This is a genomic window from Campylobacter sp. 2457A (genome assembly GCF_020135895.1).
Classification (GTDB): domain Bacteria; phylum Campylobacterota; class Campylobacteria; order Campylobacterales; family Campylobacteraceae; genus Campylobacter_D; species Campylobacter_D taeniopygiae.
Genome location: NZ_JACHTO010000001.1, coordinates 1 through 57,671 on the forward strand (window position 1 = coordinate 1; position 57,671 = coordinate 57,671).

The following is a 57,671-nucleotide window of genomic DNA, read 5'->3' on the forward strand; positions in this document are numbered from 1 at the left end:
AGATCATTTGTAAAAATTAAGATTTTTAATTTTAAAAAATATGATTAAAATAACTAAGATGTAGAAGTTACTTTGTATGATGCTTAAATTTTATTTTTAACTAAATTTTAGAACACTCTGTTATTTTTCCATTGTAGATGAGTGATTGTTGATTAAAATTGCTAAATTTAGGAATATGAGCATATCCACTTAAAGGATCAATCACTATGCAAATTTGACGTTTGTATTTGGAAGTTAAGCGAATGATGCAATTTTTGCCACTTTTTGCTAAATTTTTATCATAGAGGCTTTTGGAATTTTTAAGCGGAGAATATAATCTTCCCATTTCATCAAAAACAATTCTTGTCGAACCGCTACAAGATCCTTTAAATTCAACTTTTTCTATATCGAAAGTTTTAAAAATATTAAATCTTTTGGTTGCTTTTTCATCATCCTTATCGATCACTCCGCTTTGTCCTGAATTCATGAGTTTTTTAGGATTTAAGATATCTATGGCAATTTCTCTATCAATATTGATATCTGTTTTACCTAAATTTGCATTACCATCGCCATTTTTATCTAAAAAAATAGTATAAGTTTGCTCATAATCAGTCGCTGCAGATTTGATAAAATAGAGTTGCCATCTGCTTTTATACCATTCTCTTTTGGCCACTGCTAGATCTGAATTTCTAAAGCTTTCTTGTATCATAGCTAAATTTCTAAGATAATTGATATCGTTAAGAATTTGTTTTGCACCCAAAATCGATCTGTCTTGTTTTATATTGATTTTAACTATAGAAATAACAATGCCTAAAATAAAAATAATCAAAACAAGTTCTAAAAGAGTAAAAGCCCTACTTAAAGCTTTTGATTTGATATTTTTTTTCAAATTTACCTAACTTGACTTTGATTATTTTTTGATTTTTATCATCTTCTTTATCATTTTTTATAGCACTTAAATAAAAAGTATTGCTATCTTTAATCCCATAAAACTTTAATCTTTTTTGCAAGGCATCAGAAACTCTGATCGCAAAAATATTTTGCTTTTTTAATTCTTGACTTAATTCTTTGGCAAAATGGTAATTGTTTGCAAAATTTCTTTTAGGATTTGAAACTATATAATATAAAAATTGATTTCCTATAATGACAAAATAGCAAAATAGCAAAAAAATAACTGTGCATTCTATAAAAATTTTATATTTCAATCTAAACACAGGCAATCTTACGCGATAGCTTTCCATAAGAGTTTTTATCATCAAAGGGGTGCAAATAACACAAAATGGAAGAAAATCTTCCAAATAAAGTTTTTGCCTTAAAGAAAGCAAGGAGCAAAAAATAAAAGTAATACTCATCAAAAACCAAAGCAAGCTTTTTTTCTCTCTAAACATCAAACGATAAATAACATAAAAAAAATAAATAAAAACAAGCGGAGAAAAACAAGCGGAGAAAATTCCTAAAGTATCCAAAAAATACCCTCTTGGACGTCCACTTATATCAAAGCCGTAAAAACTGATATTGATCCCAAAAAGTATCAAAGATAAATTCAATAAAAGAAAATCTTTTTTATAAATTCCAAAAAAGAAAAAGGTTAAAAATAAAATATTAAATGATTTATCCACACACAAAGAAAGGATCAAAAGAAGATAAAAAAGCCATTTTTTCTCATACTCGTAAGCACAAAGTATTGCTAATGTTAAAGAAATAACTATAGCGGCCTCATTGACCAATAAAGCACTCGCAACAGTGCCAGGAAGTAAAATAAAAAGCAAAAGCGAAAGAAAGGTATCAAGAGGCGTTTTGGTATATTTTTGTGCTAATTTATAAAGTAAAAAACAACTTAAAAAATGAAAAAACAAAATAGGAAATCTTAAGCCAAAATCATTTTGACCCAAAATAAAAGTTCCAAAATGAGTCAGATAATAAAGCAAATCATGCGAAAAAAATAAAAGAGAATTTCTTTCTCCAAAATAAATTTCAGCCTCATCGCTACTGATACTTAAAGTAGAAATTCCATAAAAAAGGGCTAAAAAATCAAAGATCAATAAAATAATAAAATGCGTTTTTTTGACTTTTTTCATGAATTTAATTCTAGCAAATTAATCTTAAATTATAAATTTAGCTTAAAATTGATACTATGCTTAGTTTAATCAAGCTATATATAAATTTTAATTCACCTAAGGTTAAAATGCAAATTGTCACTCAAATTTATACAAGCAGTATTGAAATCAAAAAATCCACTTTTTTAGCTTTTCTTTGTCCTTATGAACATTTTAAAACACTTTTAAGCAATTTAAAACAAGAGCATCCAAAAGCTGTGCATTTTGTCTATGCTTATAGATATTTAAATGATTTTAATCAAATCGTAGAGGATAAAAGTGATGATGGCGAACCCAAAGGAACCTCTGGAATGCCTTCTTTAAATGTTTTAAGAGGTTTTGATCTGATCAATACAGCTGTCATTGTGGTAAGATATTTTGGCGGGATAAAACTTGGTACAGGAGGACTTGTAAGGGCATATAGTGATGCTGTTAATGAAGTGATCTGTCATTCAACTTTAATGCCTTTTGAAATTAAAGAAAAAATTGAAATTGCTATCAATATAAAAAATCTTGGACGCTTGGAGCATTTTTTAAATTCAAACGCTTTAAAATTTCAACGCGATTTTATAGATGAAAGAGTGATTTTGAGTTTTTATGTTAGCAAAAATGAAAAAGAAAAATTTGAGGTATTTTGTAAAAATTTTACACCTCTAGAAATACAAAGACAATAAAGCCCCATGAATGGGACTTTGATTAAATTGCACTTAATAAATCATTCAAAAGAGAGCTATTCTTTTGTTCATTCTGATTTAAAAGATCATTATGCACACTTGCACTTTGAGATCTTAAAGAAAGATCCCCTTCATTTTGTCTAAAACGATAAGCATAAACATTTGAATTTTGAGCGTATGTGCTTAAAGAATGATTTGAATTTGAACTCTCATTGTTTATTTTAGAATCCAAATTCTGCGAATTTTCATTCTCACCTAATCTGTCTAAAAGACTTGTGAAATCAGAATTAGAAGAATAATCCTCAACTTCTTTATCCACTTTTTTATACTGACCACTGATAGCATCGTATTCATACGAGCTTATGGTTTTGTAACCTACTTGCATAACTTTCTCCTTTCAAAATATGCAAAAATTATGCAAGCAAAAATCGTTCCTTTTAAAAATCAATCGTGATGAGTTGGGACATACTCCACATCAATTTCGCGATTTGCTATGAAATTTTCTTTAGCTTTTTTGCAGTTTTCATCACGCATTTTTCGGTATTCATTGCGTATAGTAATTTCTTTATCGCTTAAAGGTCTATCCTCTAAAAAGCTGATGTGAAAATAGGTATCATCAGGCTTAGAATAAGTCTTATAAAAATCGATATAATCAAAATAATCTTTTCCGTTATCAAATTCCACAACTTCTTCGATATAAATAGTCGGACCAAAACCTTTATGATTTTGAGTAAAATGCCCAAAACCTGCACTGTATTGAATTCTAAATTTAGCCATTATTTTCTCCTAAAAATTCTTCATAATTTCCTCTAAAGTCTAAAAGTTTTCCATCTTTTAGTTCCCAAATACGATTAGCAAAAGAACTGATGAGTTCCCTATCGTGACTCACACAAAGCACCACACCTTGAAAATTATACAAAGCTTCTCCTAAAGCAATAATACTTTCAAGATCAAGATGGTTATCAGGTTCATCTAAAAGTAAAAAATTTGGACGCTCTAGCATAAGACGAGAAAGCATCAAGCGATGCTTTTCACCTCCGCTTAAATTTGCGGCCATTTTTTCTTGATCGCTTCCGCTAAAAAGCATTCTTCCTAAACACTTTCTAATCTCATCTAAATCTTTAAATTTTTCACTCATAAGCCATTCATAAAGCTTTAAATTTTCATTGATGATATTGCTTGTATCTTGTGGAAAATATCCAAGCTCTATAGTTGCACCTAAATGTAAATTACCGCTATCTGGAGTGATGGCATTTGCAATGATTTTTGCCAAAGTTGATTTACCCACGCCATTTGCTCCGATTAAAGCAATTTTATCATTTTTTTCTATCTTAAGTTCCAAATTTGAAAATAAACTATGTTCATAAGCTTTAGAAATTCCCTTAAGCTCTAAAACTTCATTGCCAATCTCTCTTCCTAAGCGAAAAACGATACTAGGATCCCTGCGACTTGAAATTTTAATTTCCTCAAGCTCTAATTTTTCAAGTGCCTTAGCCCTACTTGTGGCTTGTTTTGCCTTAGATGCATTTGCACTAAAACGGCGGATAAAATTTTCCAATTCTTCTCTTTCTTTTAAAGTTTTATCGCGTTTAAGTTCAGCTTGTTTTGCTAAAAGCGTCGAAGCCATATACCAATCATCGTAATTTCCAGCAAAATCTCGAATTTGCTTAAAATCAACATCTAAAATTCTCGTGCAAATTTTATTAAGAAAATGCCTATCGTGAGAGATCACTACCAAAGTTCCCTCGTGTCTTAAAAGTTCATTTTCAAGCCAAGAAATTGCCTCTAAATCAAGGTTGTTTGTAGGCTCATCCAAAAAAAGCACATCTGCACCTAAAAACAATACTTGTGCGAGTAAAACTTTAAATTTATCCGCGCTTTGCAAAGTACTCATCAAAGCATCAAAATCTTTGATTTTTAAAGAACTTAAGATTTTTTCGCAACGCGTTTCACAATCGTAATTTGGATCCTCTTCAGCCGTTATCATTTCAAGTTCGCTTAAACGTTCATTGATTTCATCGGTAAATTCTTCACTCATATAAAGCTTTTCTTTTTCTTTTAAAGCCTCATATAATCTTTTATTGGCACACATAACCGCATCTTTAATAGTGTAGTTTTCAAAAGCAAATTGATCTTGCCCTAAAACTGCGATCCTTAAGCCCTCATCAAAAACAACTTCACCGCTACTTGATTCTATTTCACCTGAAAGAATTTTTAAAAAAGTTGATTTTCCAGCACCATTAGCGCCTATAAGTCCATATCTTTGCCCGCGAACGAGTTTTAAATTGACATTTTCAAATAAAAGTTGATTTGCAAAACGCATGGTAAGATTTCTTACTTCAACCATAAAGATTCCTTAGATTTTTTGAAAAATTGTAGCGAAAAAAAGCTTGATTTTAGTTTGATTTGGAATTTAGAGCAATGTTTTATTGCTCTAAAATATAAATGATTGAATTAACGCATAATAATATTTGTAATTTTTACTTTATGTGAATTTAAAATTTCATATGTAATTGTAAAAAAACCTTTATCTCCCATTACTTTTGCATCTACAATAGCAAGACATTCATTATCACGAATTTTTTCAAATGAAGATATAGAATTAATCTCTACCATAGCACCGGGGTATTCTTTAGCTTTTTCAAGATACTCTTCATAATCAACACCCATTCCTTTTAAACCGCTAGAATCATAAGCATTTTGCAAAATTTTATCCTTAAGTATATCTTTTAATTTTTGGATAATTAAAAAATTATTGCACTCGTCAATAGATTGTGCGTTTAAAACCACACAACCTAAAAACAATAATAAAATCATTTTTCGCAACATTGTTTTCCCTCTCTATCATTAATTAATTTTCTTTCATATTTGTAATTTTTATTTTATCCGAATCTAAAAATTTATAAACAATTTCTATAGAACCTTTTTCGTACTTACCTTCATCAATTCTTATTTTAACATTGACAATAGCTTTGCATGTATTTTCATCAAATTTTTCAAAGGAAGAAATAGAATCAATCTCGATATATTCTTTCATATCATCAATAAACTCGAGATACTCGCTTTCATTAACTTCAAAACCTTCAAGTATTTCTTTTAAATTGATAGAGTCGTAAAAATTTTTTACAATTTTATCCTTAAGTATATCTTTTAATTTTTGGATAATTAAAAAATTATTACACTCGCCAATAGGTTGTGCGTTTAAAACTGCACAACCTAAAAATAACAAAAAAATCATTTTTTGCAATATTATTTCCCTTTAGTTAGACTTTTGTATTAAAGCACCATTTTTAAACTCTTGCTCTTTAACAACTGCTCCATTTTCATAAGTTCTAAATACTCCATCTTTGGTGCCGTTTTTATAGCTCCCTTCACTACGCAAAGAACCATCTGCATTATAAAATTTTTGCAAACCATCTTCTTTACCTTCGTCATTATAATTTTCTTCTTTTTTTAAATTTCCATCTTCATAATACTCTTTAAAACTACCCACATATCCTTTTCCGTTGGATGAAAATTTTCCTTCAACTTGTAATTTCCCATTAGGAAAATATCCTTTAAACTCTCCAACTTTTTCGTTGTTTTTATAATTAAGTTCAGCCATAAGCTGTCCATTTTCATAATATTCTTTGCTTATTCCTTCTTTCTTTCCATTTTTATAGTTTTCTTCACTTTCTAATTGTCCTTCGGGATAAAAGGTTCTTTTTACTCCATGAATTCTTGACTCTTTATTATAAGGAATTTCTTCCTTTAAATTTCCATTGCTGTATTTTGTTTGCTGAACTCTAGCAACGTCACTTGGCTGACCTGGAAAATCACTTCCACAACCAACTAAAAATAATACTAACGCAATAAAATATAAAAATTTTTTCATTTTTTCTCCTTATTTTTTTCTTCTCTTATAATAATAGTTTGTTTTACTCCGCTCACAAATGACCAAATTAAACACACTATCCAAACGATTATAGTCCAGCCTAACAAAAAATTAAGCAAAGATATAATCAACCAATTTGAATGTTTCCTGCATAAAGCTATGACTGCAGGCAACATATATAAAACTATCAGTAAAAAACCTGTAAAAGTTCCGAAATCTTCAGCATTCACAAAGTAAAATTTTCCTTTCTTTAAAAATAGAATTACTAGTTAAAAAATTTAAAACAATAATCACTGCATAAGATTAAAAATTTTGTCAAAATTTTGTTTGCGAAGTTTTTTACCCACTAAAAACATATCCACAATCCACCAAATCCAATTTGCAAAACCAAAAATAAAATAACAAATCGCAAAAAAAGTACTTTCAAGCATAAATAAACCACAAATAAAACCAACTAAACTAAGCCCTAAACGAACACATCCTAGTGCCATATCGCCTATCATGAAACGTCCTACTCCAAAAGCACCAAATAAAAAAGTCCCTACCCAAAAGACTAAAGCTGGACTTTTTAACCCAAGCATAGGAAGATTGCTTACAACTTCTTGTTGTTTGCTTTCACTTAAGCTTTCAAATTTTTCTTTTAAAGTCATAGCAGATATGCCATCTTTTGGCAATTTATCCTGCACAGAAAAAAGAACATTGTTAAAATCCATAAACTAAACTCCTTAAAAATAAATAAAACTTTGGAATTATTCCACATTAAAACTTAATTAATATTGAAATATTAAATATTTTTATAATAAATAATTGAATATTTCAAATGTTTTTAATAAAGAAAAACTAATGTAGAATTTTAAAAATTTTAATAGGAATTAGATGATCAAAAAAAGCAAACGCGACATGGCGTATGAAATTGATGTTGATGTAAGCACACTATATAACTGGAGAAAATATAAACCTAATTTATATCGTATTGTCATGCTAGGATTTAAATTTGATGAACTTTTAGAAAAACAGAAAAAAGACTACGAAGAACTCCTTCACATGGAGAAACAAATCCAAGAAGAAATCTCAAAATTTAACAAAGACTAATTTTTAAGTTTTTTTATATAAAATTCTCAATTTTTATTATTTAAAGGTTGATTGATGTTTTTTTTAGATTTTTTAAGTTATTTTAGTTTGATTTTTGAAATTTTAACGTTATTTTTAGCTTTTTATTTTAAAAATACGCGTATATTTTTTATCACTCTTGCTTTACTTATCTTTCATTTGCCTTATTTTTTCAATAGTATATTTCAAGCTCACTTGTTTGTTTCTTTATTTTTGCCTTTGATTTTTGTTTTACTTGGAGTAAAAAAAATATCCAATAAAATTTTAGAAAAAAGCAATCTTAGCTCTTTTTTAATCATCATTTTTATAGCAATTTTAGGTTTTATCCTTCCAAATAACACCAATTTCAATGCTAGTAATTTAGACTTTCATTTAAATGTAATTTTACTTAAACCGATCAATGAACTTGCTTTTTTATTTTTTATCCTTTGTGGTTTTATCTTGATTATACAAAGCTTTAAAAGAAAAGAATATTATCTTTTGTTAGCCTTTGTTGGAGCAAATTTACAATTTTTATTTGATTTTTTTTGTGGCGTTAAATACTTTGAATTTGCTAGTTTGATTTTTTGCTTTGTTATTTTGTATCAAATATATCAAAATTTATTTTTTGATGCTTTGACAAAATTGCCCAATGAAAAAAAATTGATGCATTATCTTAAAGGAAAAGATCATTACATCATCGCCTTGCTTCATTTTAATGAATTGCAATACACTCAAGAATCTTATGTCAAGCTTATTTTAAAACAAATTGCTAAAATTTTAAAACGCTTTAAGACAAAAATTTTTATACAAAACTATGATTTTATTTTAATTTTTGATGACAAAAATACTGCTTTAAATCATCTTGCTTTTCTAGAATCGACTTTAAAAAATACAGAATTAAAATTAGAAAATGAAAACTTTAAGCCAGAATTTAAACTCATATGGGAAGAAAATAAGGATAAAAGTTTAACTTATATTTTAGAAAATCTAAGAGAAAAGCTCTCTTAGATTTGATATTATTTTTCGTTTGCTTCTGCATCAATACTTAAAGCGATATCATCACCTAAAGTAAGCGTAGAAGTTCCGGCGCCAAATTTAAATTCAGAACGCTTGATTTTTCCATTTAAAGAAAAACCTACTTTTTCTTTGCCGTCTTTTCCTTTAGCCATACCGCCTATTTCAGTATCTAAAACCACTTCTTTTGAAACTCCAGCTATGGTTAAGATCCCTGTCATTTTTCCTTTTTCTTTACTAATTTTTTCATATTTTTTCATTACAAATGTCATATCAGGATATTTTTTTGCTTTAAAAAAGTCATCTTGTCTTAAATGATTATCTCTAGTTTGATTATCAGTATTAACAGAGGCTACTTTGATTACAGCTTCAAGTTTTTTAAATTCATAAGTTTTAGGATCAAAATCTATAACTGCACTATAATCTTGAAAATTTCCCTTTACGTTGCTGATTTGCAAATGTTTAATTTTAAAACCGATATCTGTGTGAGCTTTATCTAAAGTATATTCTTGTGCAAATAAACCTGTACTCAAGAAAGATGCAACAACTAAAGAGCTTAGTAGAATTTTTTTCATTTTTTTCCTTTAATAATAATTTTGGTCAAAGAAATTATATAAAAGAAAAAATAATCAATAATTAATATCAATTTAAAGTATTGAGTAAAAATTTCACAAAATCATCAAAATTTGGCAATTTTAAATCTTTCATTTCTCTTTGCTGTTTTCCCCACATACATTCTGGAAAATAAGCGTCATCTTTAAAACGAGCCATTACATGAAAATGAACTCTTGGAACATAGTTTGCAAATGAGGCTATATTGATTTTTTCTGGATTATAAAATTCAATCATAGCTTTTTCACAAAGTAAAATTTTATCAAAAAGTTCTCTTTGTAAATCACTTGGGCAATCGCTTAATTCTTTATAAGGATACTGAGTAAAAATCTTGATCCAAGGAATTTGAGATTCTTCTTTTTCTATGTAAATTAAATCGTTTTTATAAATCATTTTTACGCCTTATTAAATTAAAAATCATAAAAATATTTTACAAAAATTATCAAATTTTTAAGATAAAATGGATAAAATTCTAAAAAACATTAGGAGAATAAATGCAAATTGGCTCAAATTATAGCTCATATTATCATTTTAATCACTCTTCTAATGACTCAAAAAATGGTAATTCTATAGACTTAAAAGATAATGATTCTATAGATACAAAAAATGACGATGATACCTCATCTAGCGAAAATAATCAACAAGATACACAAATGATCAATGGCGTTGAACTTGACGCTAAACAAATTCAGCAACTTAGAGAACTCCAAAATATAGATAGAAATGTAAAAGCACATGAAGCCGCGCATCAAGCCGCTGGTGGTGGATTAGCTGGAGCTGCAAGTTTTACTTACACTAGAGGACCTGATAATCAAATGTATGCTACTGCGGGTGAAGTTCCTATCAGTATGCAAAAAGGAAACACTCCTGAAGAAACAATAGCTAATGCTCGTCAAATTGTAGCCGCAGCTATGGCTCCTGCAGATCCTAGCCCACAAGATTACAAAGTGGCTGCAAATGCAACAAAAATGGAATTTGAAGCTAGAGCAGAAGCGATGAAAATAAAAGCTGAAGAAGCTAAAGAAAAAGAAGAAGAAAACAAGGAAAAAACAGAAGAATCAGATAATGTAGATTCAAAAAATTCTAAACAATCATCCCCTGATGAAACCGCGGATAAAAAATTTAAAAAATTCGTCGCTACAACTTATCAGCAAAATTCTAAAAATAATTACATTCATTTTAGTATCGCTTCTTGATACTCTAAATATACTTTTTGATTTTATTTATTTTGATGCAAAAAAATACTAAGACATTGTATCATCAATAAGCTTGAAAGCAAAAGCTTTCAAGCAAGAATTTTTCCACTTTTATGATATTTCAAAATCCCTTCAGCACAACGATAAGCCAAAGCTCCTACAGTATCTGTTGGATTGTAACCACTATTGTGTTGGAAATTGCCAGCACCTACAACAAAAAGATTATCTGCATCCCAATGTTGCAAATAAGTATTTACTACACTCATTTCAGGATTTGCACCCATGGTTGTTCCACCAGTATTATGAGTGGTTTGATAAGGCACAATGCTATAATTTTTAAGATAAGAACCTTTTTTAATTGATTTTACACCTTTCATTCTTTGTGCTATTTGAGCTGTTTTATCTGTAATGAATTTATGCAAAGCTCTGTCTTGATCTGTAAAATTATAAGTTAAGCGTAAAAGTGGCATCCCGAAAGCATCTTTATAAGTCGGATCTAAACTTAAATAATTATTTTTATGTGGTAAAGAAGCCCCTTGACCTCCAATATAAATATTTCTTGTAAAATTATAGTTTAAGGCTTTTTTAAATTCAGCACCCCATAAAGGAGTTCCTTGAGGGACTGGGGCTGATTGTATAGGGCGACTTCCGGATTGGACACTATAAATCATAGCCCCGTGAAGAAATTTTTCTTTAGAGTGATCAAAATTATCTCCTATAAAATCATCGCAAGTTGTTCCAAGCGCACCGGATCCCATAAAAGTGTTAAATTGCTCATCGAAAAAAGCAGTTGTGCCCATATTCATTTGATAACAATAGTTTTTACCCAAAGTACCCTTGCCTGTTTTTGGATCGTATTGTGATCCAATATCACTCACCATTAAAAGTTTAGCATTATTAAACACATAACTTGTAAGCACGACTATATCAGCAGGTTGAATATATTCTTTCATCGTTCGAGTATCTACAAATTTAACCCCTGTAACCTTACCGTCTTTTTTTAGAATTTGTGTAACATTGCTATAAGTGCGTATGGTATATTTACCTGTACTCATAGCTTTAGGAATGACCGTTGTTATAGGACTTGCCTTTGCTCCATATTCACAACCATACCTTTCACAGAAAGCACAATATTCACAAGGAGCTAATTCTTGACCATCTGGATTAATATAACTAGATTTTGAATTAGCCGCTGGCAATCTAAATGGATGTAAATCCATCTCCTTAGCTGCATTTTCAAAACGTTTGAGTATTTTTGTATTTTCTAAAGGTTTTTGAGGATAAGGACTTGATCTAAAAGAACCCATTTTTTCAGCAAGTGGGTTTGGCTCTCCAGAAATTCCACAAGTTTTTTCAAATTGATCATAATAAGGCTCCATATCCTCATAAGTTAAGCCCCAATCTTGCAAAGTATAATCATCGCCTAATTTATTTCCATATCGCTTAAAACTTCTACTTTTGATTTCAAAATCATAAGGCATAAATCTAAAAGTCCAACCATTCCAATGTACTCCAGCACCACCAACATTGTTTCCAAGCAAAAAAGAACCCATTTTTCTATAAGGTAAAGCTAATTCTTTAAAATCATTTCTAAAAGTAACCGTATCTTTGGAACAATCTTGCATTAAACCATAATTAATTCCATATCTCCACTCATCATGGATAAAATTAAAATTTTCAGTACTTTGCATATGTCCTCGTTCTAAACTAAGGACATGAAGTCCCGCTTTTGTAAGTTCTGCAGCTATAATACCGCCTGTCCAACCTGCGCCTACTGTTACTACATCTATCTTTTTTAATACTTCAGCCATTTTAATCCTCCATATCTGCTAAACCCACAGGTTCGATATTAAAAAATTCATCACTTGAAATTTTATCAATATAACTCATTTGAGCACCAGGATACTGCATCATTCTCCAACCATTTTTATTGTCATTTCCACCATAAATTGGATCTGCCAAAACACCTGCAATTGTCATTTCTCTTAAAAGGGTAAAAAAATAAGAAGATTTAAAACCTACAGTTTGAATTTTACCTTTTTCAAAATCTCTTAAAATTTCATCTTGCTCTTTTCCCCTAAGCGAAGAAAAAGATTTTTTATAACGTTTTTTAGCATTTTCTTCAAGAGCATGAACACCCTCTAAAAAAATATCCTTACGTTTCATAGGGGTTTGATATCCTTGCTCTTTTTTGCCATCTATAAAAGGCCCTTGCATATATTCTCTATCATTGTATCCATACGCCGAGGCTAATTGATTATCAATAAAATAAGGAACACCTAGACCAATAGCTCCTTCTCCTTGCTTATCCTTAGGATAAATTCTTTCACAAGCTGCACTCAGAATATCAAATTCAGTTTGAGTTTGAAAAAACATTCTACCTCTAATTTTGTTTGATTTAGTTTGTAAAGATTTTGGAGAACCTGTAAGCTCTGCTGCTTTTAATACAGCACCACCACCTAAAGTACTTGCAGCTACAACAGAGCCACCCAGAAGTCCTAATTTAAAGAAACTTCTTCTATCTATAATATTATCTTGCATTTTGTTTCTCCTTTACATACGCAATTAAGATTATGTTACTCTTATTAATATTAACTAGACTTTAAATTAGAAAAATAATAAATATTACTAAAATTGATGGGGAGCTATAGAAATTCTAATAAATTTCTATAGTTTTAGAGTTTAATTCTTTATAAGCAGCACAAGCTTCTTTATGTTTTTTATCACAAGCCATACCAAAATAAATTTTAGCCTTTTGCAAATCTTTTGTTTCAAGCTGGTTGTAGCGTCCAAGAAGATAACACGCTTCAGCATAGCCTAAATTGCAAGCTTTAAAATAAAAAGATAGGGAATATTTTACATTTTGCCTTACCAATTCCCCTTTTTCATATAAAAAACCCAATTTATAACAAGCAGCAGCGTCTTTTAACTGACAAGATTTTTTGTAAAAATAAGTCGCCATCTTTCCATCTTTATCTTTTTCATAAAAAAGAGCTATATTGTTACAACTTTTCACATCTCCTAAATTACATGCTTTATTAAAAGCCAAAATTGATTCGTTGGCATAGCCTTGATTTTGCAAAATAAGCCCCATGTTAAAGCAGGCTTCAGGCAAACCTAAATTACATGCTTTATTATAAAGTTTATAAGCAGTGTTAAGATCTCTTGAAATTCCTTGAGCATTTTCAAGCATATAAGCCATAGAAAAACAAGATTTTGCACTATCTTTTTCGCAAAGTTTTTTAAACATATCATACGCTTTAGAAAATTTATTTTCTTCATAAAGCTGCAAGGCTCTTTCTAAATCACTAAAAGCAAAAACGAAACTGCAGTAAATCGATATTAAAATTAGAATTCTTTTTAGCATTTTTATCCCTTTAAAAGTTCGAAAGATTTAATGATTTGGTTTTTTCTTTTATCAAGTTCTGTTTTTTTAAGCTCTATAAAATGTTTTTTATTTTCGATTAAAATTTTATTATCCTTAAAAAAATTCTTGATCATTTTTGTAATAACTGGCTTATCGATCAATAAATTTTCAAATTCATAAACATTAAGCTCCTTTAAAACCCTTTCATAAATTTCACTTTTTTTGGGATAAAATAAAGCAAATTCGGAGCTATCTAACTCATAAAGAGTGCGACTTTGATTTATTTTATCACTTAAAAAGCTAAGGGTGAGTCTTGTCGCGTTTTCATAATTTGCAAAAGCTTTTAAATTGAGTTTTTCAAAAAATAAATCAAGCTCTAATGCATTTTTAAACAAAAGTTCTTTAAAGTCTTTTAAAAAATATTCTTCACTCGCATTTGAAAAAACTCTAAGCTCACTAAAATTTCTATCGCTTTGAAAAACATTATCTTTTTGAATGTTTGAAAATTCTGATTTAAAAAATAAAATTTTCTTTTCCAAAACATTTACCAAATTGACTAAATTTTCCTTAATTTGCTCAAAAGAATGATAAATTTCATTTTTAATTTTTTTAAATTCTTTATTCATAGAATCCGAATGATAAAACATCGATAAATAAGTATCATCAGTTGAAATGTAAGGTATTTTATAGGTATATTTTACGTATAAATTTTTTGTTAAAATTTTTTTTGATTTTTGATAAAAATAAGCTTCTTTTTCTTTAATGCAATTAAAAATTTCATTTGAAATTTTTTCACCGATACTTTTTAATTGATTTAAAATTTGATGATTTAAAATTTCAATTTCTTTTAAAAATCCTTCATATATGGAATTTGCATGTTCTTCATAAGTTTGAAAATTTAAAAAAAGTTGATCAAAAATATCTAAAAAAAGCTTATTTTCATTGTCTAAAATTTTGCATAAATTAAATATTTTTCTTCTTGTAAATTTTTCTTTTACTTTTTGATCATCGATAGATTGTAAAAAATCAATTAAAAGTTCAAAATTAGAATGCTTATAGCTTTCTTGAATTTTAGCTTCTTTGCAAGATATAGCGATAATATCTTTAAAATATTGAGAAAAATTTTTTCTAACATAATTTAAAACACTATCCAGTTCTTGTTCATTTAATTTATCTTTTTGATTTAAAACGCAAATACTATATTCGCCCAAAATTTCCGTATTTTCCTTGATAACCTCTTCTTCGCTTTTTTTTCCTGCATTATCAATTAAACTTAACCAAATAGCTGCATGGATATTTTTTAACTCGCTTAGTGTGGTTAAGGTATCATTTTCGTTTGCATTCAAACCAGGAGTATCAATAAGAGTGATTTTTTTCAATAAAGGCACCGGAGCAAAAATGTGTAAATTTTTAGCCTTTTTAATCTCATTTCTTTGATCTGTATATAAAGCAAGATTTTCTATTTCAGTAATCAAATCGCTACCATCTTCAAATTCCACTCTTAAAAAGTATTCTTTTGCATAATGTAAAAAAGTTGGCTTAAAAGTTACAGGAATGACGCCTGTAGGCAAACATTCTTTTTTTAAGATCAAATTTAAAAGACTTGATTTGCCGCTAGAAAATTGCCCGATAATTGCTATATTGATATTTTTATCTAATGAAAAACATAACTCTTTCAATTCTTTGCTTAATTCACGACTTGGATGCATAAAAGGTTCATTAAGATTTTGACAAATTGTTTTAATTTTTCCGCTAAAACTATCATCATAATGATTAATATAAGCTTTTTCATAAGAACTTATAAAATCATTTAAAATATTAATTTGCATGTAAAAGATCCATTTTAAGCTGTTTTAATTTAGCAATATTTTGTAAATTATCTTCAAAAGAAGTGAGTATATTGCTATTTTTATCATTGATTTTATTCATTAAATCTTCAATATTTTTTAGCTTTTCTTTTTGAATTTCTTCATAATCTTGAAGTTTTTTATCTAAAAAATGAAAAAATGCTCCATTGATATCAAGACTTTGCAAAATATTTTCAAAATTGAAATTTTGAAAAACAGTATTAATGCTTTGAGTCAATTTGATTTCAAGATCAAATAAATCAATATTTTGATTTATAATATTTTCAATTTCAAGTTTTAGTAATATTATTTTTTCATCATTGAAAATATTTTCTATATCTTTAGAAATTTTATCTTTAAAATTTTCAAAATCATTACTAAAATTTTCTTTTAAAAAATCATATTTCAAAGACAGATGAAGTTTTAATTCTTCAATTTTTTTCATATTTTTAAATTTAACTTCTCTTAAAATATCGCTTATACCATCTTTAATCGTTGTATCTATAATCATTAAAATACGTTTTACATCAACTTTTTGAGATTTATTTTTAAAATATTTTAATTCATCAACTAGTCTATCTTTAAGCTGTTTTGCGAGTAATAATACAAGATTGTCAATCCCACTTTCTAAATTGTTAAGTTCCAAAATGGAATTTGAAATCTCATCTTTGGCCTCTTTTAAGATTTTTTTTTGATTTTGCATCTGGAGTAAAAACTGCTTGTTTTGTTCGTCTAAATTTTGTTCTTTTTCTTGTATAAATTTATTTTGCAATTCATATTCTTTTAAAAGATAATCTAACTCTAATAATAATTCTTTTTTATAAGATTCTAAGGCAATTTTACTTTTTTCTCCAGAATAAAGCTCATTAAATAAATAATTTTCAAATTCCTTCATTCCGCTTTTTTCAAGACTTTCTTCACTTGCAAGATTTTTATAAAAATCATTGGCCATTTTCGCACTTACTGATAAAAAGTCAATCTTTGCGACTAAATTTTCATCTTTAAGCTTTTCTTTGAGAACCTTTTTAATATAATTTTTCACCTCATCAAGCTCTTGTTTTTTTAGCAGATCAGCTTTTGTTAAGATGATTAAAAATTTACTCAAACGTGAATTTAATAAACAATGAGTTAAAAACTCGATATCTTTTTGAGTTAATGCTTGTGAAGCATTCATGAGATGGATTAAAAAATCACTCTCTTTTAAATATTCATTTGTCAAAATTTCTCTTTGAATAACCACATCATCAAGCCCAGGAGTATCAACAATGCAAACATTATTTTTTAAAAATTCCAAATCACTTTTAATCTCTATTTTTTTAATCAAAGCCGAAATATTATTTTTAGCAGAACTAAAATTTTTTAAATCTTCTAAATTAATTTTTTGACTTAAGGCCTCATCTTTTATATATTTATCAATATCAAGCTCTAAAACCAAACAATCAAAAAAAGCTTTTAATTCTTCATTAAAGCTAGAAGTTTTTAATATATTTTGCCACTCATATTTATCCCAAAAATAAATCATAACTTCTTTATTTGCACCATAACTTATAAGAGTTAAATTAGCCGTTTCTGGAATATTCGATACCCCTAAAATATCTTTTTTTAAAAGAGCATTTAAAAAACTAGATTTCCCTGAATTCATAATTCCAGTCACTGCGATATTAAAATCTAATTTTTTAAATTTATCTATTTTTTTATGAAGTCTTATTTTTGCATTCTCATCAAAACTTAATTTACAAAGCTCTAAAGCAATAATATCTAATTGATCACATTTTTTTAAAAAAAGTTCTTTTTTATCTACAGCTTTTATTTCCATTTTTTCAATGAAATTAAAAACTTCACAATTATCTGAAATTTTTTGCAAAATTTGCAAAGCATCTAATAATTCTTGTTTTTTAACCCATCCTGATTTACAAAGATTTATCGCACAAATTTGTGCCTTTTGAATGCTAAAAATATCCACTCTTAAATGAATTTTTTCAAAAATAATTCTAAATTCATTTAAAAGAAAATATCTTTCATAATTTTCTTGATTTACGCTTAAAATGATAGCGAGTTCTGATACATCTAAAATATTTTTATCCTCAAAATTGAGATTAAAATCTAAAAATTGAAGTTTATTTTGCCAAATTTTTTGAAGCAAATCTTTCATGTTTCCCCTTTAAAAAAGGGGAATAATCTATTTATTTTTTTGTGCAACAAGTTGTCTTCTCATATAAGCAATTTTGCTTTGCAAAGGTAGATCTTTAGGACAATTATCTTCACAAGCAAGTAAAGACATACATCCAAAAACACCATCATCATCACCGACTAATTCATAAAAATCTTCTATACTTCTATGATCATGCGGATCTTGTAAATATCTTGCTGTTCTTAAAAGTCCCGTAGCTCCTATAAAATCAGGTCTCATAAGCTTAGTTGCACATGAAGCAACACAAATTCCACATTCTATACAACGATCAAGTTCAAAAGTTTCATCCGCAACTTCAGGTTCTATTCGTTCTTCTAGTGCTGAAATATCAGTTTCCTTTTCATTATGAACCCAGCTTTCAACACGTTTACACATACCTTCAAACCATTCTCCAGTATTCACGCTCAAATCTTTAATATGTCTAAACGCTGGCATAGGCATAAGTTCAATAACACCATCTTCATAATCTTTTGTCAAAGTCTTACAAGCAAGTTTTGGCACACCATTGATCATCATAGCACAAGATCCGCAAATTCCCGCACGACAAACAAAATCAAAACTAAGATCAGCATCCATCTTTTCACGAATCAAAGTCAAACATACAAAAACAGTCATAAAAGGAGTTTCTTCAAGCTCATAAGTTACAAAATGTGGTTTTGAAATTTTGCTTAAAGGATTATACTTAAATGCTTTTATAGTTAATTTTCTACTCATAATCCACTCCTATTCTTTGATTTGGTTTTTTAAATTTTGCTTGAAGTTCATAAGGCATTAAAGCATCTTGAATTTCATAACGACTCTTGCCTTCTGCTTCCATTTTTTCACGGATTGCATCCACTTCAGCTTGGCGTTTTTCACTTAAAGGATTTTCGATAATATTACCTTTTGCTCCATATCCACGGAATGCCGGTGGCATTTCCATTTTCATAATATCAAGATCTTCATATTCTACACGTGGCAAGGTTTCACCTTCAACCCAATAAGTATTTGTTCTTTTCATCCAATTTAAATCATCTCTTTTTGGATAATCTTCCCTATAATGTGCTCCACGACTTTCTGTTCTTAAAAGCGCTCCATAAGCAACACAAAGTGCAATTTTTAACATTCTAGGAACTCTATACGCTTCTTCAAGTTCTGGATTAGCACAATCAAGCTCTTTACAATGTACTTTAACATCTAAAGAATCTTTATAAAGTTTTTCCAATTCATCAACAGCTTCTTTAAGCCCCTCTCCAGTTCTAAAAATAGCTACTTTATCCCACATAATCTCTTTCATTCTGTTTTTGATTTCAAAAACATCATGTTTGCCTTCTTTATCTACTAAAGATTTAAGATATTGATATTCTTTACTTAAGAATTCTTTAACAACATTTGTATCCACAACTTCTCCGTTATTTTTACAATATTGTGCAAAATAATCCCCTACAATCATTCCGGCAACTACAGTTTCGGCGCAAGAATTTCCACCCAAACGATTAAATCCATGCATATCCCAACAAGCCGCTTCACCGCAAGCAAAAAGACCATCTAACCATTGACTTTCACCGGTTGGCTTAGTTCTAATTCCGCCCATAGAATAATGCTGCATAGGTAAAACTGGCGCCCAACCTTTTGGACCCTCATCAGCCGGATCAATTCCATTAAAAGTTTTACAAATATCTTGCACATCGCGGAGATTTTTTTCAACATGAGCACGACCCAGTATAGAAATATCAAGCCATAAATGATCCCCATAAGGACTTTTAACACCTTTTCCTTTTCTAATGTGCTCCATCATTCTACGACTAACAACGTCACGACTTGCAAGTTCTTTTTTCTCTGGCTCATAATCAGGCATGAAACGATAACCATCTACATCACGTAAAATTCCACCATCTCCACGACAACCTTCAGTAAGTAAAATTCCACTTGGAACTATAGGAGTTGGATGAAATTGTACTGCTTCCATATTTGAAAGTCTGCAAAGTCCTGTTTCAAGAGCTATAGCCGCACCTGTGCCTTCACAAATAACAGCATTAGTAGTTTGTTTATAAATTCTTCCATAACCGCCTGTTGCTATCATAGTTCCACGCGCGATATAAGCGATCAATTGTCCATTAGTTAAATCTCTTGCAATCACACCTAAACATTTTTTACCATCATGGATAATTCTTACCGCTTCCATTCTATCAATAATCTTAACTTGATGTTTAATAGCCTCATTTGCTACACCATAAAGCATACAATGCCCAGTTGCATCAGCTATATAACAAGTTCTCCATTTTTTGGTTCCACCAAAATCACGTGCATTAATAAGGCCATGAGCTTCTTCTTTTTCTTCAATAACTGTTTTTTGTGCATTAATAACTACAGTTCTTGGTCCTTTTGTTACTCTAGTCCAAGGCACACCCCAAGCTGCAAGTTCCCTAACAGCTTTTGGAGCGGTTTGTGCAAACATTCTTGCTACTTCCTGATCACAACCCCAATCACTTCCTTTAACTGTATCTGCAAAATGAAGATCTTCATTATCTCCTTCACCCTTAGCACCATTTGCAAGACTTGCTTGCATTCCTCCTTGAACGGCTGCAGAGTGAGAACGTTTTACCGGACAAATACTCAAAAGTGTCACACTTTGACCACTTTTTGCAACTTCAATTGCAGCCCTAAGACCTGCTAAACCTCCGCCTATTACCAAAGCATCACTATATTGTATATTCATAAATTTGCTCCATTAGTAAGTTTATATCATTGCAATGGTTAAATTTGATAATTTGCTAAACCAATTTTTACAAAAGCTAAAAGACTTAAAATACCTAAAACTAAGAAAAATATACTTATAACCCATTTAGCTACTTTAAGTTTTTTTCTGCTTTCTTTTGCATTTTTTCCTTCAAACCAACCCCATTTAACGCAAAGCCTATAAAGACCTATACTTCCATGAAGCTCTACGCATACTAAAAGTACAGCATAAAAAAGCCACATAAAATGACTTATTACTCTATCTCCTGACATAGCATCGCTGATTTTATCCGCATTTGTAATGACAAAAATAAGATGAGCAGAACCCAAAAAAAACATTAAAAATCCAGTCAATGCCTGAACCCACCAAAGCGAAGTATCGCTATGTTTCATTGTTTTAGCGTGCACTCTTAAAATTTGATATTGGCGATAATTAATAGGAAATTTTCTCATAGCCAATAAAGCATGGACAAAAAATATCACTAAAACACAAGTTGCTAAAAAAGAGGTAATATAACTCATGATAGGATTATTATAAACAAATTTTAATTCTAAGAAATGAACAACAGAATTAAAAAAATCCCCGCTTACTAAAATTGTAGACACGAAAAACATATGCGCCCACATAAAAAGACCTAAAAAAAGACCTGAAGCACTTTGGATAAAGTCTAATTTTGCAGGCATTTTGCTTTTTTTGCCTTCAATGCTCTTACCCAAATAACCTTCGATAAGCCCACTCATCTATACTCCTTTACAAAAAAATAAAAAAACTTTTGATTATATTACAATAATCTTTAATATAAATTAAATATTTACTTTTTTAAATTTTATCCAAACATAAAATAACAATGCAACAATAAGCATGATCAAACTTAAAATTTGTCCCATACTCATTCCCCAAAGTACAAAACCTATTCCAAAATCAGGCTCTCTAAAAAATTCACAAATAAAACGTGCTAAAGAATACATACAAGCATAAACAATGATTAATTCTCCGCAAAAAGTTTGTTTTAATCTTGCTATATAAACAACAATAAAAACAACAATGCCTTCCAAAAAAGCCTCATATAGCTGAGATGGATGTCTTAAAACTCCATTGACATAAATTCCCCAAGGCACATCAGTTATACGGCCAAAAAGTTCTTGATTTAAGAAATTTCCAATACGTCCAAACACATAAGCTAAAGGCACACTTAAAGCTACTAAATCTAAAAATTTCCAAGGATTTTCTTTGTATTTTTTACAAAATAAAAAAGTTGCTATTAAAAAACCAATAATAGCTCCATGATAACTCATACCACGAATTCCTACAAATTCATTATTAACATAAGGATTAAAAATTTGCCAAGGATGAGTAATATAATACATTGTATGGCTATCATAGATTAAAATATATCCAAGCCTTGCACCCAAAATCACTCCAATTTCTACCCAAACAAAATAACTATCCAAGCATTTATTACTAATGCCCATATTCATCTTTTTGGAAAAAAACTTAGCTAAAGCTAAAGCTAAAATCAAAGCTAGTACATACATAATTCCATACCAATGCACTTTGAGTCCAAAAACACTGAACGCAACAACATCAAAATTTGAATAAATATGTCTCCAAAATTCCATATATTTTCCTAAATTTTTGTTTTCTAAAATATAGCAAAAAAACTTTAACTTGCTATAATTATATAATTTTAATCATTGACAAGGATAAATCATGAAAAAATATTTTTTTATTTTTATTTTTTTATTTTTAAGTGCTTGTAGCAATACCAGTAGCACCTTTGTAAATGTTTCGATGCCTAATTTTAAACCTCAAACTCCTATTAAAACGGAATCTATAGATTCTGGAATTACCATTGCTCTTGAGCCCATTAACATAGAACAAAATAATAATTATTCTGATTATTTTGAAAATTCTGTACTTAAAATTCGCATAGAAAAAGAGATTGAACTTTTAAAAGAAAATTTAGAAGAACAAATGGCTACTGTAGCAAAACTTAAAGGTTATAAAATAGTCAATTCAAATCCTGATTACACCCTTAAAAGTTTAATCAGCATTTATATAGAAGAACAAAATCCGCAAAAATCAGATAGTTTTGTAAGCGGGGATTATGTTAAATCCAATCTAGGAATTCAATTCCAAGGAAAAATAAACTTTATTGACGCTCACAATCCCCAAAATTCAACCGATTTAACAAGCAATACTAAATTAAATTCCTTGATCGCTCTTACTTATCCTATAAAAAATGATGATGGAATTAATATGTTTAAAACCACTATATCCACAGTTCCAACTCAACTTAATAAAGGTTTAGAGCGTCCTGCATTTGAAATTGATAGAAGTTTTATAGCTTTTTATAAAAATACCCTAAATACACTCTATAACAATCTTCCAAAAGCTATAGATATAGCACAATCTTCAAATAATCCTGAAAAATTTAATAGCTTTGATAATAATTCCTCCTTTGAAGAAAACCCTTCACAACAATCTAACCATACTTTTAAAAATATCCCAAATGATAACTCTAATGTAAAAAAAGAAAATGATATAAACAATAATACAAATAAAAATCAAGATGGAGTTATTATTTTTGAATAAATTTTTTGAAAAATTCTTATAGAATTTTTCAAAAATTAATCCAAATTTAAAGCTTGTATCATCGCCTTTTTTATTTTTTCTCTTTGATTTTTAAGATTAAAAAATAATTCAAAAGCAAACACTCCTTGCCACAAAAGCATTTCAAGTCCATTTTTTACTTTCAAATTGTATTTTTTACAAAGCTTATAAAAAGGAGTTTCTTTATTGTAAATGACTTCAAAAGCAAATTTAGCATTGGGTAAAAGCTTGTGTAAAATTTCTTCAGAACAAGGTAAGTCATCATTTACCAAACCAGCCGAAGTGGAATTAATAATCAAATCAAAATCAAAGTCTTTTAAATCTTCATAAAGACTATTTTTATAAGTATTGAAATATTGAAGTCTTTTAGCACTACGATTAGTGATATAAACATCCACGCCTTTTTGCTTTAAAACATAAGCTAATACAAGAGCCGTTCCACCTGCCCCTAAAATCAAAGCTTTTTTGATGTTTTTAAATTCTTTAATGGCTTGTAAAAAACCTATTCCATCTGTATTGTAAGCATAGATTTGATTGTTTTTAAAACAAAGGGTATTAGCAGAACCTACATGAGTTGAAACTTCATCTTTAAAATCAGCAATTTCATAAGCTTTTTCCTTAAAAGGAGCGGTAATATTTACAGCATCAAAACCTATTTTTAATAATTCTTCTTTTAAAAATAAATCATTCTTTAAACAATAACGAGTATAAATTCCTTTTAATCCAAGAAGTTTAATCGCGTTATTATGCATTCTAGGTGATTTAGAATGCATAATGGGATTGCCTACAACGGCTAAGAATTTCATTTTAAAGTGAAAGAAAATGCGTCTTTAGCTACTTCTTTTCTAATTTTAGCAAGCTCTTGTGAAATATTTGCTTTGCTAAATGGTCCAATTAAAACCTTAGTTATTTCTTTACCTGCAACTGTTGTTTTATAAAGCTTATATTCATAACCTTTTTTTCTAACAGCTGCTAATTCTCTAGATTTTTGATCCAAATTATTTACAGAAAAAATTTGTACATAAATTCCAGAAGGCAAACCATCCGGATTAACAGGTTTTGCATCAACATTTTTAAATAAATCATTAGCGTTTTGTTGCTGATTTTGTTTTACAGCGTGTTCTTGTTTTTTAGTTGTGGTATCTTTTGCTGTAGTAGGTTTTTTAACCTGCTCTTTTGGTTGTTCTTTTGGCTTTTCTTCAACTTTAGGAGCTTGTAAATTTGTAACAGTTTGCTTTTTCTCATCCGAAGTATTAGAATTTGACTCTTGTTGAACATTATCTTGATCAGGTAAGGCAAAATTTGCATTATCAAGATTTTGATCTAAGGTGCTAGTTTCTAAGCTACTATCGTTTTGATCACCTTGAATTTGTTTTCTTAAAGCTTCAAATTGATCTTCTGCAGAATTATCTGTAGTAATAGGCATATTTTCAAAAGAATTATCTGTATTACTATCTTGAGCAGTGCTTGTAGGTTCGCTAGGTAAAACTGTTTGATTTTTATTATCATCACCACCACTGTTAATCAGCTTCATAACAATCATAATGATTAAAAATAAAATAATTAAAGCAATCACTCTTAAAAGAATTTTTTTTATCTTTTCGCTTTTATTGCTTTTTTCTAAAATGATATCATCAAAATCATTTTTATTATTTTCCATATTTTTCCTTTCTCACATATGTTTAGACCAAGAACTACCGCGTTCTTTTTGATAAACCTCATAAGGTAAAACTAAAATATTAAATTCCCTTGGAACGTCCATACTTGGAAAAACTTTCCATTCTACAGGCATTTTACTTGCAAACATCATTGAAAGTTTAGATGCTAAAGAATAACCTTCGTTTAACGAAGTATGACCTTTGTGAATATACAAATGTAAATGTCCTGGAGTTTTTGTTCTATAAGCAGTAAAATTTATAAAACCTTCTTCGCGCAAAATAAGTTGAGCACGATGATAAAATCTTTCAGCATTAAAGCCATTATAGTCAAAAACAATATTTTCAACTTTATTATCTTTAGTAATCAAATCATGAGCAACGATAATTTTTTTAGCCGCATGCTCTCTCATAATACTTAAATTTAAAGGAGAGTCAATTTTTTCAAATTTGTCAAAAAACAAACGCCCACGATGGGTGATTTTATTGACAATTCTATTTCTCATGACATAATAATGACTACCGATTATCTTAATTAATGACATATCCATAGGTGAAATCAAAACATAGCCTTTGTATAAATTATAAAATTTTTCGCAAGTTCTTCAAGTTTTAATCTAATGTCTTTTTGCAAATTAATATTATTAATATCATCTAAAATATCCGCTATATAATTTGCAACAATTTCCATTTCTTTCTCTTTAAAACCTCTAGCAGTAAGCGCTGGTGTTCCTAGTCTCAATCCACTAGTTATAAATGGACTTCTAGTCTCACCTGGAACTGTATTTTTATTTGCAGTTATACCTGAATTTCCCAAAGCTATATCTGCATCTTTTCCGCTAAATTCACGATCTAAAAAGCTCATTAAAACAAGATGGTTATCTGTACCATCGCTTACAAGCTTATATTTTCTATCCATCAATACTTTAGCTAAAACTTGGGCATTATTTCTTACTTGTTTTGCATAAATTTTCCATTCTTCGCTAAGATTAAATTTAAAGCCCACAGCCTTAGCAGCAATCACATGCATTAAAGGGCCGCCTTGAATTCCTGGGAAAATTGCCGAATTAATTTTTTTAGCGATCTCTTCATCATTACTCATTATGATGCCACCTCTTGGACCTCTTAAAGTTTTATGAGTTGTAGAACTTACAACGTGAGCATGAGGAAAAGGATCAGGATGTTCTCCAGCAACAACAAGTCCGGCAATATGCGCTACATCTGCAAAAAGATAAGCACCAACTTCATCTGCAATTTCTCTAAATTTAGCAAAATCGATAAATCTAGCATAAGCACTCGCACCACATACTATCAATTTTGGCTTAACTATATGAGCTATTTCTCTGACTTTTTCATAATTAATTCTTCCATCAAGCTCTACACCATAAAAAAAGCTTTCATAAATTTTTCCAGAAGAACTTACTTTAGCACCATGAGTTAAGTGGCCACCATGGCTTAAATCCATACCTAAAATTTTATCGCCTGGATTTAAAAGAGCCGCATAAACGCCTTGATTGGCTTGAGAGCCTGAATTAGGTTGAACATTAGCAAAATTGCATTTAAAAAGTTTTTTACATCTCTCAATAGCCAAATTTTCTATTTCATCAACAACTTCACAGCCGCCATAATATCTTTTATTTGGATATCCTTCAGCATATTTATTTGTCAATACGCTTCCCATAACCTCCATAACCTCAGGTAAAGTGAAATTTTCACTTGCTATCATCTCAAGGCCTTCGCATTGACGCTTTAATTCTTGATTTACCAAATTAAAAATTTCTTGATCAAAACACTCTAAACTCATTCTTTACCCTCCTTTAATTCTGATTTTAATGGCCTCATGGCCGGAAATAAAATAACATCTCGGATAGATTTTTTATTAGTTAGCAACATAACCAATCTATCAATTCCTATTCCCTGTCCTGCCGTAGGTGGCATACCATAGCCCAAAGCATTAACAAAATCTTCATCCATTTCACATGCTTCTTCATTACCTGCATTTTTTGCTTCTATTTGTTTTAAAAATCTTTCATATTGATCTAAAGGATCATTTAACTCATTAAAACCGTTAGCCAATTCTCTTCCACAAATAAATAACTCAAATCTTTCAGCTATATTAGGATCTTCATCGCTACGACGAGAGAGTGGGCTAATAGAAACTGGAAAATCTGTAATAAAAGTAGGATTAATCAATTTACTTTCTACATAATTATCAAATAATTCTGCTTGCAAATGTCCTAAATCTAATTTTTCATTAGCTTCAAAACCATCAGATTTTAATCGAGTTAAAATTTTATCTTTATTTTCTATAACTTCATCACTTAAACCACCATATTTTTTGAGGGCTTCCTTGTATGAAATTCTTTCAAAAGGTTTTGAAAAATCGATTTTATGACCATCAAATTCTATAACTTTTTCTAAATTTAATTGATCCAAAAGTAAAGAAAAAAGCTCTTCTGTGAGATCCATCAAATCTTTATAATTATGATAAGCCCAATAAAATTCTATCGTTGTAAATTCTGGATTGTGTGTTAGATCCATACCTTCATTTCTAAAACAACGATTGATTTCAAAAACCGCTTCAAAACCTCCGACTATAAGTCTTTTTAAATAAAGTTCTGGTGCGATTCTTAAAAATCTTTCAACACCTAATGAGTTATGAAATGTTATAAAAGGCTTAGCATTAGCACCACCTGCAATTGGATGCATCATAGGTGTTTCAACTTCTAAAAAACCTTTGCTTTCAAAAAAATGACGGATTAGGCTTACTACTTTAGAACGAATTAAAAAATCTTTTCTAACATCTGAATTCATAATCAAATCCACATAACGTTTGCGATATCGTTGTTCTATATCTGTAAGCCCATGATATTTTTCAGGTAGCGGAACAATGGATTTGGTAGCAAGTTTTACCTCACTTGCGTGAAGACTAAATTCACCTGTTTTAGTTACAAAAGGAAAACCTTTTACTAAAACAATATCTCCCACCTCAAGATTTTTTTTAAGTAAATTAAATTGTTCTTCGCCGATGCTATCTTTGCTGAAATAAATTTGTAAATTAGTATTTTCATCTTCTATATTTGCAAAAATAGATTTTCCAGCTATTCTTAAAAGCTTTAAACGTCCTGCAACAATTCCAAAACTATTTTCATCTCGCTTAGTTTCGCTTTGAAGTACATAAGAAAATTTGGTTTTAAAATCCGATAAAGACATTTCTTTTTTTAGAAAATGCGGATAAGGATTTATACCAGCTTTTCTAAATTCATTTGATTTTTCTATTCTTTGCTGTTCTAAAATATTATCAAACATTAGATTTTTACCTTAATTTTTTGATTACAATCATCGCAAATTCCATAAAGTTGCATTAAATGTCCCGTTAGTTTAAAATTATATTCCTTAGCAATTAAAGCTTGTTGTCTTTCTATAATAGAATTTTCGAATTCAATAATTTTACCACAATTTTTACAAATCATGTGATCATGATGTGGTTTATTGGCTAATTCGTATTTTTTTCCAGCTGAACCAAAAGAGATAGAAGTAACCATTTCAGCTTCTTCGAGTAAATTTAAAGTTCTATAAACAGTAGCAATACCGACATTTAAATCCGGTTCAACTTGCTTTATTTCCATATATAAGCTCTCTGGTGTATGATGTGTATCGCTATGATATAATGTTTTTAATAATATTTCTCTTTGTTTTGTGTATTTAAGACCACCTTGTCTTAAAATTTTTTTAAATCTTTCCAATAATACATCATATTCTACATTTTCAATCAACATTTATTGTTCCTCTTGAAAGCTGTTGAGATTGTTGGTTGTATTTTTTATTTTATCAAGACTATCTTCAGCTAAAGGTTGATTCATGATAAAAGAACCTGTATCTTTGAGTAATTCTAAAGTATAACTGTCTTTGGCAAAAGAATTTAATTTGCTATTTAAAAAATCGATTCTTGCTATGCAAAAAACAAAAATAGCAAAAATAAAAAATATTTTTGCACAGCCAAAAATAAATCCGCCTATACGATCTAAGAAACCCAAACCACTCAGTTTAACTAATTTTGAAAGAAAATTTCCAAGTAAAAGACAAACTATCCAAAAAATAATTAAAATCGCTAAAAAACCTGCAAAATTAGCCAAACTTTGATTCTCAATTTTATAAAAAGTATTTTCTATAAAAGTAGAAGCTGATGAAGAATATTTTGAAGCGACAAACACACCTCCAATAATCCCCAAGATTCCAAATACTTCTTTAATCAAACCATTGATAATACCTTTAAGACCCAAAAGTAAAGTAAAACCTAAAATAAAAGCATCAAACCAATAAAAATTCATACTCATCCACTTTCACTATATCTTTAAATTATTCTACAAGCAAGTATTAAATAATAAGTTAATCATTCTATAATCTTAGGCACAACAAAAAAATTCTCATCTTTTTTTGGAGAATGATCTAAAACATCTTTAATGATATCTTTATTTTCTATTTGATCCAATCTTAAAGGAGTGCCACCTTTAATGGTGCTTACTGTGATCTCTGAAGAACTTAAATCCAACTCATTAAGCTTTTCAACAAAATTAACAATTTCCTCAAGTTCTTGCACCAATTTGCTCCTTTTATCTTCTGCAATTTTTAAAGCGCTTAATTTTTCAAGTTTGGTAAGCAATTCTTCATTTATTTGCATTTTGTAACCTTGATTAAAAATTTAAATGATAATAAAAATTATAACATAAAAAAGCTTTAATTATTTTACAATATTTTAGAATTTATAAATTTATGTTACAATAATGCTAACTGAAATCATAAAATAAAAATTAAGGATCAAAATTTGAGCTTAAAAGATAATTTAAAATCTATTAAAACAGATCTTAATGCTGAAGAGAAAATGATAGAGAATTTTATAAAAAGTGAAAGATTTATAAAAAAATATAAAAAATATATATTTTTAATTGCAATTATCGCTGTTCTTTGGTTTGCTATTAGTTTTGGAATTTCTAAAGTTGAAGAGTACAATAAGAAAGAAAGCAATAGAATTTATACTCAATTGTTAAAATATCCAAACGATACAAACCTTTTAAATCAATTAAAACAAAAAAACGTTAATCTTTACGCTATATTTCTTATCAATGAAATCCAAAATGATAATAACAATACAAATTTAAAAAATCAACTCAAAGCTATAAGCTCTGATTCTGACATAAATCCTTTGTTACAAAATATCATTTTTGCATTTTTAGGAGAAAAATCGATATTTTTAAAAGATTATGATAAACTTTTAGAAGCTTGCAAACTCTTAGAGGAAAATAAAATCGAACAAGCAAATGTATTGCTTTCTCAAATTAATGAAAATTCAGGCCTTAAACAAATTGCTAAAAATCTCAAACATTATCAAGGTATTTCACAATGAAACATTTTTTTATAACCTTATTTGCCTTAATTTTTATTTGTGCTTGTGGTACGAAAAGACAATATTTTGAGCCGGCTTATACAGATGGGGAATTAAATCATAATGGTAGCTTAAAGGCCACTATCGTTGATTGGAATTTATTTTCTGCTAAACTTAGCAATAATCAAATCATTTTAAAAAATACTCAAGCGACTCATGATTTTAAACTTGATAAAAACTATATTCTCTTAGCCTATCAAGATGGAGAATTTATCGAGGCTGATGATAATGGAAATTTAAAAATTTATAATAGTGCCCATGAAGAAACTTATTCTTATAAATTTGACGCTACTGTTGTAGGAATTGCCTTAAATGGAGATGATTTAGCACTTGTGTTAGCCAATAATAGCATTGTTTTTGCAAATCGTTCCTTAGGTATTAAATTTATTCAAACCCTTACTCCAGCACCTGCTCAAGATAATCGCGTTGCAAATCCGATATTCTTAGATAATGTTATTATTTATCCTACTTTGGATGGAAAAATCATGGTTTTATCAAAAGATACTTTGAAAATTGTCAAAGATATTGTTGTTTCTGCGGAAAACTTTTTTAATAATATTATTCATCTAAGCATACAAAATAATCAAATTATAGCAGCCACGGCAAAAAGAGTAATGATAATTGACCCTAGAAGAACTATTTATCAAGACTTCGATATAAAAGATATCGCAGTGAGTGATAATGCAATTTTTATATTTGAAAAGAATGGAAATATTGTTAAAACTGATTATAATTTAAAAATACTAGAACAAAAGAAATTCGATTTTGCTATCTTTACAAAAGTGAATTTGTATCATGATCATTTATATGCTTTTGAAAAAACAGGGTATTTAATAAAATCAGATTTAAATCTTGAAAATATACAAATATTTAAATTCTCAGAACCTGTTGAAAAAATGTCTTTTATGGGCGATGGTAAATTTTATTATGGAGATAAAATTTTAGATTTGCAATGAGTATTTTAAAAGAAGCAATGGATATTTTAAATTTAGATCTTAAAACTTTTGATCTAAAAAAATTGAGTACAAAAAAAACTTATTTATGTGCCTTAAATAAAGAAGTTGTACTTTTTATCTATACTGGTAAATCTCGTTTTGTCTTAAAAAATGCCTTATTTTTAGATAATTTATCAAGCAATTTTAATTTAAATAAAAAGTTTTTTTTTACCAAAAGCGTTCTTTGCTCCAAAGCAAAGCAGTATCTTAGTGAAAAGGGATTTGATATTCATGTTGTTTTGTGACATTGGTAATTCTAATGCTAATTTTTTAGAAGATCATAAATATTTTACACTAAGTATTGAACAATTTTTAGAATTTAAAAGTGAACAAAAAATTTTTTATATTAATGTCAATGAAAATTTAAAAAATTATTTAAAATCGCAAAAAAATTTTATCGATTTGGAACCATTTTTTGTTTTTGATACTATTTATCAAGGTCTAGGAATTGATCGTATTGCTGCTTGTTATACCATAGATGATGGAGTGATTGTAGATGCTGGAAGTGCCATTACAATTGATATTATCGCCAATTCTATACATCTTGGAGGTTTTATCTTGCCAGGGATTACAAATTTTAGAAAAATATATGCCCACATTTCACCTAGATTAAAATGTGAATTTAATACCCAAGTAAGTTTTGATGCATTCCCACAGAAAACAAAAGATGCTTTAAGCTATGGAGTTTTTAAAAGTATTTATTTACTTATTAAAGATACAGCGCAAAATAAAAAACTTTATTTTACTGGTGGAGATGGACAATTTTTAGCAAATTATTTTGATAATGCTATTTATGATAAACTTCTTGTTTTTAGAGGTATGAAAAAAATTATACAAGAAAATCCTAATTTATTAATATAAAATGTTACAAAAATTCTCATTAAAAATATTATTTTGATATATTTTAACCATTTGTAAAACAAATTCAATTAAACTTTTATAAATAAAATTCTATGATTTATAAAAAAGGAAAAATAATGCCTAAAAAAGAATTTGATATATTAATCATAGGAGCTGGAATTTCTGGATCTGCATTATTTTATGAAATCGCACGATATACAGATATCAAAAATATCGCTTTAATAGAAAAATATCATTCTCCTTCAACTTTAAATTCAAAAGGAACAAGTAACTCTCAAACCATACACTGTGGCGACATTGAAACAAATTACACCCTAGAAAAAGCTAAAAAAGTCAAAACAACAGCAGATATGATAGTAAAATATGGAATTTTACAAAACGCCCAAAATCGTTTTATGTTCTCTCATCAAAAAATGGCCTTAGCTGTTGATGATATAGAATGTGATTACATGAAAAGACGCTACGAAGAATTTAAAGAACTGTATCCTTATATCAAATTTTTTGATAAAGAAAAAATCAAATCCATTGAACCTAAGGTAGCTCTTGGAAAAGATGGGATAAATGATAGATCTGAAAATATTTGTGCTATGGGCGTAGAAGCTGGAGAAATTTTCACAACTGTTGATTTTGGGAAAATGAGTATCAGTCTTATCGAGCAAGGGCAATTGCAAAACAAAAATACTTTTGTAGCTTTTAATGAAGAAATTATCCATATAGAAAAAAAAGATGGATATTTTCTTTTAAGAACAAATACTTATCAAGAATATTATGCCAAAGCTGTCGTCGTAAATGCTGGTGCACATTCTTTATATTTGGCACATAAAATGAATTTGGGTTTGGATAAATCTTGTTGGCCTGTTGCAGGTAGTTTTTATCTCACAAAACAAAAATTACTCAATGGTAAAGTTTATATGGTTCAAAATCCAAAATTACCTTTTGCAGCACTACATGGAGATCCTGATTTACTTGCCGATATGAATACACGTTTTGGGCCAACCGCACTCGTTATCCCGAAATTGGAACGCTATCATGGATTAAAATCTGTACCTGAATTCTTTGAAGCTTTAAAATTTGACAAAACTGTTTTTAAAGTCACTTTAAATATGTTTAAAGATTCAACTATTAGAAATTACATACTCTATAATTATCTTTTTGAATTACCTTTTATCAATAAAAATATCTTTGTAAAAGATGCTAGAAAAATAGTTCCGAGTCTAAAAGCTAGTGATATATATTATGCAAGAGGTTTTGGAGGAGTTCGTCCTCAAGTGATTGATAAAAAAAGAGGGGAATTAATGCTAGGGGAAGCAAGTATTGCTGAAATTCCTGGAATTATTTTTAATATGACTCCTAGTCCAGGTGCAACGAGCTGTTTAGGCAATGCACAAAGGGATGCGAAATTGATATGTCAATATTTAGGAGCTAAATTTGATGAAGATAAATTTAATTCGGAATTATTGTAAATATTAAAAACTTAAAATAAGGATTATCATGCTTAAAAAAACAAAAATTGTAGCAACCGTTGGACCCGCAAGTGAAAGTGAAGATGTTTTACGTCAAATGATTATTAATGGTGTCAATGTCTTTCGTTTAAATTTCTCTCATGGAACTCATGAGTATCATAAAAACAATCTTGAAACCATACGTAAAGTTGCTAAGGAACTCAATACTAGAATAGGAATTTTACAAGATATTAGCGGTCCAAAAATTAGAACAGGGGAATTGAAAACCCCCTTTGATCTAAAAAAAGGAGATAGGCTTGATTTTTATCATGAAAAAATTATAGGAGAAAAAATCAAGGAAAATCATTATAAACTTAGCATCAATCAAAGTGAAATTCTAAATATGCTTAAAATTGATGATTATATTTATTTATATGATGGTTCTATTCGTGCTAAAGTAGTCAGTATTGATTCTGGCAAAATTCAAACTCTTATTGAAAATGATGGTTTTTTAAATTCGAATAAAGGGATTAATTTTCCAAATACTAAAATTAACATTGATGTTATCACTCAAAAGGATAAAAATGATTTGATTTGGGGGATAGAAAATGGGGTTGATTTTCTTGCCATTTCTTTCGTTCAAAATGCTCACGATATCAATGAAGTGCGAGAAATTTTAATAAAACATAACGCCAAAATAGCCCTTTTTGCTAAAATAGAAAAATTTGATGCAGTTGAAAATATAGATGAAATTATTGATTCTAGCGATGGTATTATGGTAGCACGTGGCGATTTAGGTATTGAAGTGCCTTATTATAAGGTTCCAAACATTCAAAAAGAGATTATCCGCAAAGCTAATAATGCCTCTAAACCTGTCATTACAGCCACTCAAATGCTTTTTTCTTTGGCAAAAAGCAAAACCGCTACAAGAGCTGAAATTTCAGATGTAGCAAATGCAGTATTAGATGGTAGCGATGCTGTAATGCTTAGCGAAGAAAGTGCTGTAGGTATAGATCCTGCTAATGCTGTTGATATCATGTGTCAGACAATCATAGAAACAGAAAAAAACTATCCTTATAATAAATTTAATGATTTTGAAAATTTAGACAATACAGATAAAATTATGCGTTCAAGTGCAAATTTATCTAAAGATTTGAATGCTGATGCGATTTTTTCTCTCACAAGTAGCGGAAAATCAGCAATGAAAATTTCTAGATATAGGCCTAGCATGGATATCATAGCCGTAGCTCATTCAGAAAAAACTCTTAATTTATTAAGTATAGTATGGGGGGTTAATCCAGCTATTTTAGTTAATAAAAGCGATCATTTAACAGAATTATTAAAAAACACAGTTAAATTAGGCATAGAAAAAGATTTTATCAATGAAAATAAATGTTATATATTAACAGCGGGTTTTCCAACAGGAGTAGAAGGAACGAGTAATCTTATTAGAATACTTGAAAAAGATCAAATATCTTATTATTTAAAATAATTTTTAAATAATATAAAATTTTTATTAAAAAAGTCGATATAAAATATAACCTCACTATTAAGGAGCAAAAATGCAAGTGAATACTTATTCAAATATCGCTAGCATGACTCAAACCCAAGTTAGCAATAAGAAGGTAGATGAAGATGCTAAAAAAAATACCAAAGATGCAAACCTTCAAAGTGCTAGTTCAAGCAAGGATATCAATAAAGATGCTCTTGAAAAACTAAGCTCACTTGGAGGAAAAGGTATTACTCAACTCTATATGGTTCAATTCCAACAACAAACTATGAATACAGTTTTTGGCACAAGCAATGCTCAAGCTGGAATTGAAGGTCTTTTAAATGGAGGAAATTTAGATACCGCAAAATCTATTCTTTCTAGTATTGATTTTACATCTTTAGGTTATAGTGGTAAAAATCCACTTTCAATGAATACCGATGAATTAAAACAGCTTGTAAGCGAAGATGGATTTTTTGGTGTTAATAATACGGCAAATCGTATCGCTGATTTTGTAATCAATGGAGCTGGAAACGATGTCGATAAACTTAAAGAGGGGCTTGATGGGATAAAAAAAGGATTTGAGCAAGCAGAAAAAATGTGGGGTGGAAAGCTTCCTCAAATCAGCCAAGATACAATGGATGCAGCAATTAAAAAAGTTACTGATCGCATTGACGAACTTGGAGGAAAAACTCTAGATCTTCAAGCTTAATCCATAAAGATGTTTAAAATTATTTAAACATCTTTAATTTTTTATATCAAAGGTAAAAAATTTACTCTTAAAATTATTCGGTAGTGTTTTATATTGATTAATAGCAGCTTCATAATTTTGCACTTCTTGATAAAGCAAACCTAAAGCAGCTTTACTTTCTTTATTATTTTTATCAGTTAATTTTGAAAGTTGCAATAAAGCTATAGCCGAATTTGGATTATTTGCCCCTATGGCTGCAACTGCGGCTAAAAATAAAGTTCTAGTATCTTTAATTTTATAATCATCAATTAAAATATTATAAAGTGCATAAGACTCTTCAAATTGCTTAGCAAAAATATCTAAATATGCTAAAGTTTGTATAATACTTTCGCTTTCAAATTTAGAAGTATTCATTAATTCTTTAAATTTATTTCTTTCCAAATTTAAAAGTCCCGAAACATGCATTAAATCAACATAAAATTCTCTAGCAATATTAGGACCCCCAAAAACACTGCGATAATCAAGTTTTAAATTTTTAAAATGAATTTGTGCATTTTGGGCATACTCTTTAATATTAAAATTAGAATTTAAAGAATTAAAATATAAAATATTTGCAATAATATCTTCTGGTAGTTGTGATCTTAACTTGGCCATTTCAACATCCATACGATTACTAAGATTATTATTTTTAGCAATGATTGCTTTAAGCATTAAACTTAAAGGCGTATCAGAAGTTTTTTCATCCAAATACGGAAGCATTGAGACATAATCATTTTTAACTAAAAACAGCATACTTTTTTGCATATTTGCTTTAAAATTCGTATCAGCACTCATATTTTCAACAATTTCATTATAAAGTTTAGTTGTATCTAAATCATTTAATTTAGCACAAAATAAAGCAAAAACTCCTGCTAAATAATTTTTAGGATTTAAATGATAGGAGCTGAAAAAATATTTGTAAGCTTGTTCATAATCTTGCATCTGTGCGTAAGATAAAGCTAAATTATACTGTAAAATACTATGTTCTGGATAATTTTTCAACAATTGCTGAAATTCTTCATTGGCAAGTCTTAATTGCTGATTTAAAGCATGATTAATAATATTAGCAATTTTTACATTTGTAGAAGATAAAACATTACTCGTTGTTAAATACTCTCCTGAATCCGCACTATCATCGACAAAATTTGTAACATTAGCTTTTTCTATATATAATGATGCTTGTTTAGAATCAAAAACTTGATAAGGGGCGTAATAAAAAAGCAAATCAAATTGATTTTTTAAATTTTTCAATAAATCCTTAGAAAAATGACTCTGTGCTATAGCGATATTAAACAAATCATTGTTTAATCGCACTTTTATTTTATAACGATCTAAAATTTTATATTGATCTTCCTCTTTTTTATAAGCATTTTGCAAACGCATAAGCATATCTTGATAATCACCCGTTTTAATATCAACAAGACTTAAAGCTGCCAAACTTTGATTGAAGTCTCTATCGATTTTCATAGCAGTATTTAAAGAAGATTTAGCTTTATCATATTCTCCCATTCTAGCATATAAAAGACCCAAAGAAAGACTGGGTTCAAAATTTCCTTGAGAATTTAGCTGTTGTACTGCCTTAGCATCAAAATCCATCTTAGCATAAATTTTAGCTGATAAATATTTAGAAATATCATTATAAGGATCAATATTTACCTGCTGAAACATTTGCAAAGCCTCTGGATAATACCCTTTATAATAATCTATCAAAGCCAAATAATAATTATATAATTTTGATTTTCCTTCCTTAGGAAGATAAACTTGTGCTAAATCAATATAATATTTAAATTTTTCTTCATCATTAAGCTTTAAAGCACACACAGCAGCATTAATAGCAGATACAGTTTGATTTTCACCACTAGCTATAGCTTTTTTAAAGCTTTCAAAAGCCTCTTGCAATTTTCCTTCATTCATTTGAGAAACGCCTAAATTGTAATTAGACAAAGATTCATTATAAATTGCAATTTGTTTATATAATTTCAAAGATTGTTGAATTTCTCCCTTAAGATAAAGTGCATTAGCTTTTTGTATCATAGCATCCACTTTAGCCATATCTTTATACTTATAAGATTCATCAGGGACAATTTCAGATTTTTCAACTGGCTTTGAAGCAATAATATCTGCTTTAATATTTCCTTCGCTAAAAATCAAATAAGTTAAAGTAAAAACCAAAATACAGATAATAACTAAAGAAACTCCAACAAGAGACATAAATTTTCTATCTTTATACCAAGGGATTAATTCTTGACTCCCAGTTTTTTCAAAAGAAGAAAATTCTTCAGGTGCACTTTCTCTTGTAAAACTAAAACCTACATCATCTTCATTGGATCCTTCAGATAAAGATACAAATTCTTCATCATCAGGGGCTTGACCTTCTTGCCCCTTAAATTCTCCTAAACTTTCATCAAGTCTTTCTTTATTATTTAAATCGTCTTCTGATCTTTCTAATACTATATCTTCTTTTTCTGCCATTTATTTTCTTTAAAAATATTTTCTTAAAACATCAGGAATAGCAATTTTTCCTTCTTTATCTTGATAATTTTCCATAATGGCAACCAAAGTTCTACCTACAGCTAATGAAGAACCATTTAAGGTATGGACTAATTCATTTTTACCTTGCTCATTTTTATAGCGAATTTTGGCACGTCTTGCTTGAAAATCACGACAATTAGATACAGAACTAATTTCTCGGTATTTATTTTGAGAAGGAATCCAAACTTCAAGATCAATAGTCTTTGCAGCACTAAAACCCAAATCTCCCGTACAAAGCATCAAATGTCTATGAGCTAAACCTAAAGAGCTTAATAAATCACTCGCACACTCTACCATTTCATTAAATACACTATCACTTTGCTCAGGTTTAGTAATGCTTACAAGTTCTACTTTTTCAAACTGATGCTGACGAATGATCCCTCTTGTATCACGCCCTGCGCTACCCGCTTCTTTTCTAAAACAAGCACTATAACAAGTCATTTTTATCGGTAAGCTTTCACTGGTTAAAATTTCCCCACTATAAAGATTGGTTACTGGAATTTCAGAAGTTGAAATAAGATATAAATCCTCATCCTCAACTTTATACATATCATCTTTAAATTTTGGCAGTTGTCCAGTTCCAAACATCGTAGCGCCATTAACCAAATAAGGCACATTGACAAAATTAAAACCTCGACTTCTATTAAAATCGATCATATAATTAACCAAAGCTCGACTCAATAAAGCACCTTCGCTTTTAAGTACACAAAAACGACTTCCAGAAATTTTAACCCCTCTTACAAAATCAAGCCAATCTAAACTTTCACCCAAATCATGATGTTCTTTTGGCTCAAAATCAAAACTTGGCGGAGTGAGGACTTTTTTTATTTCCACATTTTCATCTTCATCCTCGCCAACAGGAACAATATCATCTGGAATATTTGGAATAGCATGGGCAATATTTTCAAGTTCGTCTTCTAAAGCACCCACCTTTTGACTTTGTTCGTTGATTTTAATTTTATTTTCACTCAATTTTGTTTTCAACTCTTCTTTATCTTGCGCACTTGCAAGTTCTTTACTGAATTTATTTTGAAAGGCTTGAAGCTCTTCTAAAATTGTCCTTTCTTTTTTCAATAATGCAAATAAATCAGCTAATTTTTTTAATGTTTCCTCATCAACTTTTTTATTTTTTAATTTTTGACTCACCTCATCAAATTGATTTTGTAATTTTTTTAAATCAAGCATCTTGCACCCCTTATAAGCCTATTTTAGTATAAATTTTTTGCATCTTTTCTTGAGCAATTTTTCTTGCTTTACTCGCACCAAAATCCAAAACCTCTTTCAAATAAGAAGGCTTATTTAAAAGCTCATTGTATTTTTCTCTTATTTCTTTGAAATAATCAATCACCAACTCATTTAAATACATTTTAAAATGTCCATATCCCTCGCCTCCCTTTAAATAACGATTTCTCAAATTTTCTTGTCCTTCATTATCTAAAAATAATTTTGCTATTTTAAAAACATTACATTCTTCAGGGTTTTTAGGATCTTCTAAAGCAGTGCTATCTGTTACTATCGATGAAATTTGCTTTTTTAAAGTTTTATCATCATTAAAAATATCTATAGTATTTTTATAAGATTTACTCATTTTAGCCCCATCAGTCCCTACAATAACGGCAAGATCTTCGTTGATTTTAGCTTCAGGCAAAATAAAAATTTCTCCCCATTCATTATTTACTTTTAAAGCGATATCACGTGCGATTTCTACGTGTTGAATTTGATCTTTACCTACAGGAACAAGTTGAGTATCAAAAAGTAAAATATCTGCTGCCATTAAAACAGGATAAGAAAAAAGTCCATGAGAAGCACTTAGCCCTTTAGCAATTTTATCTTTATAGCTATGCGCACGCTCTAATAAACCCATAGGGGTAAATTGTGATAAAATCCAATAAAGCTCCATCACTTCTTTCACATCACTTTGTAACCAAAAAACACTTTTTTGTGGATCTATACCAAAACTCAAAAAAGCTGCGGCCGCTTTTATTGAATTTTCTTTCAATTTTTCCCCATTTTGCAAAGAAGTCATAGCATGATAATTAGCGATAAATATAAACATTTCACTTGTATTTTGCGCATCTATCATTTGTTTAATCGCACCAAAATAATTTCCGATATGCAAATCTCCACTAGGTTGAATTCCGGTTAATACTCTCATTTAACTACCTTTTTTAATTCACTTATAAGCTCATCAATACTTTTATTTTCAATATCCAATATCACATCAGCTTTATCTTCATAAATTTTTATTCTTTCATTATATAACTTTTTTGCTTTAATTTCATCAAAAAATAAAGGTCTTTTAGCAATTTCATCTTTATTTAAATGCTTTTTCAAATACTCAAAATCAGCCCTTAAATAAACACTCAATCCGATTTTTTCCAAATTTTTTACATTAACAAAACCGCCACCACTTGCAATACAAGCATTTTGACAAAAAATAAAAAAATCAGCTAATTTTTGTTCTTGTTCTCTAAAAAAACACTCGCCTTTGTTTTTAAAAATTTCATTAACACTTTGCTTAAATTTCGTCTCAATCAATAAATCACTGTCTAAAAAAATTCGGTCTAACTCTACAGCCAATGATCTAGCTATAGTGTTTTTTCCGCATCCCATAAAACCGATGAAAATAATATTATCCATTCTCATCATTTTCCTTGCTTCCTTTTTTGCGTGAAGCAATGATTAAAGGCACTCCCTCAAAATCAAATTCTTTTCTTATCTTATTTTGCAAATAACGCTTATAGCTAAAATGCAAGGCTTTTGGACGATTCATAATTAAAGCGATTTTTGGAGGAGCAACATCATATTGCACAGCATAATAAATTTTAACCAATTTTCCATAATCATGCGGCAATGGGTGTGCTTTGGTTGCACTTTCAATTAAATTATTAAGTTTTGAAGTTGGGATTTTTTGTATGAAATTTTCAAAAACTTGCAAAATTTTATCAAGTATCACATGCACTCTCTTACCACTTAAAGCTGAAACACTAACAATAGGCGCATGGGCTAAAAATTTAAAACGATCAAGTTTTAGTTCTTTAACCGTTTTATCAAAATCAAGCTCACTTTTATCCCATTTATTTAAAACTATGATAACACCTAAATAATACTTTGCAATAAGTCCTGCTATTCTTTCATCAAGTTCATTAAAACCTTCATCTGCATCTAAAACCAAAAGTGCGATTTGAGAATTTTGCAAAATTTTTTCAGTACGATTTAAGGCAAATCTTTCTAACCCTTGAATTTTTCCACGTTTTCTAATCCCTGCGGTATCTACAAATTCTATTGTTTTATCTTGATGAGTTATAGCTTCATTTACAGGATCGATTGTAGTTCCAGCTATACTACTAACGACACTACGTTCTTGTTTGACTAAAGCATTTAAAAGGCTTGATTTTCCAACATTAACACGACCTACAATCCCTACTCTAATATGATTTTGATCTATCTCTTTAAATTGCAATTCTTGTTTGTTTTCATCATAATGCTCTAAAAAATCCTCTAAATCTTGTTCTTCATCAGGAACCAAGCTAGTTTCATTTAAAAATTGTTCCAACCAAGCATAAAGCTCATCAAGTCCTACATTGTGAGTTACTGAAATATTGAAAATTTCTTTTACACCAAAATTTGCGAATTCCCACGCTCTTTCTTCATCTTTTTTATTATCCACTTTATTGATAACTAAGGCTAGTGGTTTATTTAATTTTTTTAAAGAATAAAAAAAACGCCTATCTTCTTCATCAGGAGCTAATTTTCCATCAACGAGATAAAGAATAATATCGCTTTCTTTGGCAACTTTTAAAGTATTTTTTTTAACATTTTTAAAAAGCTCATCACTCTCATCAAGTCCGCCACTATCAATAATAAAAGCATTCTTAGAGCCAATACAAGCTTCAGTTTTATTTGTATCTCTTGTTGTGCCAGAAATTTCACTTGTGATCGCTATTCTTCTTTTTGCCATCCTATTAAAGAGGCTTGATTTTCCAACATTAGGCTTTCCTATTAATATAATGCTTTGCATTTTTTTCCTATTTTTCAAAGTAAAATTTTTTAAGAAAAATTATATAAAATTTGCCTTAATATTAAGCAAAAAAAGACTAGAATTAATCCATTTTTCAAGTTAATCCTCAAGGAATAAAAATGCGAAAACTTATCAGACATAATCTTGGAATTTATTTTATGCTTTTAGCGTGTTTGGATTTTACGCTTATGGGAGCTTGTGCTAAAATTTTAAGCAAAGAAATAAGCTCTATTGAAATTATGTTTTTTAGAAATATCATAGGAGTTGCATTTTTACTTTGGTTATTGAAAAAATCAAAAGTTCACAAAGAAGGTGGGCATTTTTGGCTTTTAGTTTTTAGAGGTGTTGCGGGCACACTTTCACTTTATATGTTTTTTTATAATATCTCAAACATCACCTTAGGTGGAGCCTTTGCTTTTCAAAAAACAGCACCTATTTTTATCACCCTCATTGCTTTTTTTGTTTTTAAAGAAAAACTAGAAAAAAAGGCTTGGATAGGAATTTTTATCGCTTTTTTAGGCATGCTTTTAATCACTCAACCTTGGGCTGATAAAGCCTATCACTCTGGCTTTGATTTAAAAAATTCCATCATAGGAATTTCAAGTGGCTTTCTAGCTGCTTTAGCCCTTACAAGCGTGAGAAAACTTAGAAAATCTTACACCACAGAACAAATTGCTTTTTCATTTATTTTTCTTGGCACACTCATGCCTTTATTTTCAATGATAGGAGCTGAATTTTTTCAATCTAAAGATTTTCATTCTTTGCATATGGATTTTATTTTAGCTCCATTTGTAATGCCTAGTTTAAAATCATGGATCATTATTTTAATCATGGGAATTTTAGGCACCATTTATCAAATTCATGTCACCAAAGCCTATGGGATAGCTAAACAAGCTGGTATTGTCGCGGGTGTAAGTTATTTTGATGTGATTTTTAGTTTAATTGTTGGATTAATTTTAGGCGATAATTTACCAAGTACTATGATTTTTTTAGGTATAATAGGGATAATTTGTGGAGGATTAATCTTAGTCGTAAAAGGAAAAAAATGAAAAAAATGATATTAATCGCTGGTCCTTGCGTCATAGAAAGCAAAGATTTAGTATTTAAAGTCGCTGAACAACTTAAATTTTTTAATGAAAATGAAAATATAGAATTTTATTTTAAATCCAGTTTTGATAAAGCTAATCGCACAAGCATTGATTCTTTTCGTGGGCCTGGAATTGAAGAAGGACTTAAAATTTTACAAAGTGTAAAAAATGAATTTAACATGAAAATTTTAACCGATATCCATGAAAGTACTCAAGCATCAATTGCGAGTGAAGTCGTTGATGTACTTCAAATTCCAGCATTTTTGTGTCGTCAAACTGATTTGCTTGTTGAGGCTGCTAAAACCAAATCAAAAGTCAATATCAAAAAAGGCCAATTTCTAAACCCAAGCGATATTAAATATAGCGTTAAAAAAATTCTTCAAACTAGAGGTATCAATGAAGAAGGCTATGAAGTAGCGAAACAAAATGGAATTTTTGTTGCCGAAAGAGGCGCTAGCTTTGGATATGGAAATTTAGTTGTAGATATGAGATCTTTAGTTATTATGCGTGAATTTGCACCCGTTGTATTTGATGCGACTCATAGTGTTCAAATGCCAGGAGCTGCAGGAGGTAAAAGCGGAGGTAAAAGCGAATTTGTAGAGCCTTTAGCAAGAGCAGCAGCAGCAGTTGGAGTGGATGGTTTTTTCTTTGAAACCCATATCAATCCTTGTGAGGCTCTATGCGATGGACCAAATATGCTAGATATTTCACGTCTTAAAAATTGTGTTGAAACACTCTTAAAAATACAAAATATTATAAAGGATATTTAATGAAAATTATCGAAGGAAAACTAAATCTTAATTCTAATGAAAAAATTGCAATCATCAATGCAAGATTTAATCACATCATCACCGATCGTCTTGTTGAAGGTGCTAAAGATGCCTTTTTAAGACATGGAGGTAAAGAAGAAAATTTAAGCCTTATTCTTGTTCCAGGGGCTTTTGAACTTCCTTTTATCTTAAAAAAAGCTATAGAAAGTCAAAAATTTGACGCTATTTGTTGCATAGGTGCTGTTATTAGAGGCTCGACTCCGCATTTTGATTATGTTGCAGCAGAAACCACAAAAGGCATTGCCAATGTAAGTTTAAATCATAATATTCCTGTAAGTTTTGGCGTACTCACCACCGATACTATAGAACAAGCCATAGAAAGAGCAGGAAGCAAAGCTGGGAATAAAGGTTTTGAGGCTATGGTTACAGTTATAGAAATGCTTAATTTAAGCAAGGAAATTTAATGGCAACGCGTCATCAAGTCAGACAAAGTGTTGTTTCTTTGCTTTATGCTTTAGAAATGAATGAAAAAAATGAAAATTTTATTGATGATTATTTAAATGAAAAAAAGATTCGCAATGAGCAAAAAAAATTTACTTTAAATTTATATCAAGGCATTATTCATAATCTTTGCGATATTGATGAGAAATTAAATACTCATCTTAATGAAAACAAAATTGAAAAATTAGGATATATTGAAAGAGCTATATTAAGACTTGGAGCTTATGAGTTGCTTTTTACAGACACACCTAGCGCAATCATCATCAATGAAGCGATAGAATTAGCTAAAGAATTAGCTAATGATAGTTCTCCTAAATTTATCAATGGAGTTTTAGACTCACTGATTAAGGCTAAAAAATGAAATTATGCGTTGCATTAGATCTTGCCACCAAAGAAGAATGTCTTAATATAGCCAAAGAATTAAAAGGCTTGGATCTTTGGCTTAAAATAGGCCTAAGAGCTTATCTAAGAGATGGTTTTAAATTTATAGAAGAATTAAAAAAAATAGATCATTTTAAAATCTTTTTGGATCTAAAAATTCATGACATTCCTAATACAACTGCGGATGCTTGTGAAGAAATTTCCAAACTTGGAGTTGATATGATCAATATTCATGCAAGTGTTGGAAATATAGCCATGCAAGAAGTGATGAACAGACTTAATAAATTTTCTAAACGTCCTTTAGTTTTGGCTGTTTCTGCTCTAACTAGTTTTGATGAAGAGCATTTTTTCAATATTTATAAACAAAGCATTGATGAAGCTGTAATTAATTTCGCTAAAATGTCTTATCAAAATGGGCTTGATGGTATGGTATGCTCTGTTTTTGAAAGCAAAAATATCAAAAACAATACTCATCAAAATTTTTTAACATTAACACCAGGCATTCGTCCTTTTGGAGAGAGTAATGACGATCAAAAACGAGTTGCTAATTTAGAAACAGCTAAAGAAAATAAAAGTGATTTTATAGTCATAGGACGCCCTATATATAAAGATAAAGATCCTAAAGCGGTCTGCGAAAAGATTTTGGAGCTTATATGAGCAAAGAAAAAATAAATGAAGAAAATATAGATCAAATTTATGAAAACAATCAAAAAAAAGAATGGGATATTTGCAAAAATTTTGAAGAATGGATCAAAACCCAACCCGATAAAGAAAAAGCCTTAAAAGAATTTTATCAAAAGTGTGGGATAAAGTATTGAATTATCAGCAATTAGAATGTGATTATTTTAATCTTTACAATCAATTTATTAGTGTCGATTCTACTATTTCTTTTGAAAAAAATAATCGAATTTTAATCAAAGATTTTGTATTTTTTTATCATCAAATCTTAAAACAAAAAGATTTTAATTACTTAACGGGCATAAGAAATAAAATCGCCCTAAAAGTTCAAAAATATATGCAGCAATATTCTATAGCACCCAAAAGTCTTAATCTTTCTTGTTTAAGAGAAAATAAACATATTGAATTTTTTGAAATGTTTTATAAGGCTTTAGGCTATTTTGTCGCTTTTAGACAAAAACTCAATGAAGAACAAAAACTCCAAATCATTATATCTAGCATTGATGAAAGCTTTGGATATAAATTTTCAATAGAAAATTTTCAAAATTTAGATCATTTTAAAAAAAGCGATATTTTAACCCTTCCAGAAAGGTGCCTTAATAATTTTCACCTAGCAATGATTCATCTTTGTATTATGATCCTTAATCCTCTTAACTTAAAAGATTATAATCAACATCTTGATAAGGCGATTAATTATCTTATTGATGGCTCTTTTAATATTTATGAGATCATCTTAAAAGAATATTCTTTATTGTATCCAAAAGATCAAAATTTTAAACAAGAACTTGCCAAACTTAAAGAATTAGAAGTCCAAATTCTTATGCAAGAAATTTCAAAATTAAAACTATCAAACAATTACAAAGAACTATGTGGAGAAATTCTTTACAATCTAGAACTTGAAAAAATAACCCAAAAATAATCTTATATTAGCTCTAATATGCTTTAATAATAAAAATTTTTAACAAGGAAAAATTATGCATATTACGCCTGAATATTTATATCAAAAAAGAAGAAAATTTTTAAAATTAGGCATTGGAGCACTTGTAAGTTCAACTTTAATCAGTTCTAAACTTTATGCTTTTAACTTCATTAAAGATAAAAATCTTGATAATTTAAAAATAAGCGATGAAGAATTGGCTACAAATTATGTCAATTTTTATGAATTCTCCACCGATAAAAAAAGAGCTGTAGCCTTAGCCCAAAATTTTAACACTCAAAATTGGAAAATTGAAATCAGCGGAGAAATTGAAAAACCTATAACTCTTAGCATGAAAGATATTTTAAAATTTCCTTTAGAAGAAAGAATTTATCGATTTCGTTGCGTTGAAACTTGGTCTATGGTAGTTCCTTGGATTGGTTTTGAATTGCGTCATCTAATAGAAAAGGTAAAACCGACTCAAAAGGCTAAATTTATTAAATTTACAACACTTTTTGACAAAAATCAATTTCCTGATCAAGATGCACTTTTTCCAACTATAGACTATCCTTATGTTGAAGGGCTTAGAATGGATGAAGCAATGCATCCGCTAACCTTGCTTGCTGTAGGAATGTATAAAAAACCTTTAAAACCACAAAATGGTGCTCCTATACGCTTAGTTGTTCCTTGGAAATATGGTTTTAAAAGTATCAAATCGATTGTAAAAATTGAATTTGTAGAAAAACAACCCCTTACAACTTGGCAAAATTATGCTCCAAATGAATATGGTTTTTATGCCAATGTTAATCCAAATGTATCCCATCCAAGATGGTCTCAAGCAAATGAAAGAGCCTTGGGTGATTTTTTCACAAAACCTACTTTAATGTTTAATGGCTATGAAAAAGAGGTTGCAAAACTTTATGAAGGCATGGATTTAAAGGTTAATTTTTAATGAGTAAATATTTTAATTTTTTTGCTTTCATATTTTTCTTAGCAAGTTTGATTTATTCTTTTTACAATATCATAAAAGCCTTTGATTTTGTAAAAGAAATTTATTTTAATACAGGAATTTTTGCTTTAATATTTTTAAATTTAAGTTTATTTTTTTCTTTATTTAAATTCAAATCAACCAAAAATTATCCCAAAATTTTGGGATTTTTTGCAACTTTTTGGGGTGCTATTCATTTTTTAAACTATTTTATTTTTGATAGAAATGCCCAAATTTCAAGACTTTTAAATGATATTTTATTCCATTTTTTAGAAACAACTGGATTTATAGCTTTTATTATCATTTGTTTGATGTTTTTAAGTTCTTTTAATTGCTTTAAGAAAATACGCAAAATAAGAAAATTAGGATATTCATGCTTAGTTATTTCAAGCTATCATTATTTTTTAAGTCCTAAAATTCCTATGTTTTGGGAGTGGAGTGCTTTAATTATAGCAATGATTTATTTTATTTTACGCTATGTTAAAAACCTACGATTTTGCTTTTATCGAAACTAGAATTAAGTTCTTTTTGTATGCTTTCTAAGAAATCTTGCATGTGAAAAATTCCTTCTTTGGAAATTGCGACTTTTAAGGCTGTATTTTTTATGATCATTAAAATTTGTGCCCCACTTAATTCATAATTAGCTAAGATATTAATATCAAATTTTTTATCAAATTCGGCTTTTTTGGGTAAAAATTTTTCCCACATTTTTAGCCTATCTTTAAAATCAGGCTTTTTAAATTCTATTTTATAATCAAATCTTCTTGAAAATGCCGTATCTAAACTTTCTAAAAAATTCGTAGTTGCAATCATCACTCCGCTAAAACGCTCGATCTGTTCTAAAAAGATATTTTGCATTTGATTATGCATCTTATCACTTCCTGCACTACTCTCAACCCTTGTGCTTAAAAATTGATCCGCTTCATTTAACAATAAAATAGGACTTTGCTTACAAGTTTGCACTATATTTTTATAGGTATCAAAAATTTTCCTAACATTTTGCTCGCTTTCTCCTACCCATTTGCTAAGAATTTTAGAGCAATCAAAACTAAGAACTGATTTTTTCATCGACTTAGCCATAGCTAAGGCTGACATAGTTTTTCCTGTTCCAGCAGGTCCATAAAAAATAATTTTAGCTTCTATATTTTTATTGTTTTTTATACCCCATAAATTTAATCTTTCAAGCACTTTTTTATCTTGTTGCTTAAGAATGCTTTCTAAAAGCTCTTTGGTATTTTCAGGCATAATAATATCGTTGATATTAACCCTTGGTTCTATGAGTTCAAAAATATCTTGATCTTTTAAAACATTTTCAATTTTAACTTTTTTACTTTGTTTTGGCTCAAAATTAATCACTCTTTGTAAAATTTCATCTGTAATAAAAAAGCTTTTTGAAATATCTCCAAAAGAATTCAAATACTCATCATATTCTATTAAATTTAAAAGTGGAGAATTTTCTTGTAATAGTCTTTTATTTTTATGCTTATCAAGCTCATCTTCACTAACAAGAGACAATAAAAAATTCATTTCTCTAAAAGTCGAATTTTCATTGCTCAATAAATATTCTTCTCTTAAAAGCGTTAAAAAAATAATTTGCTCTTTTTGATTGAGATTAAATTCCTTAAAGATATCGGATAAAACATTATAAAATTTACTTTTTTTCAAACGCTCTTTAATATAATCTTCGCAAAGTTTAATTTGCTCTTTTAATTCACTATTGTAAGCACTTTTTCTAATAAAACTCAATCTTTCATAAAGTTCAACGCGCATAAATTCATCTTTAAGATATTCTAAATAATCAGCGTAAGCTTCTTTTTTGCCAAAATCTAAATTATTGGATTTTGATTCTAAAAATTCTAAAAAATACTCACTCAAGCTTAGCTCACACTGCAATAAATTTAAACTTAAAGTTTGATTTTTATTACTTTCAATATTTTTAAAAAAACTTGAATTTTGATTAACAAAACCTCTTTCTATCAGTTTTTTTAAATCTCCTAAAACATCTAAATATGCATATTTTTCCATGCCAAAAATACTGGATAATAAAGTAAATGCATTCACAGAAGCAACAGAAATAACATAATGCTTACAAAGTTCTCTTAAAATCAAAGCTTCATTTTTAGAACATTTCAGTTCTTTATATATTTGAGTTTTTTCTATGGTTTTTAAATTTAAAAATTCTTTGAGTTTTAGCATTATTTCTTAAATTCCTCTATTTCATTATTAAAAAAATCAATACAAATATTTTCATCTAAAAAATGATTTTCAAAAGGTAAATAGCATATTTTAATCCCATAAGGAGTCAATAAAAAATTATCATTAAAATCCATTTTATCAATATCCTCAAAACATTCTGCGCAAAATTTTTTAAGTTTTTGATGCAAAAGATCTAAAAACTGATGATTTTTTATATCATATAATTGATTTAAATGAATAAAAGTATTTTTTTTAATATCATAAACAAAATTGTTAAGCTCTAAAATTGGGCGTTCCATTTCATCTTTATAAAAATAATATTGCTCTTGAAAACTCAATTTTCCATCTTTTAAAAATATAGGTTTTTGAATAATTTGCTCAAAATCAAAATCTTTATTGCTTAATTGATGAATTTTTTTAAATTCATCATTTTTTAAAAAATCCAAACAACTTTTAATTTTAATATTATTTTGATCTTCAAAAAGATATAAATTTGTAAAACCTAATTTTTGCGCTTTGATTTTTTTATTATCCAGTATTAATTCTTTTGCTTCGTTAATTACATAGATATCATCTTGATCTTTCCAAACCTTTGAAATTTTAAAAATAGGAATTTCTTTGCTTATATTAAGATCGCTTAGGACTATAAAGCTGGGGCTTGTTTGATTGATATCCTTATCAAATACAGGTATAAAAGGCGCATCCTCATAAATTATGGCAAAAATTTGCTTGTCTTTTAGATCATAAAAATACGCTTCGCCTTTATAATTTTTAGAAAAAAGTAAGCTGATAGCAAAAAATAAAAATAAAAAAAATTTCAAAATTTTATCCTTGGTAACCCAAAATGATTTTTATACGCGAAACTGTATCAAAAAAACTGATTTTATTTTTAGAAACTACATAAAAAATTTCGTAATTTTTTGCTTTTAAATTTTGTTTAAATCCACTAGCTGTTTTTTGCAAATTTTTTCCTTGCCATAAAGGTTTTGCATTTAAAATATCACTTAAGATATCATCATAATATTCATTTTTAAAAAATTTTTTATTAAAAACTTTTTTATCATAACATGCAGCATTTAAACAAATTTTATCTTTAATTTTCAAATTAAAAAAAGCTTGACCTAAATGATAAACCTCTAAATTTAAGGTTTGATTTTCTTTTATTAAAAATCCAAAATCACTCATTTTAAGAAAAGGTGAATTTATGATTATTGCTATACTTTGACTGAGATTATTTTGATTTTTTACGGCACACGCATTAAAAAAGAATATTATCAAAAAGAAAAAAAATATTTTTTTCACAATTCTAAACCTTATTTTAAATTTTTAAAACTGATATTTAGCTCAAGATTAAGCTCACGAACAATTTTCATCACAGCTTGCAAATCATCAATTTGTTTTGCCACAACACGAATTTCATCTCCTCTGATTGAAGAATTCACCTTTAATTTACTCTCTTTTATAGCCTTATTGATTTTTTTAGCATTTTCACCATCTATAGAATCATTTGCTTTTAAATTTAAATGAAACATGGCTCCATTTTCACGAGAAAGCTCCTTAATAGCACTAGAATTAATACCTCTTTTGATAAGTTTAGAAATAACAATATCTTTTAAAACATCGAGTTTTGACTCACTTGAGGAGCTAAGTTTGAAAATGCTGTCTTTTTCATTCAACTCAATTTCAGTTTTAATACCCTTTAAATCATATCTTGAGTCTAATTCTTTTTTTGCCTGCTCAAAAGCATTTTTAAGCTCTTGTTTATCTATTGCTGCAGAAATATCAAAACTATGTTCACTTGCCATTTTTTATCCATTCTTCAAGATTTTCATAAACTCTACTCATTAAAGTATTAATAGCTTCTTTAGATGCCCATGCAATATGAGGAGTGATGATAAGATGTTCTTTATTTTTAATGTTTAAAAGTGGATGATTTTCTAACATAGGTTCTTTTTCCAATACATCAAGCCCAACCTTGATATTTTTTTGATCCATCACCTTTGCCAAATCTAACTCATTTATAATGCCGCCTCTACCAACATTGATCAAAACCGCATCATTTTTTAATGATTCTAATTTTTCCAAATTTAATAAATTCATCGTTTTATTATTTAATGGAGCATGGATACTTACAATATCGCAAATCTTTAAAAGTTCATCTAATTCTAAACGTTCAAATTCAGAATTTGTATTTGCCCCACTTGTAGAGTAATAATAAATTTTAGCTCCAAAAGCCTTTGAAATTTTAGCGACTTCTTTTCCTATAGAACCAAGTCCTATAATACCATGTTTTTTACCTTCCATGCTGACTAAAATTCTACTAAAATCTGTAAAAATAGGACTTTTGCACCATTTTTCATTTTTTACCCATTGATCATAATAAGGAATATGATTTAAAAAAGCAAAAATCAAAGCAAAAGTATGCTGTACAACACTCATTGTAGAATATCCTGCAACATTTTTTACCACAATATTTCTTTCCTTAGCATAATCAACATCAATATTATTTAATCCCGTGGCAGTTTCTAGCATAAGCTTAAGATTAGAGCAAGCATCTATAATTTCTTTATCGATCACTACTTTATTAGTCATCGCAATATCAGCATCTTTTAAACGCTCAATCACTTGCTCTTTATCTTTAGTTGTATCATAAAGTTTGATTTCTCCAAATTTTTCAAAAACACTAAAATCATAATTTCCTAAAGTTGCCGCATCTAAACATACTATTTTCATCTTTTACTCCTTAATAATATGTCCAACAAATTTTGAGGAATTATCAAGTATCATTCCACCTTTTCTAAAACCTAAACCACACCCTTCATAAGCAAAAAATACTCCTGCTTGATAAAACTCATTTTCATAAGAATTTAATTCTACGTATTCTTGATAAATGAATTTGTTATTTTCATAAGGTCCTTCATTTTCATTTAAAATTTGCTCATCTTTAATAATACTTACATTAGCCCCTTCTCTACCAAAAACCGGCTTTTTAACATAAGTTTTTCCAACTAAAGGCTGATCTTTTGTTTCTAAAAGTAATGGATGATTAGGGTAAAGCTCGTACAAAATTTTCATAATGCCTTTTGATTGAAATATCAAAGTATAAGCAGGATTTAAAATGATGGCCTTTTGATTACGCATGATCTGCGTTAAAAGCATAGCAAGATCTCCTTCTTCTATCGCTATATCTTCCCAAGGTATCAATTTAAACCAATATTCATAGTTAATTCCATCCTTAAAAATACCCTCATCACTAAATTCCACCTCATCCACATAAGAAAAATTAGTTTCAAAACCCGCTTCATTAGCAATATGAGTTAATAATTTCGTTGTGATTTCCTCTTCTTTGATTCCAGCGATACTTGAAAAAAGAATTTTCCAGCCTTGATAGTAATTTTCAAACAAACTAGTATCATCATTAAGTGTAATTAATCTTTTAAAATTTTCCATCAAGGATTCATAAATATTATTAAATTGATAACTTTCATCCATATTGTTTTGTTTTAAAATTGCCCATTGTAAAATGGCACTCTCAAAAAGAGATGTTGGAGTATCCGCATTAAACTCTAAAAGCTTAATAGGTTTTCCATCCAATCCTCCCGCAAAATCAAATCTTCCATATAAATGCCAATGAACATCATTTTCCCAACTCATTTTAATAGCATCTACAAGGTTAAAAGGAATACCTAATTCATCAAAGCGATCATTATCGATCACATTCTGTGCGGCTGCTACAAACATATCATAAAGCTCATTAGCCGCTTCATAATAAGCATTTGCCTCATTTTCTTTAACACAAACTAAAGCATCACTGATATAATCACTACCATCTTCGTCAGTATGCCAAGAAAAGCCTATACTTTCTAAATAATCCTTTTGAAGCTTATTAACTTTTAATAATCTCATACACCTTCCTTAAGAACCAAAACCAAAACTAAAACCAGAACTTGTTTTAGATCCACCTTTAAAAAAGCCCGATCTTGAAGAACTAGAAGATTTACTTGTACTTGCCTTATTAAAACTATTCACACTTCTTTGATAAGCACTTTGACTTGTAAAGGCTCCACGTTGTTGATTAATAAAATTTTGATTGCCAAAAAGTTTTGAACCAATCCAGTTTCCTATAATAGCTCCAGCAGCACTTGTAAGTAAAGTTTCACCTAAACTCAATCCACCACTATTCATTTGATGATTACTTTGAGTAAGATTAGAAGTTCCATTATCTATTTTCTCGGCCTCTTGTTTTATAAGCGCATCCATTTCTTCTTTGCTTAAAATTCGTTCTGTACCATTTAAATCTTTTAAAATTACCACGGTTTCATCGCTAGGAAATTGATATTTTATTTTATATTGACCCGGTGCAACTTCTTCTATGACAACAAAAGCACCTTGCATATTTGAAATTTGATTTGAAGTATCTGAGTTATCGCTACTACAAGCAACCAAAGCACCCCCTGCTACAGCTGCTAAACCACCTATCATACCGATTTGAATAATTTTTTTAATCCTTTTCATAAATAAGCACCCCTAATAACCAAAAAAATTAATGATTAATTCTAACAAAAAATAATAAATTCATTCTTTGATATTAGAAAAATTAAAATAGTTTTGTACTTAAAAAATTTTTAATTGAGTTTTAAAGAAGATTCAAGGATTATCAAAAGCCTTGAAAAGGCCTTTGATCTTAAAGTCTTGATTCGTATCGTCTAAGCATATAAAGTCTTTTAAGCATTTTTTTACGTGCTGAAATTTTTTGTTTTTTACGAATTTCAGTCATAGGCTCAAAAAATCTTCTCGCTCTAACTTCAGTTACAACAAGATTTCTATCAACTTGTTTTTTGAATTTACGATATGCTTCGTCAAAAGACTCGTTAGGATGCACCTTAATTCCTGGCACTATCCTCACCACCTTTCGTAATTTAATTTTGCTTAACAAAATTTCATTGTTAAGAGCAAAGATTATAAAATATTTATCATTAAATATTTCTTATTAAAGGTGACTTAGAAAACATTTAAAAAATATTTTAGTTTTTATGAATTATAATAGCCATAGAAAATAGAAATAAAAAAGGAGTTAAATGCAAAATTTTATTACCGATTATACGAAAAAGCGTTATATTCTTTATGGTATTATTAGTATTATTGCATTAAGTTTGCCATTTATTAGAATCAATGGGAATCATTTTTTTCTTTTAAGTTTTGTCCATGCTAAATTAAATTTATTCTTTGTTTCTTTCTCCACTCAAGAATTTTATCTTATGCCTTTTGTCCTTATACTTCTTTTTTTATTTATATTTTTTATAACGACATTAGGGGGTAGAATTTGGTGTGCTTGGAGTTGTCCTCAAACTATCTTTAGGGTTATTTATAGAGATTTAATCCAAACAAAAATTTTAAAAATTAGAAAAAATATCAACAATAAACAAAAAGAATATTCCGGTCAATATTTAAAAAAAACAATTGCCGTTATTTTATTTTATTTTATCTCTTTAATTGCTATAAGTAATTTACTTTGGTATTTTGTTCCACCAGAAGAGTATTTTGAATACATAAAAAATCCCAATGAGCATTTTCTTTTGATGGGAATTTTATTTTTTGGAAGTCTACTTTTTACCCTTGATGTCACTTGTCTAGCAGAAAAATTCTGTATCTATGTTTGTCCATATGCTAGAATACAATCAGTTATGTTTGATCGCGATACTATGCAAGTTATTTATAATGAAAAACGTGGGGGAGTTATTTTTGATGGTAAATTTAAACTTCATAAAAAACCTCCTCAAGGAGAATGTATAGGATGCGAAGCTTGTGTGAGCGTTTGCCCAACACATATTGATATTAGAGCAGGAATGCAGCTTGAATGCATTAATTGCTTAGAATGTGCCGATGCTTGTTCTAAAATTCAAAATAAATTTAATCGCCCAAGCCTTATTAACTGGACAAGTGTCAAATCAATAGAAACCAATCAAAAAATTAAATATTTTCGCTTTCGAACTGTTGGTTATTTAATCGTTATTACAATTGTCTTAATTGCCTTATTTGTTATGGGTAGTAAAAAAGAACACATGCTTTTAAATATCAACCGAAGTAGTGAATTGTATCAGATTTCACGCGTAGGTGACAATATAGAAGTTTCAAACGCATATACATTTTTATTTCAAAATACAGATATAAAAGATCATGAGTATTATTTTGAAGCTAAAATAGAAGGTATTGACAACGGTATTGAAATTATTCGTCCGAGCAAACCTTTTAAAATTTCAGCCGGAGAACAGAGCAAAAAAATTGTCATCATTAAGGCTATAAAAAAACTTGCTAACGATAATCATAAAGATGTTATTTTTCCGCTTTCAATTAAAGCTTATGCTAAAGATGATAACAAAATCGTTATTTTTAGAAAAACGATTTTTATTTATCCTAAAGTTTCAATTTTTAAGGAGGTAAAATGAATTTAAACAAAATACTTTCTAAGAAAAATTTGGCTCGAAAAGATAAAATAAAAAAAGTCGCCTGTGAACTTTTTTTAGCACGAGGATTTCAAGAAACCAGCCTAAGTGATATTATCAAAATTTCTGGGGGCTCTTATTCTAATATTTATGATTGTTTTCAAAGCAAAGAGGGTTTATTTTTTGAAATTTTAGATGATGTTTGCAAGAAACATTTTGATCTTATTGCATCTCAAATTCATATCTCTGAAAATAAAAATTTAAAAGAAAATTTAATTTCTTTTGCTAAAGTTTTTGTCAATATATATAATACAGCTCCAATGGTTTCTTTGGGAAAAATTATTTTTTCTCAAGTTTATAATACAGCTTATCTTCAAAATTGGATACAAGATAATCAAAAATTTTTCGCTCGTAACATCTTAGCAAATCTTTTTTCAAAGCAAAAAAATAAATACATCTGCGATAATGCCGCAAAGTTGGCCATTACTTTTTGCAATATGCTAAAAGAACCTTATTATACTTTAAATGTTCTAGTAGATTCCCCGCTTATGAATAATAAAGAACAAGAAGAACATATAGAATTTATGGTTGATCTTTTTTTAAATGGTATTTCAAATAAAACCTAAAAAATATTAAATTCAAGTTTAATTAATAAAATTTAATTAGAATACCAATGTTTAAATATTTTAATAATAAAAAATACAAAAATTAAGGTAAAAATGATGAAATTTGTAAAAAATATCTTTTTAATAAGTATTGCATTTTTAGTTTGTGCTTGCGAAAAAAAAGAAGTTCCCAAAATGCAACAAGATCCAATATCTGTAAGTTTTATGAAAGCAAAATCTGAAAATTTACCTCTTAGTTTCACCTATCCAGCAAAACTCGTAAGCGATTATGATGTGATATTAAAACCTCAAGTAAGCGGAGTGATATTAAAAAAATATTTTAAAGCCGGCGATAGAGTTAAAGAGGGTCAAAAATTATTTCTCATTGAACCTGATAAATTTGAAGCAAATGTTAATTCTGCACAAGGAAAATTCTTAATGGCAAAAGCTAGTTTTGACAATGCTCTAAAAGATTATGAAAGAAACAAAATTTTATTTTCAAAAAAAGCCATTTCAAAAAAAGAATACGATACTTCTTTAGCAAATTTTGATAGTGCAAAAGCAGAACTTGCAAGTTCCAAAGCTGATCTACAAAACGCTAAAATTGATCTTAGTCATACTGAAATTCTTGCACCATTTGATGGAGTTGTCGGTGATGCTTTA

Annotated in this window: 64 protein-coding genes and 1 pseudogene (1 of these 65 running past the window's edge); 23 read left to right on the forward strand and 42 right to left on the reverse strand. The window is 28.8% G+C overall.

Annotated elements, in window-relative coordinates; genetic code table 11:
* Window positions 1-100 precede the first annotated feature (100 nt).
* Together H2280_RS00005 and H2280_RS00010 are read right to left on the reverse strand one after the other, a co-directional pair.
* Entirely contained in the window at window positions 101-868 is a 768-nt protein-coding gene (locus tag H2280_RS00005) for a type II secretion system protein (protein ID WP_337215302.1), read from the reverse strand.
* Window positions 834-2,057, reverse strand: a complete 1,224-nt coding sequence (locus H2280_RS00010; RefSeq protein WP_337215303.1) for a hypothetical protein — start codon at window positions 2,055-2,057, stop codon at window positions 834-836. The genes H2280_RS00005 and H2280_RS00010 overlap by 35 nt, the downstream gene beginning before the upstream one ends.
* A 107-nt stretch (window positions 2,058-2,164) precedes the next feature.
* Here H2280_RS00010 and H2280_RS00015 point away from each other — a divergent pair, with 107 nt between their 5' ends.
* Entirely contained in the window at window positions 2,165-2,749 is a 585-nt protein-coding gene (locus H2280_RS00015; RefSeq protein WP_337215304.1) for an IMPACT family protein, read from the forward strand.
* A 22-nt stretch (window positions 2,750-2,771) separates the two neighbouring features.
* Here H2280_RS00015 and H2280_RS00020 read toward each other — a convergent pair whose 3' ends face one another.
* From H2280_RS00020 to H2280_RS00055, 8 genes are all read right to left on the reverse strand, one after another.
* Window positions 2,772-3,134, reverse strand: coding sequence for a hypothetical protein (locus H2280_RS00020; RefSeq protein ID WP_337195264.1), 363 nt, complete (start codon window positions 3,132-3,134; stop codon window positions 2,772-2,774).
* Window positions 3,135-3,193: 59 nt separating this feature from the next.
* Window positions 3,194-3,529 carry a hypothetical protein gene (locus H2280_RS00025; protein ID WP_137623200.1) on the reverse strand — a complete coding sequence of 112 codons (336 nt, stop codon included), beginning with the start codon at window positions 3,527-3,529 and terminating at the stop codon, window positions 3,194-3,196.
* On the reverse strand, window positions 3,519-5,096 hold the full coding sequence (locus H2280_RS00030) for an ABC-F family ATP-binding cassette domain-containing protein (protein ID WP_137623201.1): 1,578 nt from the start codon (window positions 5,094-5,096) through the stop codon (window positions 3,519-3,521). The genes H2280_RS00025 and H2280_RS00030 overlap by 11 nt, the downstream gene beginning before the upstream one ends.
* A 107-nt stretch (window positions 5,097-5,203) precedes the next feature.
* Complete coding sequence (locus H2280_RS00035; protein WP_337215305.1) at window positions 5,204-5,578, reverse strand: hypothetical protein; 375 nt, start codon at window positions 5,576-5,578, stop codon at window positions 5,204-5,206.
* A 22-nt stretch (window positions 5,579-5,600) separates the two neighbouring features.
* A complete protein-coding gene (locus H2280_RS00040) occupies window positions 5,601-5,996 on the reverse strand; it encodes a hypothetical protein (RefSeq protein ID WP_337215306.1) in 396 nt (131 codons plus the stop codon).
* A 12-nt stretch (window positions 5,997-6,008) separates the two neighbouring features.
* Complete coding sequence (locus H2280_RS00045; RefSeq protein WP_337215307.1) at window positions 6,009-6,623, reverse strand: toxin-antitoxin system YwqK family antitoxin; 615 nt, start codon at window positions 6,621-6,623, stop codon at window positions 6,009-6,011.
* Window positions 6,620-6,853 (reverse strand): superinfection immunity protein, encoded by a 234-nt coding sequence (locus H2280_RS00050; RefSeq protein WP_212741633.1) that lies wholly within the window; start codon window positions 6,851-6,853, stop codon window positions 6,620-6,622. Before H2280_RS00050 ends, H2280_RS00045 begins: the two co-directional genes overlap by 4 nt.
* 60 nt (window positions 6,854-6,913) lie before the next feature.
* On the reverse strand, window positions 6,914-7,336 hold the full coding sequence (locus H2280_RS00055) for a hypothetical protein (protein ID WP_337215308.1): 423 nt from the start codon (window positions 7,334-7,336) through the stop codon (window positions 6,914-6,916).
* A gap of 163 nt (window positions 7,337-7,499) precedes the next feature.
* Here H2280_RS00055 and H2280_RS00060 point away from each other — a divergent pair, with 163 nt between their 5' ends.
* Window positions 7,500-7,715: a transcriptional regulator gene (locus H2280_RS00060; RefSeq protein WP_337215309.1), complete on the forward strand. Its 216-nt coding sequence runs from the start codon at window positions 7,500-7,502 to the stop codon at window positions 7,713-7,715.
* A 54-nt stretch (window positions 7,716-7,769) separates the two neighbouring features.
* Window positions 7,770-8,723 carry a hypothetical protein gene (locus H2280_RS00065; protein WP_337215310.1) on the forward strand — a complete coding sequence of 318 codons (954 nt, stop codon included), beginning with the start codon at window positions 7,770-7,772 and terminating at the stop codon, window positions 8,721-8,723.
* A gap of 8 nt (window positions 8,724-8,731) precedes the next feature.
* Here the strand turns inward: H2280_RS00065 and H2280_RS00070 are convergent, their stop codons facing one another.
* The gene (locus tag H2280_RS00070) at window positions 8,732-9,304 is read right to left on the reverse strand and encodes a YceI family protein (protein WP_337215311.1); all 573 of its coding nucleotides are present in this window, start codon (window positions 9,302-9,304) and stop codon (window positions 8,732-8,734) included.
* A 67-nt stretch (window positions 9,305-9,371) separates the two neighbouring features.
* Window positions 9,372-9,734 carry an HIT family protein gene (locus H2280_RS00075; RefSeq protein ID WP_337195259.1) on the reverse strand — a complete coding sequence of 121 codons (363 nt, stop codon included), beginning with the start codon at window positions 9,732-9,734 and terminating at the stop codon, window positions 9,372-9,374.
* Between the two features lie 101 nt (window positions 9,735-9,835).
* Here H2280_RS00075 and H2280_RS00080 point away from each other — a divergent pair, with 101 nt between their 5' ends.
* A complete protein-coding gene (locus tag H2280_RS00080) occupies window positions 9,836-10,537 on the forward strand; it encodes a putative metalloprotease CJM1_0395 family protein (RefSeq protein ID WP_337215312.1) in 702 nt (233 codons plus the stop codon).
* Between the two features lie 89 nt (window positions 10,538-10,626).
* On the opposite strand, the gene H2280_RS00085 is transcribed toward H2280_RS00080, so the two are convergent.
* The 9 genes from H2280_RS00085 to lgt form a co-directional block, all read right to left on the reverse strand.
* Window positions 10,627-12,348, reverse strand: coding sequence for a GMC family oxidoreductase (locus tag H2280_RS00085; RefSeq protein WP_337215313.1), 1,722 nt, complete (start codon window positions 12,346-12,348; stop codon window positions 10,627-10,629).
* Between the two features lies 1 nt (window position 12,349).
* Window positions 12,350-13,078, reverse strand: a complete 729-nt coding sequence (locus H2280_RS00090) for a gluconate 2-dehydrogenase subunit 3 family protein (protein WP_337195256.1) — start codon at window positions 13,076-13,078, stop codon at window positions 12,350-12,352.
* Window positions 13,079-13,193: 115 nt separating this feature from the next.
* Window positions 13,194-13,904, reverse strand: coding sequence for a tetratricopeptide repeat protein (locus tag H2280_RS00095; protein ID WP_337215314.1), 711 nt, complete (start codon window positions 13,902-13,904; stop codon window positions 13,194-13,196).
* 2 nt (window positions 13,905-13,906) lie between these two features.
* On the reverse strand, window positions 13,907-15,733 hold the full coding sequence (locus H2280_RS00100; protein WP_337215315.1) for a dynamin family protein: 1,827 nt from the start codon (window positions 15,731-15,733) through the stop codon (window positions 13,907-13,909).
* The gene (locus tag H2280_RS00105; protein ID WP_337215316.1) at window positions 15,723-17,903 is read right to left on the reverse strand and encodes a dynamin family protein; all 2,181 of its coding nucleotides are present in this window, start codon (window positions 17,901-17,903) and stop codon (window positions 15,723-15,725) included. The genes H2280_RS00100 and H2280_RS00105 overlap by 11 nt, the downstream gene beginning before the upstream one ends.
* A gap of 27 nt (window positions 17,904-17,930) precedes the next feature.
* Window positions 17,931-18,656: a fumarate reductase iron-sulfur subunit gene (locus H2280_RS00110; RefSeq protein WP_137623213.1), complete on the reverse strand. Its 726-nt coding sequence runs from the start codon at window positions 18,654-18,656 to the stop codon at window positions 17,931-17,933.
* Window positions 18,649-20,640 carry a fumarate reductase flavoprotein subunit gene (locus tag H2280_RS00115; RefSeq protein WP_137623214.1) on the reverse strand — a complete coding sequence of 664 codons (1,992 nt, stop codon included), beginning with the start codon at window positions 20,638-20,640 and terminating at the stop codon, window positions 18,649-18,651. Before H2280_RS00115 ends, H2280_RS00110 begins: the two co-directional genes overlap by 8 nt.
* A 38-nt stretch (window positions 20,641-20,678) precedes the next feature.
* Window positions 20,679-21,401 (reverse strand): fumarate reductase cytochrome b subunit, encoded by a 723-nt coding sequence (locus H2280_RS00120; protein ID WP_337215317.1) that lies wholly within the window; start codon window positions 21,399-21,401, stop codon window positions 20,679-20,681.
* A 63-nt stretch (window positions 21,402-21,464) separates the two neighbouring features.
* Window positions 21,465-22,280, reverse strand: coding sequence for a prolipoprotein diacylglyceryl transferase (gene lgt / locus H2280_RS00125; protein ID WP_137623216.1), 816 nt, complete (start codon window positions 22,278-22,280; stop codon window positions 21,465-21,467).
* Between the two features lie 91 nt (window positions 22,281-22,371).
* Between lgt and H2280_RS00130 the strand changes: the two genes are divergently transcribed.
* Window positions 22,372-23,256: a hypothetical protein gene (locus H2280_RS00130; protein ID WP_337215318.1), complete on the forward strand. Its 885-nt coding sequence runs from the start codon at window positions 22,372-22,374 to the stop codon at window positions 23,254-23,256.
* A gap of 35 nt (window positions 23,257-23,291) precedes the next feature.
* Here the strand turns inward: H2280_RS00130 and H2280_RS00135 are convergent, their stop codons facing one another.
* From H2280_RS00135 to gatC, 8 genes are all read right to left on the reverse strand, one after another.
* Window positions 23,292-24,080 (reverse strand): shikimate dehydrogenase, encoded by a 789-nt coding sequence (locus tag H2280_RS00135; protein WP_137623218.1) that lies wholly within the window; start codon window positions 24,078-24,080, stop codon window positions 23,292-23,294.
* Window positions 24,077-24,934, reverse strand: coding sequence for an SPOR domain-containing protein (locus H2280_RS00140; RefSeq protein ID WP_337215319.1), 858 nt, complete (start codon window positions 24,932-24,934; stop codon window positions 24,077-24,079). The genes H2280_RS00135 and H2280_RS00140 overlap by 4 nt, the downstream gene beginning before the upstream one ends.
* A 12-nt stretch (window positions 24,935-24,946) precedes the next feature.
* Window positions 24,947-25,492 carry a DUF1882 domain-containing protein gene (locus H2280_RS00145; protein WP_137623220.1) on the reverse strand — a complete coding sequence of 182 codons (546 nt, stop codon included), beginning with the start codon at window positions 25,490-25,492 and terminating at the stop codon, window positions 24,947-24,949.
* Window positions 25,489-26,733: a serine hydroxymethyltransferase gene (locus tag H2280_RS00150; RefSeq protein WP_137623221.1), complete on the reverse strand. Its 1,245-nt coding sequence runs from the start codon at window positions 26,731-26,733 to the stop codon at window positions 25,489-25,491. Before H2280_RS00150 ends, H2280_RS00145 begins: the two co-directional genes overlap by 4 nt.
* On the reverse strand, window positions 26,730-28,238 hold the full coding sequence (lysS, locus tag H2280_RS00155; protein WP_337215320.1) for a lysine--tRNA ligase: 1,509 nt from the start codon (window positions 28,236-28,238) through the stop codon (window positions 26,730-26,732). The genes H2280_RS00150 and lysS overlap by 4 nt, the downstream gene beginning before the upstream one ends.
* Window positions 28,238-28,708 carry a Fur family transcriptional regulator gene (locus H2280_RS00160; protein WP_137623223.1) on the reverse strand — a complete coding sequence of 157 codons (471 nt, stop codon included), beginning with the start codon at window positions 28,706-28,708 and terminating at the stop codon, window positions 28,238-28,240. Before H2280_RS00160 ends, lysS begins: the two co-directional genes overlap by 1 nt.
* The gene (locus H2280_RS00165; protein ID WP_337215321.1) at window positions 28,709-29,260 is read right to left on the reverse strand and encodes a CvpA family protein; all 552 of its coding nucleotides are present in this window, start codon (window positions 29,258-29,260) and stop codon (window positions 28,709-28,711) included.
* A gap of 62 nt (window positions 29,261-29,322) precedes the next feature.
* The gene (gene gatC / locus H2280_RS00170; protein WP_337215322.1) at window positions 29,323-29,610 is read right to left on the reverse strand and encodes an Asp-tRNA(Asn)/Glu-tRNA(Gln) amidotransferase subunit GatC; all 288 of its coding nucleotides are present in this window, start codon (window positions 29,608-29,610) and stop codon (window positions 29,323-29,325) included.
* A 144-nt stretch (window positions 29,611-29,754) separates the two neighbouring features.
* Here gatC and H2280_RS00175 point away from each other — a divergent pair, with 144 nt between their 5' ends.
* The 7 genes from H2280_RS00175 to H2280_RS00205 all read left to right on the forward strand — a co-directional run bounded on the left by H2280_RS00175 (window position 29,755) and on the right by H2280_RS00205 (window position 35,871).
* Window positions 29,755-30,333, forward strand: coding sequence for a hypothetical protein (locus tag H2280_RS00175; RefSeq protein WP_337215323.1), 579 nt, complete (start codon window positions 29,755-29,757; stop codon window positions 30,331-30,333).
* Window positions 30,330-31,328 (forward strand): hypothetical protein, encoded by a 999-nt coding sequence (locus H2280_RS00180; protein WP_337215324.1) that lies wholly within the window; start codon window positions 30,330-30,332, stop codon window positions 31,326-31,328. The genes H2280_RS00175 and H2280_RS00180 overlap by 4 nt, the downstream gene beginning before the upstream one ends.
* Window positions 31,325-31,612: a tram-like protein gene (locus H2280_RS00185; protein ID WP_137623228.1), complete on the forward strand. Its 288-nt coding sequence runs from the start codon at window positions 31,325-31,327 to the stop codon at window positions 31,610-31,612. The genes H2280_RS00180 and H2280_RS00185 overlap by 4 nt, the downstream gene beginning before the upstream one ends.
* Entirely contained in the window at window positions 31,599-32,228 is a 630-nt protein-coding gene (locus H2280_RS00190) for a type III pantothenate kinase (protein ID WP_137623229.1), read from the forward strand. Before H2280_RS00185 ends, H2280_RS00190 begins: the two co-directional genes overlap by 14 nt.
* Window positions 32,229-32,344: 116 nt before the next feature.
* Entirely contained in the window at window positions 32,345-33,691 is a 1,347-nt protein-coding gene (locus H2280_RS00195; protein ID WP_337215325.1) for an FAD-dependent oxidoreductase, read from the forward strand.
* A 28-nt stretch (window positions 33,692-33,719) separates the two neighbouring features.
* Entirely contained in the window at window positions 33,720-35,162 is a 1,443-nt protein-coding gene (gene pyk / locus H2280_RS00200) for a pyruvate kinase (protein WP_337215326.1), read from the forward strand.
* Window positions 35,163-35,232: 70 nt separating this feature from the next.
* Window positions 35,233-35,871 (forward strand): hypothetical protein, encoded by a 639-nt coding sequence (locus H2280_RS00205; RefSeq protein WP_137623232.1) that lies wholly within the window; start codon window positions 35,233-35,235, stop codon window positions 35,869-35,871.
* A gap of 33 nt (window positions 35,872-35,904) precedes the next feature.
* Here H2280_RS00205 and pflB read toward each other — a convergent pair whose 3' ends face one another.
* The 5 genes from pflB to der are packed head-to-tail and all read right to left on the reverse strand — an operon-like array spanning window position 35,905 to window position 42,442.
* Window positions 35,905-38,361, reverse strand: coding sequence for a motility protein PflB (gene pflB, locus H2280_RS00210; protein WP_337215327.1), 2,457 nt, complete (start codon window positions 38,359-38,361; stop codon window positions 35,905-35,907).
* Between the two features lie 9 nt (window positions 38,362-38,370).
* Window positions 38,371-39,606, reverse strand: coding sequence for a serine--tRNA ligase (gene serS / locus H2280_RS00215; RefSeq protein WP_337215328.1), 1,236 nt, complete (start codon window positions 39,604-39,606; stop codon window positions 38,371-38,373).
* Window positions 39,607-39,616: 10 nt separating this feature from the next.
* Window positions 39,617-40,576 carry a tryptophan--tRNA ligase gene (gene trpS, locus H2280_RS00220; RefSeq protein WP_137623235.1) on the reverse strand — a complete coding sequence of 320 codons (960 nt, stop codon included), beginning with the start codon at window positions 40,574-40,576 and terminating at the stop codon, window positions 39,617-39,619.
* A complete protein-coding gene (locus H2280_RS00225) occupies window positions 40,573-41,067 on the reverse strand; it encodes a shikimate kinase (protein WP_337215393.1) in 495 nt (164 codons plus the stop codon). Before H2280_RS00225 ends, trpS begins: the two co-directional genes overlap by 4 nt.
* Window positions 41,054-42,442 (reverse strand): ribosome biogenesis GTPase Der, encoded by a 1,389-nt coding sequence (gene der / locus H2280_RS00230; RefSeq protein WP_337215329.1) that lies wholly within the window; start codon window positions 42,440-42,442, stop codon window positions 41,054-41,056. Before der ends, H2280_RS00225 begins: the two co-directional genes overlap by 14 nt.
* Window positions 42,443-42,561: 119 nt before the next feature.
* Between der and H2280_RS00235 the strand changes: the two genes are divergently transcribed.
* The 8 genes and pseudogenes from H2280_RS00235 to H2280_RS00270 all read left to right on the forward strand — a co-directional run bounded on the left by H2280_RS00235 (window position 42,562) and on the right by H2280_RS00270 (window position 48,279).
* Window positions 42,562-43,491 carry a DMT family transporter gene (locus H2280_RS00235; RefSeq protein WP_337215330.1) on the forward strand — a complete coding sequence of 310 codons (930 nt, stop codon included), beginning with the start codon at window positions 42,562-42,564 and terminating at the stop codon, window positions 43,489-43,491.
* Complete coding sequence (gene kdsA, locus H2280_RS00240; RefSeq protein ID WP_337215331.1) at window positions 43,488-44,300, forward strand: 3-deoxy-8-phosphooctulonate synthase; 813 nt, start codon at window positions 43,488-43,490, stop codon at window positions 44,298-44,300. Before H2280_RS00235 ends, kdsA begins: the two co-directional genes overlap by 4 nt.
* The gene (gene ribH / locus H2280_RS00245; RefSeq protein ID WP_137623240.1) at window positions 44,300-44,764 is read left to right on the forward strand and encodes a 6,7-dimethyl-8-ribityllumazine synthase; all 465 of its coding nucleotides are present in this window, start codon (window positions 44,300-44,302) and stop codon (window positions 44,762-44,764) included. The genes kdsA and ribH overlap by 1 nt, the downstream gene beginning before the upstream one ends.
* Window positions 44,764-45,162, forward strand: coding sequence for a transcription antitermination factor NusB (nusB, locus tag H2280_RS00250; RefSeq protein WP_137623241.1), 399 nt, complete (start codon window positions 44,764-44,766; stop codon window positions 45,160-45,162). The genes ribH and nusB overlap by 1 nt, the downstream gene beginning before the upstream one ends.
* Window positions 45,159-46,000, forward strand: a pseudogene (gene pyrF / locus H2280_RS00255) (orotidine-5'-phosphate decarboxylase). The gene nusB and the pseudogene pyrF overlap by 4 nt, the downstream one beginning before the upstream one ends.
* Entirely contained in the window at window positions 45,997-46,779 is a 783-nt protein-coding gene (locus H2280_RS00260) for a hypothetical protein (protein ID WP_137623243.1), read from the forward strand. The pseudogene pyrF and the gene H2280_RS00260 overlap by 4 nt, the downstream one beginning before the upstream one ends.
* Before the next feature lie 55 nt (window positions 46,780-46,834).
* Window positions 46,835-47,728, forward strand: coding sequence for a protein-methionine-sulfoxide reductase catalytic subunit MsrP (gene msrP / locus H2280_RS00265; RefSeq protein WP_337215332.1), 894 nt, complete (start codon window positions 46,835-46,837; stop codon window positions 47,726-47,728).
* Window positions 47,728-48,279: a sulfite oxidase heme-binding subunit YedZ gene (locus H2280_RS00270; protein WP_337215333.1), complete on the forward strand. Its 552-nt coding sequence runs from the start codon at window positions 47,728-47,730 to the stop codon at window positions 48,277-48,279. The genes msrP and H2280_RS00270 overlap by 1 nt, the downstream gene beginning before the upstream one ends.
* On the opposite strand, the gene H2280_RS00275 is transcribed toward H2280_RS00270, so the two are convergent.
* The 8 genes from H2280_RS00275 to rpsU all read right to left on the reverse strand — a co-directional run bounded on the left by H2280_RS00275 (window position 48,245) and on the right by rpsU (window position 54,857).
* Window positions 48,245-49,960 carry an ATP-binding protein gene (locus H2280_RS00275; protein ID WP_337215334.1) on the reverse strand — a complete coding sequence of 572 codons (1,716 nt, stop codon included), beginning with the start codon at window positions 49,958-49,960 and terminating at the stop codon, window positions 48,245-48,247. The genes H2280_RS00270 and H2280_RS00275 overlap by 35 nt on opposite strands.
* Window positions 49,960-50,781, reverse strand: a complete 822-nt coding sequence (locus H2280_RS00280; RefSeq protein WP_337215335.1) for a hypothetical protein — start codon at window positions 50,779-50,781, stop codon at window positions 49,960-49,962. The genes H2280_RS00275 and H2280_RS00280 overlap by 1 nt, the downstream gene beginning before the upstream one ends.
* Window positions 50,782-50,785: 4 nt before the next feature.
* Window positions 50,786-51,262 (reverse strand): hypothetical protein, encoded by a 477-nt coding sequence (locus H2280_RS00285; RefSeq protein WP_337215336.1) that lies wholly within the window; start codon window positions 51,260-51,262, stop codon window positions 50,786-50,788.
* 11 nt (window positions 51,263-51,273) lie between these two features.
* The gene (locus H2280_RS00290; protein ID WP_137623249.1) at window positions 51,274-51,765 is read right to left on the reverse strand and encodes a YajQ family cyclic di-GMP-binding protein; all 492 of its coding nucleotides are present in this window, start codon (window positions 51,763-51,765) and stop codon (window positions 51,274-51,276) included.
* On the reverse strand, window positions 51,755-52,693 hold the full coding sequence (locus tag H2280_RS00295) for a D-2-hydroxyacid dehydrogenase (RefSeq protein ID WP_337215337.1): 939 nt from the start codon (window positions 52,691-52,693) through the stop codon (window positions 51,755-51,757). Before H2280_RS00295 ends, H2280_RS00290 begins: the two co-directional genes overlap by 11 nt.
* A gap of 3 nt (window positions 52,694-52,696) precedes the next feature.
* Entirely contained in the window at window positions 52,697-53,866 is a 1,170-nt protein-coding gene (locus tag H2280_RS00300) for a glutathionylspermidine synthase family protein (RefSeq protein ID WP_337215338.1), read from the reverse strand.
* Window positions 53,867-53,875: 9 nt separating this feature from the next.
* Window positions 53,876-54,475, reverse strand: a complete 600-nt coding sequence (locus H2280_RS00305) for a UPF0323 family lipoprotein (RefSeq protein WP_337195233.1) — start codon at window positions 54,473-54,475, stop codon at window positions 53,876-53,878.
* 169 nt (window positions 54,476-54,644) lie between these two features.
* Window positions 54,645-54,857 (reverse strand): 30S ribosomal protein S21, encoded by a 213-nt coding sequence (rpsU, locus tag H2280_RS00310; protein ID WP_002780697.1) that lies wholly within the window; start codon window positions 54,855-54,857, stop codon window positions 54,645-54,647.
* A 181-nt stretch (window positions 54,858-55,038) separates the two neighbouring features.
* Here rpsU and ccoG point away from each other — a divergent pair, with 181 nt between their 5' ends.
* The 3 genes from ccoG to H2280_RS00325 all read left to right on the forward strand — a co-directional run.
* Window positions 55,039-56,406: a cytochrome c oxidase accessory protein CcoG gene (gene ccoG, locus H2280_RS00315; RefSeq protein ID WP_337215339.1), complete on the forward strand. Its 1,368-nt coding sequence runs from the start codon at window positions 55,039-55,041 to the stop codon at window positions 56,404-56,406.
* On the forward strand, window positions 56,403-57,029 hold the full coding sequence (locus H2280_RS00320; RefSeq protein ID WP_337215340.1) for a TetR/AcrR family transcriptional regulator: 627 nt from the start codon (window positions 56,403-56,405) through the stop codon (window positions 57,027-57,029). The genes ccoG and H2280_RS00320 overlap by 4 nt, the downstream gene beginning before the upstream one ends.
* 93 nt (window positions 57,030-57,122) lie before the next feature.
* Window positions 57,123-57,671 carry the beginning of an efflux RND transporter periplasmic adaptor subunit gene (locus tag H2280_RS00325; RefSeq protein WP_337195231.1) on the forward strand. It continues 552 nt past the right edge of the window, so the window shows 549 of its 1,101 coding nt (coding positions 1-549); its start codon is at window positions 57,123-57,125; the stop codon falls past the right edge of the window.

Excerpts from the sequence above, each read along its gene's own strand:
- H2280_RS00010 (WP_337215303.1), bottom strand. The coding sequence starts at position 2,057 with ATGAAAAAAGTCAAAAAAACGCATTTTATTATTTTATTGATCTTTGAT.
- H2280_RS00015 (WP_337215304.1), top strand. The coding sequence starts at position 2,165 with ATGCAAATTGTCACTCAAATTTATACAAGCAGTATTGAAATCAAAAAA.
- H2280_RS00020 (WP_337195264.1), bottom strand. The coding sequence starts at position 3,134 with ATGCAAGTAGGTTACAAAACCATAAGCTCGTATGAATACGATGCTATC.
- H2280_RS00030 (WP_137623201.1), bottom strand. The coding sequence starts at position 5,096 with ATGGTTGAAGTAAGAAATCTTACCATGCGTTTTGCAAATCAACTTTTA.
- H2280_RS00035 (WP_337215305.1), bottom strand. The coding sequence starts at position 5,578 with ATGTTGCGAAAAATGATTTTATTATTGTTTTTAGGTTGTGTGGTTTTA.
- H2280_RS00045 (WP_337215307.1), bottom strand. The coding sequence starts at position 6,623 with ATGAAAAAATTTTTATATTTTATTGCGTTAGTATTATTTTTAGTTGGT.
- H2280_RS00055 (WP_337215308.1), bottom strand. The coding sequence starts at position 7,336 with ATGGATTTTAACAATGTTCTTTTTTCTGTGCAGGATAAATTGCCAAAA.
- H2280_RS00060 (WP_337215309.1), top strand. The coding sequence starts at position 7,500 with ATGATCAAAAAAAGCAAACGCGACATGGCGTATGAAATTGATGTTGAT.
- H2280_RS00065 (WP_337215310.1), top strand. The coding sequence starts at position 7,770 with ATGTTTTTTTTAGATTTTTTAAGTTATTTTAGTTTGATTTTTGAAATT.
- H2280_RS00070 (WP_337215311.1), bottom strand. The coding sequence starts at position 9,304 with ATGAAAAAAATTCTACTAAGCTCTTTAGTTGTTGCATCTTTCTTGAGT.
- H2280_RS00075 (WP_337195259.1), bottom strand. The coding sequence starts at position 9,734 with ATGATTTATAAAAACGATTTAATTTACATAGAAAAAGAAGAATCTCAA.
- H2280_RS00080 (WP_337215312.1), top strand. The coding sequence starts at position 9,836 with ATGCAAATTGGCTCAAATTATAGCTCATATTATCATTTTAATCACTCT.
- H2280_RS00085 (WP_337215313.1), bottom strand. The coding sequence starts at position 12,348 with ATGGCTGAAGTATTAAAAAAGATAGATGTAGTAACAGTAGGCGCAGGT.
- H2280_RS00090 (WP_337195256.1), bottom strand. The coding sequence starts at position 13,078 with ATGCAAGATAATATTATAGATAGAAGAAGTTTCTTTAAATTAGGACTT.
- H2280_RS00095 (WP_337215314.1), bottom strand. The coding sequence starts at position 13,904 with ATGCTAAAAAGAATTCTAATTTTAATATCGATTTACTGCAGTTTCGTT.
- H2280_RS00100 (WP_337215315.1), bottom strand. The coding sequence starts at position 15,733 with ATGCAAATTAATATTTTAAATGATTTTATAAGTTCTTATGAAAAAGCT.
- H2280_RS00105 (WP_337215316.1), bottom strand. The coding sequence starts at position 17,903 with ATGAAAGATTTGCTTCAAAAAATTTGGCAAAATAAACTTCAATTTTTA.
- H2280_RS00110 (WP_137623213.1), bottom strand. The coding sequence starts at position 18,656 with ATGAGTAGAAAATTAACTATAAAAGCATTTAAGTATAATCCTTTAAGC.
- H2280_RS00115 (WP_137623214.1), bottom strand. The coding sequence starts at position 20,640 with ATGAATATACAATATAGTGATGCTTTGGTAATAGGCGGAGGTTTAGCA.
- H2280_RS00120 (WP_337215317.1), bottom strand. The coding sequence starts at position 21,401 with ATGAGTGGGCTTATCGAAGGTTATTTGGGTAAGAGCATTGAAGGCAAA.
- lgt (WP_137623216.1), bottom strand. The coding sequence starts at position 22,280 with ATGGAATTTTGGAGACATATTTATTCAAATTTTGATGTTGTTGCGTTC.
- H2280_RS00130 (WP_337215318.1), top strand. The coding sequence starts at position 22,372 with ATGAAAAAATATTTTTTTATTTTTATTTTTTTATTTTTAAGTGCTTGT.
- H2280_RS00135 (WP_137623218.1), bottom strand. The coding sequence starts at position 24,080 with ATGAAATTCTTAGCCGTTGTAGGCAATCCCATTATGCATTCTAAATCA.
- H2280_RS00140 (WP_337215319.1), bottom strand. The coding sequence starts at position 24,934 with ATGGAAAATAATAAAAATGATTTTGATGATATCATTTTAGAAAAAAGC.
- H2280_RS00150 (WP_137623221.1), bottom strand. The coding sequence starts at position 26,733 with ATGAGTTTAGAGTGTTTTGATCAAGAAATTTTTAATTTGGTAAATCAA.
- lysS (WP_337215320.1), bottom strand. The coding sequence starts at position 28,238 with ATGTTTGATAATATTTTAGAACAGCAAAGAATAGAAAAATCAAATGAA.
- H2280_RS00160 (WP_137623223.1), bottom strand. The coding sequence starts at position 28,708 with ATGTTGATTGAAAATGTAGAATATGATGTATTATTGGAAAGATTTAAA.
- H2280_RS00165 (WP_337215321.1), bottom strand. The coding sequence starts at position 29,260 with ATGAATTTTTATTGGTTTGATGCTTTTATTTTAGGTTTTACTTTACTT.
- gatC (WP_337215322.1), bottom strand. The coding sequence starts at position 29,610 with ATGCAAATAAATGAAGAATTGCTTACCAAACTTGAAAAATTAAGCGCT.
- H2280_RS00180 (WP_337215324.1), top strand. The coding sequence starts at position 30,330 with ATGAAACATTTTTTTATAACCTTATTTGCCTTAATTTTTATTTGTGCT.
- H2280_RS00185 (WP_137623228.1), top strand. The coding sequence starts at position 31,325 with ATGAGTATTTTAAAAGAAGCAATGGATATTTTAAATTTAGATCTTAAA.
- H2280_RS00190 (WP_137623229.1), top strand. The coding sequence starts at position 31,599 with ATGTTGTTTTGTGACATTGGTAATTCTAATGCTAATTTTTTAGAAGAT.
- H2280_RS00195 (WP_337215325.1), top strand. The coding sequence starts at position 32,345 with ATGCCTAAAAAAGAATTTGATATATTAATCATAGGAGCTGGAATTTCT.
- pyk (WP_337215326.1), top strand. The coding sequence starts at position 33,720 with ATGCTTAAAAAAACAAAAATTGTAGCAACCGTTGGACCCGCAAGTGAA.
- H2280_RS00205 (WP_137623232.1), top strand. The coding sequence starts at position 35,233 with ATGCAAGTGAATACTTATTCAAATATCGCTAGCATGACTCAAACCCAA.
- pflB (WP_337215327.1), bottom strand. The coding sequence starts at position 38,361 with ATGGCAGAAAAAGAAGATATAGTATTAGAAAGATCAGAAGACGATTTA.
- serS (WP_337215328.1), bottom strand. The coding sequence starts at position 39,606 with ATGCTTGATTTAAAAAAATTACAAAATCAATTTGATGAGGTGAGTCAA.
- trpS (WP_137623235.1), bottom strand. The coding sequence starts at position 40,576 with ATGAGAGTATTAACCGGAATTCAACCTAGTGGAGATTTGCATATCGGA.
- H2280_RS00225 (WP_337215393.1), bottom strand. The coding sequence starts at position 41,067 with ATGAGAATGGATAATATTATTTTCATCGGTTTTATGGGATGCGGAAAA.
- der (WP_337215329.1), bottom strand. The coding sequence starts at position 42,442 with ATGCAAAGCATTATATTAATAGGAAAGCCTAATGTTGGAAAATCAAGC.
- H2280_RS00235 (WP_337215330.1), top strand. The coding sequence starts at position 42,562 with ATGCGAAAACTTATCAGACATAATCTTGGAATTTATTTTATGCTTTTA.
- kdsA (WP_337215331.1), top strand. The coding sequence starts at position 43,488 with ATGAAAAAAATGATATTAATCGCTGGTCCTTGCGTCATAGAAAGCAAA.
- ribH (WP_137623240.1), top strand. The coding sequence starts at position 44,300 with ATGAAAATTATCGAAGGAAAACTAAATCTTAATTCTAATGAAAAAATT.
- nusB (WP_137623241.1), top strand. The coding sequence starts at position 44,764 with ATGGCAACGCGTCATCAAGTCAGACAAAGTGTTGTTTCTTTGCTTTAT.
- msrP (WP_337215332.1), top strand. The coding sequence starts at position 46,835 with ATGCATATTACGCCTGAATATTTATATCAAAAAAGAAGAAAATTTTTA.
- H2280_RS00270 (WP_337215333.1), top strand. The coding sequence starts at position 47,728 with ATGAGTAAATATTTTAATTTTTTTGCTTTCATATTTTTCTTAGCAAGT.
- H2280_RS00275 (WP_337215334.1), bottom strand. The coding sequence starts at position 49,960 with ATGCTAAAACTCAAAGAATTTTTAAATTTAAAAACCATAGAAAAAACT.
- H2280_RS00290 (WP_137623249.1), bottom strand. The coding sequence starts at position 51,765 with ATGGCAAGTGAACATAGTTTTGATATTTCTGCAGCAATAGATAAACAA.
- H2280_RS00295 (WP_337215337.1), bottom strand. The coding sequence starts at position 52,693 with ATGAAAATAGTATGTTTAGATGCGGCAACTTTAGGAAATTATGATTTT.
- H2280_RS00300 (WP_337215338.1), bottom strand. The coding sequence starts at position 53,866 with ATGAGATTATTAAAAGTTAATAAGCTTCAAAAGGATTATTTAGAAAGT.
- H2280_RS00305 (WP_337195233.1), bottom strand. The coding sequence starts at position 54,475 with ATGAAAAGGATTAAAAAAATTATTCAAATCGGTATGATAGGTGGTTTA.
- ccoG (WP_337215339.1), top strand. The coding sequence starts at position 55,039 with ATGCAAAATTTTATTACCGATTATACGAAAAAGCGTTATATTCTTTAT.
- H2280_RS00320 (WP_337215340.1), top strand. The coding sequence starts at position 56,403 with ATGAATTTAAACAAAATACTTTCTAAGAAAAATTTGGCTCGAAAAGAT.